Origin of the sequence: Duganella sp. P38 (genome assembly GCF_050859475.1) — a bacterium.
GTDB lineage: Bacteria > Pseudomonadota > Gammaproteobacteria > Burkholderiales > Burkholderiaceae_D > Rugamonas.
Genome location: NZ_CP193936.1, coordinates 2,833,117 through 2,890,274 on the forward strand (window position 1 = coordinate 2,833,117; position 57,158 = coordinate 2,890,274).

Consider the following 57,158-nt stretch of genomic DNA (forward strand, 5'->3'; position numbering starts at 1 on the left):
GCGGATATCGAGAAGCACCTTGAGCGCCGCTACCATCCGGGCGAGTGATCAGGGCTGCGGGTAGACCACCGGCTCGGGGTGCTCCACGTCCTCCAGCCGGACCCATTGCAGGTTCTCGACTTTGTTGTTGCGCACATTGCCGTCGCGGTGGCGCACGGCCGGCAGCTTGTTCGGATTGGGCAGGAACACCTCGGCCACCAGGTCGTGCACGTAGAACTCGCCCTCGCGGGTGCCGCCGCGCAGCTTGACCTTCAGGCCTTCCGGGTACAGTGTCGGTTTCAGCACGCTGACCTTGGACCCGGCGGACAGCATCACGCGGCCGTCTTTCGACACCTTGTAATAATCGCTGCCGACCACCGGCTTGGCGCTGGCGACCAGAATCGAGTAGGCGAAGCCGAGGCCCAATACCACGGCAATGATAATGAAGTAGATCATGCCGGAATATTATCAGCTAAATAGCGGTCCGCGAAACGCTTTTGTGGTTCAGGATAGCGTCCTTCGCAGGTGGTTGAGCAGGTCGTAGCGGGTGATGAGGCCATAGAAAGTGTCATGTTCGGCCACCACCGCGGTCAGGCCGCGGTCGAGGATATCGCGCAGCGCCTGCATGTCGGCCGCCGGCGACAGCACGTCCAGCCGCCGGGTCATGGCGCTGCTGACCGGCTGGTTGAAGCGTTCCGGCTCCGCGCCCACCGTCAGCAGCACGTCCGATTCGTCGATGATGCCGGCCAGGTGGCCGTTTTGCAGCACCGGCAGCTGCGCCACGTCGGCCGCGCGCATGCGGTTGAAGGCGATCATCAGCGTGTCGTCGGGCATGACGCTGATGACTTCCCCGGCGTCGAAGCGGCGGCCGATCAGGTCGCGCAGGTCGTTGTGCCGGCGGCGTTCGAGCAGGCCCTGGTCGCGCATCCAGCCGTCGTTGTAGACCTTGGACAGGTAGCGCGTGCCGGTGTCGCAGACGAAGCTGACCACGCGCTTGGGCGCGGTCTGTTCGCGGCAGTAGCGCAGCGCGGCGGCCAGCAGCGTGCCGGTGGAGGAACCGCCCGGGATGCCTTCCTCCTTCAGCAGGGCGCGCGCGGTGGCGAAGCTTTCCACGTCTTCGATGGTATAGGCCTTGGTCACGCCGTCCATGTCGGCGATGGCGGGGATGAAGTCCTCGCCTATGCCTTCCACCGCCCACGAGCCGCTGGTTTCCGCGACCTTGCCGGTGTCGATGTATTCGGCGAGGATGGAGCCGGCCGGATCGGCCAGGATAAATTCCACATGCGGCGCCACCTTGCGGAAGTAGCGCGTCAGGCCGGTGAGCGTGCCGGACGAGCCGACGCCGACCACGATGGCGTCGATATCATGGCCCATCTGTTCCCAGATTTCCGGGCCGGTGGTGGTTTCGTGCGCCAGCGGGTTGGCCGGATTGTTGAACTGGTCCGAGTACCAGGCGCCGGGCATCTCGGCCGCCAGGCGCGCGGCGAAGTCCTGGTAATACTCGGGATGGCCCTTGCCGACGTCGGATCGGGTGGTGCGCACCTCGGCGCCGAGCGCCTTCAGGTGCAGCACTTTTTCGCTCGACATTTTGTCCGGCACCACCAGCAGCACGCGGTAGCCTTTCAGCCGTCCGACCAGCGCCAGGCCGAGGCCGGTATTGCCGGCGGTGGCTTCGATGATGGTGCCGCCGGGCTTGAGCAGGCCCTCGGCCTCGGCCGCTTCGATCATCGCCAGGCCGATGCGGTCCTTGATCGAGCCGCCGGGATTTTGCGATTCCAGTTTCAGGAACAACTGGCAAGGCCCGGTATCGAGGCGGGTAACCTCGGCCAGCGGCGTGTTGCCAATCAGGGTGAACAGGGCAGGGGTGCGCATACGTTCTCCTTTGTACATTTCGGGCAAGTATGCACTTTTTCGGATTCCGGGGTTTATAATCCGCGCCATGGCAAAACTCTACTTCCGCTATTCTGCGATGAACGCAGGCAAGTCCACCGCCATGCTGCAGGTGGCCCACAATTACGAAGAGCAGGGTCAGACGGTGCGCCTGTTCACGGCCGCCATCGACAACCGCTACGGCGTCGGCAAGGTCACGTCGCGCCTCGGGCCGCAGCGTGAAACCGAGGTGTTCCACAATGACACCGATTTCCTGCTGACCGTGGACAAGAAAATCGCCTGCCTGCTGGTGGACGAGGCGCAGTTCCTCAGCAAGGAACAGGTCAAGCAGCTGCATCAGCTGGCGCAGGTGCGCGGCGTGCCGGTGATTACCTACGGCTTGCGCTCGGACTTCCTCGGCGAGCCATTCCCCGGCTCGGCCTATCTGCTGGCGCTGGCCGACGATATCGAGGAAATCAAGAACATCTGTAGCTGCGGCAAGAAGGCGACGATGAATATCCGCGTCGACGAGAACGGCAAGCGCATCAAGGAAGGCGAGCAGATCAGTATCGGCGGCAATGAAAGCTACCGCCAGGCCTGCGGCCGTTGCTTCTACAGCGAATTAGGCTGAGTATTCCGCCAGCGCCGCCAGCGGCAGGTGCAGCGCCTCCAGCTGGCTGAAATAATCCAGCAGGTAATCCACCGTCACCCGCACGCGCGGCGCGACCAGCGCCGACTGGTTGAGCGCTTCCGGCGAGGAATAGGTCATCACCGCGTGATCGGTGTTGATCGTTAATAGGCCGCCGTCGCTGGCCTTGAACGACCACGGCGAGACGCCGCCGCCAAGAAAGCGCCGCGTCAGCAGCTTGTGACGGGCGAGGTCGTGCGGTGTGCGCGGGATGCCATGCCGCGCCAGATACGCCGGCGACGCCACCAGCAGCAACTTGAACTGGCAGATCGGTCGCGACACCATCGATGAATCGGCGATGCGCCCGCCGCGCAGCACCAGGTCATAGCGGTCGCGCACCGCATCGCTGAGGCGATCGTCAAAGTCCACTTCCACCGACAGGCCGGGCTAGCGCGCCAACAGCCCGGGCAAAGCGGGCGTCAATTGCTCGCGGCCGAAGCCGACGCTGGTGGAAATGCGCACGCTGCCCGACGGCGTTGCGCGGTGGGCGATAACGGCGTCGGCCGCCAGGTCCAGCGCCTCCAGGCCGATGCGCGCCTGCCGCAGGAACGCCGCGCCTTCTTCGGTCAGGCTGGCAGTGCGCGTGGTGCGGCTCATCAAGCGCACGCCAAGCGACTTTTCCAGTCCCGCCACATTTTTGCTGACCGCCGCCGATGACATGCCCAAGTTGCGGGCCGCGGCCGCAAAGCTGCCGGCGTCGGCCGCGTTAACGAAGGAAAGAATCGCGCGGACGCGTTGCGTGGTATCCATGGATCGTCTCTCACCCGTATCCCGAGCAAACCCATGTCATCAAGGCCTTGCAGCAGACCGCCGAGGGCACGGCGGATGTGACGGTGCGCAATCTGGAAGCGCTGTACGGCAACGACCTGTCCGCCATCGATGTGGCCGCCGAGCAGCGCGCGCATGACGGCGTTGACCGCGTGGTCTACATGTTCCCGGTGCACTGGATCAATCTGACGCCGATGCTGAAGGCTTACCTGAACCAGGTCTGGGCCTATGGCTGGGCGTTCGGGCCGGAAGGCAAGGCCTTGCGCGGCAAGCAGATGCAGGTGGTGGTGTCGGCCGGTGCTGCCGAGCACACGTATTCCGCCGAAGGCCTGGTGCGCAGCAGTATCGAGGAAGTGCTGACGCCGATGAAGGCTTGCGCACTCTACGTCGGCATGGAATATCTGCCGCCGCTGGCGTTCTACGCGGCGATGGGCGCCGAGGGCGAGAAGCTGCAAGGCTTCCGCGACAGCCTGAGCGGCGTGCTGGCGCGGGAGGCGGCATGAAACTGTTGTGTCTCGATATTCCGCAGCCGGGCGTGACGCCGGACCAATACCGGCCGCATTTGCTCGACGAGGTGCGCTACGCGTGGGAGTTGCATCGCACCGGCATCATCCGCGAGATCTATGCGCGTCAGGACCGGCCTGGCGTGGCTATCGTGGTGGAGTGCGCTTCGCCAGCAGCCGCGCGCGAGGCGATGGCGGCGTTTCCGCTGGTGACGCAAGGCTTGATCGACTGGGAGATTATTCCGCTGGGCGTGTTCACCGGCTGGGAAGCGCTATGGCAAAAATAGTGCTGATTGGATAAGGCCATCTCTATTAAAATAGCCTTTTCTGCAACCCAATAAGGCAACAATGCGTTTTGGCTCCCTGGTTTTGTTGTGCTGCGCCGTTTTGCCGGCGCAGGCGGCGTCGCATTATGCGTATTTGAATCCGGCGGGCAGCTACCCGGTCGGTTTCCAGATGGTCAAGCAGTACGACTACAGCCGTTCCTCGCTGCCGGCCATTGATATCGACACCGGCAAGCCGCGCGAGGGAGAGCTGGCGCGCGCGATGCAGACGCTGGTCTGGTATCCGGCCAAGAGCGGCGGCCAGAGCATGACGTATGCCGATTACCTCGATACCGCCGCCAGCCGGCGCGATTTTTCGCTGAGCGACGCGCAGGTCGCGCAAAAAACCGAGCAGTTCATCAATCAGCCCGGCAAGGCGCTGACGCCGGCGCAACGCCGGGCGGAGGCGGCCAGCCCGGTGTGGGCGCGGCGCGGCGCCACGCCGGCTGCCGGCAAGTTTCCGTTGGTGATCTACGCGCCCGGCGCCAATGGCGCGGCGCATGAGAATGCCGAGCTGTGCGAGTATCTGGCCAGCCAGGGTTATGTGGTGATCGCCAGCCCGAGCGTCGACGGCCAGGGCAGGGTGATGAACCCGAACCTCGAAGGGGCCGAGGCGCAGGCGGCCGATATCGCCTACCTGATCGGCTACGCGCACAGCCTGCCGCAGGTGGACACGGGGCGCATCGCCGTGGCCGGGTTCAGCTGGGGCGGACTGGCGAATGTGCTGGCTGCCGCCAGGGACCAGCGCATCCGGGCGCTGGTGTCGCTCGATGGTTCGATGCGCGGCTATCCGGAATACATCAACGGCGGCAAGGAGGCGGCCAAGTACGTGACGCCGGCGCGCGTGAATGTGCCGTTGCTGTACCTGTCGGCGAGGCCGAGGACGATCGAGCAACTGGAGGGCAGCTATGATGTGTCGTTCAGCTTCATTAATGCGATGAAGTATACGGACGTGTACTACTACATCCTGCATCCGATGGCACATAGCAATTTCAGCACCTCGCAAATCCGCTTTAGCGGCGAGGCCGATTTCGAAGAGTATTCACGGCAGGAGATCGTGCAGGCGCACAACTGGGCGTCGCGCTATGTGCTGGAATTTCTCAACGCTTACCTGAAGGGCGATGGCAAGAGCCGCGCGTTCCTGGCTGCGCGGCCGGTGCGCAACGGCGTGCCGCCGCATATGATTACGGCCGATATCCGCATGGCGGCGAAAACCGCGCCGACGCTGGAGGCGTTCTCGGTGGCCCTGCATCAACAAGGCTTCGCGCAAGCCATTCCGCTGTATAACGCGGGCAAGTTCACCGTGCCGGAGGGCGAGCTGAATGGCTGGGGCTACCGTCTGCTGCGTTCCGGGCGGCCGCAAGACGGGCTGGAAATCTTCAAGCTGATGGTACACATCTTTCCCGACAGCGAGAACGCCCGTGACAGCCTGGCCGAAGCGCGCCGGGCGCTCGACGGCAAGACCGAATAACCTTTATCCAGGAAAGAAATTGTTCAAAAAGTATTCCGCACCATCGTCATCGCCGTTGCCGCGCTGATCGCCGGCGGATCGTCCGGCCTGAGTTTTTATCTGTGGCCGACCGGTTTCAACGATCATCAACTGGCGATCACGCCGGACGTCATCCAGCGCTTGCAAAGCTTGCAGGCGGAACGCAAGTTCGAGTTGGACGCCACCACTTTTACCCTGGCGCCAGGAATGAGGAGCAGCGGCGCGTGGCGCAGGCGGCGGTGGACGGCACGTTGCAGGCGCTGATCGCCGAGTTGCCGGAGCGGCCGCAGCGCTCCACCGTGCTGCGCGCGATGAAGCGCTCCCTGGCCGATTTCAACAGCGGGGAATCCGAAGAGCGGGATCAATTGCTGGCCTACTTCGGCAAGGTGCTGGATATCTGCGGCATCCAGACCTCGGCTGAGCTGTTTAACGTCTGGCGTTACGGCTTCCCTTACGGCTGGCTGATTTAGCTGAGCGGCGCGGTGGCGCGCTGCAGGTCGGCCACGCTGGCCGGCTTGGTCAGGTGCAGGTTGAACTGCGCCTCGTAGGCCCGGGCCACGTCTTCCTTCTGGCCATAGCCGGTGAGCGCCACCAGCCGTACCTTGTCGCCGCCGGCTTGCTGGCGGATGGCGGTGGCCAGCTCGTAGCCGCTCATGTCCGGCAGGCCGATGTCCAGAATCGCCACCTGCGGCATCTGCTGGCGCACCGCCTCGAGCGCCTCGGCCCCGCTGTGGGCGATGCGCACCTCGTGACCCAGCAATTGCAGCAGCGCCGCGCCGGACAGCGCGGCGTCGATATTGTCATCGACCAGCAGCAGTTGCAGGCCTGCGTCCTCGGCCGTACCGGCCGATGCCGACGCTGTCGCGGGCGGCGCGGTCAGCGGCAGCAGCACCTCGAAGCGGCTGCCCATGCCGGCGCCGGCGCTGTGCGCGCGCACCTCGCCGCCGTGCAGGTCGACGATTTTGTGCACGATGGCGAGGCCCAGGCCGAGTCCGCCACTGCGGCGCGCCAGCGATTGCGGCGCCTGGTGAAACGGCTCGAATACGCGCGCGATCAGCTCCTCGCTCATGCCGATGCCGTTGTCGCTGACTTCCAGCCGCGCATGCGCGTCGTCGCTGCCGAGCGTGACGCGGGTAGCGCTGCTGCCGAAGCGGGCGGCGTTGGACAGCAGGTTGTTGAGCACCTGCGTCAGGCGGCTGTCGTCGCCCATGACCCAGGTGGCGGCCGGCGCGGACAGGCTGATTTGCTGGCCCGGCGCCGCCGCCACCGCATGGCGCACGACGTCGGCCAGATTCAGCGGATGCAGGTCCAGTTGCAGCTTGCCGGATGTGATGCGCGACAGGTCGAGCAAATCGTCCACCAGGCGGCGCAAGTGGTTGACCTGCCGCCGCATGACGGCGCGCTCTTTGCGGCTGGTCGCTTCGTCGCGCATGTCCAGCAGATCGAGCGAGGTGACGATGGGGCTGAGCGGGTTGCGCAGTTCGTGGCCCAGCACGGCGAGGAATTCGTCCTTGGCGCGGCCGGCCTCGCGCGCATCGGCCAGCGCGGCCTGGTGGCTGGCCAGCGCGCGGTTGAGCGAGTCGAGCAACTGCGTGCGCTCGCGCTCCTGCGCGTTGCGTTGCTGCTCGGCCTGTTCCAGCGCCTGGCCGATCAGGTCGATTTCGGTGATGCCCGACGGCGCCACGGTCAGCGGCGCCCCGGAGCCGAGCGCGGCGGTGTTGTGTTGCAGCGCCTTGATGGTGGTCAGCAGCCGCTTCGATAGCAGCGAGGCGAGCAGGAAGCAGGCCAGCAGCGACAGCACGATGCCGGCGCCGTACACGCCCATGCGCTCGAACGCGGCCGCGCGCAGGCCCTCAAGCGGCCGGCCGACCACCAGCGCCCAGCCGTAGCGCGAGCGGGTGGTGTAAGCGGTGGCGACCGTCTGGCCCTCGCTGGTGACGGCGCTGCCAAAACCTTCCGCGCCGGTGGCGCGCATCAGTTGCACCAGCGAGCTGCTGGGCTGCTCGCCGACCCTGCCTTGCTGGTCGCGCGAACGCGCCACCACCGCGCGCGCGCCGTCGCGGATGGCGATCACCGCATCGGACGGCACCTGCTGGCGCTGAATCAGGCGCAGCATGCGGTCCGGCTGGATCACCGCCGTCAGGGTATACAGCTTGCCTTGATCGCCGGCGATCAGCACGCGCACCGGGAAGGCCGGGCGGCCGCCGCGGCCACGGGCGATCTGGCCAGCCACCGGCTGCTGGCTGGACAGTAGCTGGCGCATGCTGCGGGGATCGGCCAGCGGCGGCGGCGCGGCGCCGTAGTCATCCATGGTGCGCAGCAAGGTGTTGCCGTTGCCGTCGGTGAGGATGACGCCCAGCCAGTCGGGCTGCTTGCGCACCAGCGCGTTGGCGGCGGCGTAAAAACCGGGCAGGTCGCCGTTTTGCAGCGGCGCGGCGTTGCCGAGCGAGGTCAGCGTGGCGACCGCGCTGTCGAGTTCGGCGTCGACCGCGCTTGACAGCGCGCGCGCCAGGTCCAGCATCCAGCGCTCCTGCTCGCGCTCCTTGTATTCGCCGGCCGCGTGCAAGCTCCAGGCGCCGAGCAAGGCCAGCGGCAACAGCCCGATGGCGGTCAGCATAATCAGCAAATACCGCAAGGAAAACGCAAACCGGGGCCGTGCTGACATAAAAAGGGGAACTAAATATTGGAATACGACAATTTACACGAAAAAAGCCCGCATAGCGGGCTTTTCTGTATTGTGCACGGCTTTTATGCGGCCTCTGGCGCGCCTTCCAGCTTGCGCATCACGGGCGTCTTGAATTCGAAGCGCTTGATTTCGCCGACCATGAACAGGTAGCAGGCGATGGTCACCACCGCGTTGGCGCCGACGAACACCAGCGCGCCGGCGAACGAACCGGTGGCTTGCAGGATGTAGCCGATGACGATCGGGGTGGTGATGCCGGCGGTGTTGCCGAAGGTGTTGAACAGCGCGCCGCTCATGCCGCCGGCTTCTTTCGGCGAGGTGTCGGCCACCACCGCCCAGCCCAGCGCGCCGATGCCCTTGCCGAAGAAGGCGATCGACATCACCATGATGACCAGCCAGTCGGCTTCGACGTAGTTACACACGATCATCGAGGTCGACAGCAGCATGCCGCAGACGATCGGCGTTTTGCGCGCCACCGACAGCGACTTGCCCGACTTGATCAGGCGGTCCGAGATCACGCCGCCCAGCACGCCGCCGAGGAAGCCTGCCACGGCCGGCAGCGCGGCCACGAAGCCGGCCTTCAGAATCGTCATATGGCGCTCCTGCACCAGGTATACCGGGAACCAGGTCAGGAAGAAGTAGGTCAGCGTGTTGATGCAATACTGGCCGATGTACACGCCCAGCAGCATGCGGTTGCCCAGCAGCTGCTTGATGCACGACCAGGTATCGAGCTTGGTGGTAGCGGCAACCTTGTTCTTGCTTTCCAGGTCGACCAGCGCGCCGCCGGCTTCAATATAGGCCACTTCGGCCGCGTTGGCTTTCGGGTGGTCTTTCGGGCCGTACACGGTTTTCAGCCAGATGAAGGCCATGAAGATGCCGAGGCCGCCCATGACGAAGAACACGCTTTCCCAGCCGAAGGCGTGCACCAGCCAGCCCATGATCGGGGCGAACAGCACGGTGGCGAAGTATTGCGCCGAGTTGAAGATGGCCGCCGCCGTGCCGCGTTCGCTGGTCGGGAACCAGGCCGAGGCGATGCGCGAGTTGCCGGGGAAAGAGGGCGCCTCGGCCGCGCCGATCAGCAGGCGCAGCACGAACAGCGCGGTGACCGCGGCCGCGCCGGTGAAGAAGCCGACCGTGCCCATCAGCATGGTGAACAGCGACCACAGGAAGATACTGAAGAAATAAGTGATTTTCGAGCCGAAGCGGTCGAGCAGCCAGCCGCCCGGCAGCTGGGCCAGCACATACGACCAGGCGAAGGCGGAGAACACAAAGCCCATCTCGACCGGACTGAGTCCCAGCAGGCGCTTGATCTCGGGGCCGGCGATCGCGATGGTGGCGCGGTCGGCGTAGTTAATCGTGGTTACAGCGAACAGTATTGCCAGAATCATCCACCGGACGCGGGTGGCTTGGGGTTGTTGCGTGGTCATGCCAGTCTCCTTACTTTGGTGCGCTGATCATAGCTCAGATATCAGACATCATACAACCAAATATCTACTAGCAGCTTGCTAGTAAACGTTTAACCTGTTGATTTTTATACACATGCACCATGGAGGTGCATGCGCAGGTTGTATGATGACAATAAGCGCTGTGAATAGAGTGGCATCATTTGCACAAACCCCGGCATCAGGGATTACAATAACGGGCGTAATTACTCCGAGCACCAATCGTTTACGAGGGAATGAACATGGCAACACAAAATCCAAAAATCATCTACACGCTGACTGACGAAGCCCCCTGCTGGCAACTTATTCCCTGCTGCCTATCATCAAGAAGTTCACCGCACCGGCTGGCGTCGATGTCGTGTCGAGCGATATTTCGGTCGCCGCCCGCGTATTGGCGGAGTTTCCTGAATTCCTGACTGACGAACAAAAAGTACCGAACAACCTGGCTGAACTGGGCGCGCTGACGCTGAAGCCGGAAGCCAACATCATCAAGCTGCCGAACATCTCGGCCTCGGTCGCCCAGCTGCAAGCGGCCATCCGCGAACTGCAAGGCAAGGGCTACAAGCTGCCGGACTTCCCGGAAGACCCAAAACCGACGAAGAAAAAGCGCTGAAGGCCCGCTACAGCAAGTGCATCGGCTCGGCCGTGAACCCGGTGCTGCGCGAAGGTAACTCGGACCGCCGCGCGCCGAAGGCCGTCAAGGAATACGCGCGCAAGCACCCGCATTCGATGGGCGAGTGGAGCCAGGCGTCGCGCACCCACGTGTCGCACATGCACGCGGGCGACTTCTACCACGGCGAAAAGTCCATGACCCTGGACAAGGCGCGCGACGTCAAGATGGAGCTGATCACCGCCTCCGGCAAAACCATCGTGCTGAAGCCGAAGGTCTCGCTGCAAGCGGGCGAAATCATCGACTCCATGTTCATGAGCAAGAAAGCGCTGCTGGAGTTCTACGAGAAAGAAATCGACGACGCCTACAAGACCGGCGTGATGTTCTCGCTGCACGTCAAAGCCACCATGATGAAGGTTTCGCACCCGATCGTGTTCGGCCACTGCGTGCGCATCTTCTACAAGGACGCGTTCGAGAAGCACGCCAAGCTGTTCGACGAACTGGGTGTGAACGTCAACAACGGCATGGTCAACCTGTACGAGAAAATCGAAAAGCTGCCGGCGTCGCAGAAGGACGAAATCCTCAAGGACCTGCACGCCTGCCACGAACACCGTCCGAAGCTGGCCATGGTCGACTCGGCCAAGGGCATCACCAACTTCCATTCGCCGAACGACGTCATCGTTGACGCCTCAATGCCGGCCATGATCCGCATCGGCGGCAAGATGTGGGGCGCCGATGGCCGCACCGCCGACGTCAAGGCCGTCATGCCGGAATCGACCTTCGCCCGCATCTACCAGGAGATGATCAACTTCTGCAAATGGCATGGCAACTTCGATCCGACCACCATGGGCACGGTGCCGAACGTCGGCCTGATGGCGCAGCAAGCCGAGGAATACGGCTCGCACGACAAGACCTTTGAGGTGGCCGAAGGCGGCATCGCCAACATCACCGACCTGGCCACCGGCGAAGTGCTGCTGACCCAGACCGTGGAAGCGGGCGACATCTGGCGCATGTGCCAGGTGAAGGACGCGCCGATCCGCGACTGGGTGAAACTGGCCGTGACCCGCGCCCGCAACTCCGGCATGCCTGCCGTGTTCTGGCTGGACCCGTACCGTCCGCACGAAGCCGAAGTGATCAAGAAAGTCCAGGTCTACCTGAAGGATCACGACACCAGCGGCCTGGACATCCAGATCATGTCGCAAGTGCGCGCCATGCGCTACACGCTGGAGCGCGTCTCGCGCGGCCTGGACACCATCTCGGTGACCGGCAACATCCTGCGCGACTACCTGACCGACCTGTTCCCGATCCTGGAGCTGGGCACCTCGGCCAAGATGCTGTCGATCGTGCCGCTGATGGCTGGCGGCGGCATGTACGAAACCGGCGCCGGCGGTTCGGCGCCGAAGCACGTCAAGCAGCTGGTGGAAGAAAACCACCTGCGCTGGGATTCGCTGGGCGAGTTCCTGGCGCTGGCGGTGTCGCTGGAAGAGCTGGGCATCAAGGAAAACAACGCCAAGGCCAAGATCCTGGCCAAGACGCTGGACGAAGCGACCGGCAAGCTGCTGGACAACAGCAAGTCGCCATCGTCGCGCACCGGCGAGCTGGACAACCGTGGCAGCCACTTCTACCTGTCGCTGTACTGGGCGCAAGCACTGGCCGCGCAGACCGAGGACGCCGAGCTGGCCGCCAAGTTCGCGCCGCTGGCCAAGCAGCTGTCGGAAAACGAAACCAAGATCGTTGACGAGCTCAACAGCGTGCAAGGCCAGGCCAAGGACATCGGCGGCTACTACCAGCCGGATCCGGTCAAAACCGCCGAGGTGATGCGTCCAAGCGCCACCTTCAACGCTGCGATCGACGCGGCGTAAAAGCAAGGGCAGCGCACCGTCGTTCCCGCGCAGGCGGGAACCCATGCGCGGCCTGCGTAGCCGGCGTGCCATGGATTCCCGCCTGCGCGGGAATGACGGCGTGTTTCGTCCAGCTTACTGCGGTGGCGTCAGCATCTGCCGCGCGTAGCGCAGGCCGACGCCATAACCGCCGCCATTTTTCTCAATGACGGCGCGCGCCGCGTCGTACGTCTCGCGGCGGGTCCAATCGCGCTGCAACTCCAGCAGCACTTGCAGCCAACTGGTCAGTTGTGCGCCTTTGCCGGCCATGCGCTGCAGCGCCAGGTCGTGCCCGGCCACGGTCAGGCCGCCGCAGGCATCGCCCACCACATAGCATTCATAACCGGCTTCCTGCGCGCTCAGCACAGCGAAGCTGATGCACGCTTCGCTCAGCATGCCGGAGAACAGCAGTTTCTTGCGGCCGGTCGCTTCGATGGCGGCGCGCACCGTGTCGTCTTCCCACGCGTTCATATTGCGGCGTTCCAGCACCGGGTGCTCCGGCGCCAGCGCGTGCAGGTCCGGCAGCAGCGGCCCGCTGTAGACCTTGCTGGCGGAGGTGCTGATGACCATCGGCAGCGAAAACGCCAGCGCCGTTTCCATCAGCGCCACCGAGTTGTTCAGCAGCGTCTGGCGTTCCATCGATTGCACGCCGAATTGCAGGCCGGCTTGCTGGTCCAGCAGGATCAGCGCGCAGTTTTGCGGTGTCAGTAAGTCTTGCATGGTTCTCTCACATTAAGGGGATGATGGCGCGATTGTAGGCGCGCCGCGCCGGCCGCAAATCCCTTGAAGTGGCAGTGGCCGCCTCCCTCTTTGGTGGCAGAAATTGACGCCGCCCGGCACCGCGTGCGAGGATGCGGCCATGCACGCTTTCCTTTCCGGCCTGACGGCCAGCGCCATCGCCTCCGCCTTGCTGGTGGTAGCCTGGCTGTGCCTGCTGCGCTGGGCGCGGTATTCAGGCTGGGGGATTGCGCTGCTGACCTTGATTGGTACGATAGGCCACGAGGCACTGCATGCGCTGGTCGGCTGGCTGGTCAATGCGAAGCCGACTTCGTTTTCGATTATTCCCCGGCGGCAGGGCAATGTCTGGCTGCTGGGATCGGTCGGTTTCAGGAATCTGACGATCTGGAACGCGGCGCCGGCTGCCTTCGCGCCGCTGCTGCTGGCCGGCGTGGCCTGGCTGTTGTTCGGGCACTGGATGCAGCCGGCGTTTCAGTACGGCCATTATCTCAGCTGGGCCGGGGCTGGTTATGTGGTGGCGGTGGCGCTGTTTTCTTCGGTGCCGTCGCACATCGATATCCGGATGGGCGCGGCCTCCGCGCTGCTGTACCTTGCCATTGGCGGCGCGGCGGGCCTGGCGTTCTGGCTTTATAGTTCGTCTTCCAGCGTGGCTTGAGGTTTCATCCGGCCCGGCTCGCCGTTGATGCGCTGAATGCGCAGGGCCATGTAGGGCTTGCCGGGCAGCTTGACCACGCGCTGGTGCTTGTCTTTGGCGGTGTAGCGCGTGGGCGTGTCCAGCTCGAAGGTGTCGGGCACGCGGGTGATCGTCATATTCCAGGTGTCGATCAGGTCCACCTGGAAGCGCATGCCCTTGGCGAGGTCGCGCACCGGCAGCACGAACGGCCATTCCCTCGGCTGTTCGTCGCCGAAGTAGTACAGGTAGTACTCGCCTTTCTTGCCGGCGGCGTTCATGACGAAGGCCTGGTCGATCGGCGTCAGCCCCTCCGCCGGGCCGGCTTCGACGATCTGGCGCAGGAAGGCGATGCGCGGCGGACTGGTGCCGTCCAGCTTGCCGCCGCCACCGATCCAGCCGTTGTCGATGATTTCGCCATGGGTGGCGTAGGCGCCGCCGGTCAGCGCGATCCAGAAGCGCCGCGTCAGCTCTTCGCCGCTGAGCTGGCCCCAGCGGCTTTCCGAGTTGCCCTCGTAATTGATTTCATCGTGGACCACCGGCTTTTTGTAGATGTCGCGCAGCAGCGGCGAGACGCCGAATACCTTGACCGCGTTGTAATACTGCAGGCTGACGTGCGTGACCCACGGCTTGCTGTAGTCGTATAGCCGGTCGGCGTTGTGGATCGAGCGCAGGTGATTGTAGGGATCGTGCTTCTGCACCAGCTGGAAGTAGTGGTCGAAATCCTCGTCGCTGAGGTGCTTGATGTAGCTGTTCTCGTTGGCCAGGCTCCACCAGATATTCTGGAACGCGGCAAAGCGCGCCACCATGTATTTGACGAAGCGGCGGTTGGTTTCGTCATTGGTGGTGTCGAAGCCCCATTGCCCTTTGTCGTAGGGCCGGAACAGGATCAGGTCGACCTGAATGCCGAGATCGCTCAAGCGCTGTACGTCGCGCTCCAGGCTTTGAAAATACGCCGGGTTGAAACGCGAGAAGTCAAAATTGTCCCTGGCCGTGCCGACGAACGGAAACACGGTCAGCTTGTCCGGCCCCTGCACATAGTACGGCTTGTAGGGCGGCACGGCCAGCATGCGCGCTTTATTGAATGGGCTGGTTTTCAAGGTGGCCAGGGTTTGCAGCTTGCGTGCCTCCGGCTGGAATGCCCATTCGTAAATCGTGGTGCCGAAGGGATAGTAGCGGCTGCCGTCGGCGTAGGCGAAGTGGTGGGTGTTGGCGACGCGCACCGGGCCACGGTTCTTGCTCTCGACGCACAGCAGTGCGCCGGTCTTGTTGTTCAGCTCTGCATAATTGCTGTGGGTGGTGTAGGTCCACGGCCCCTCGCGGTCGGGCATGAAGCGGATCTTGTAGAGGCCGTCGCCGTCGTAAAATCCGTCCGGCCGGTAGCTGCGGCCGCCTTGCTGGAAGGTGGCGCTGAGCTCCAGGTTGGCGTAGGGATTGCCTGCGGCCGGGCCGGGCAGGGTGAGTTCATACACGCCATACTTGGGTACGCTCTGCTGCGCCCAGGCGGCGCCGTGGAGGCCGCACAGGAGCAGGATGCATGACAGGATTTTTCTCATCGCTTGTCCTCGGGGGAAAAAGAATGCAGGATGTGATTATGGCAAACATTACGGATGAGTCTATGAATATGGTTAAACACTGGATGCTGGCAACGGCGCTGGCCTTGCTGCTGCCGGCGCAGGCGGCGGTCGTGGGGCAGGTGGTGCCGGCGGCGCCGTTGACGGACGCGGCGGTCGCTGACCGTCCCGAGTGGCAGGCCTATCTGGCGCGCTCGCGCGCCTTGATGGCTGCCGACAAGGCCGCGTTCAATGCCGAGCGTGCGGCCGGACAGGCGCCGCCGGTGCCGTCCTCGTCCGCTGGCTACAAGACCATGCCGCTGAACCTTCCCGCCGACTGGTATGCGTCGGCCGAGGCGCGCCATGTGGCCGATGTGATCGTCAGCTTCCAGACGCCGGCCGGCGGCTGGGGCAAGAATATGCCGCGTGACGGCGCCGTGCGCCAGCGCGGCCAGCCGTATGTGGCCGGCCATGATGGCCAATCTGCGGATGTGTCGTGGAGCTGGGTTGGCACCTTCGACAACGACGCCACCACCACCGAGATGCATTTCCTCGGCCGCGTGGCGCAGGCGGCGCCGGACGCGGCCGAAGCCTGGCGCGCCAGCTTCCTGCGCGGTCTGCAATATATTCTGGACGCCCAGTATCCGAACGGCGGCTGGCCGCAGGTGTATCCGCTGCAAGGCGGTTATCACGATGCGATCACCTACAATGACGACGCCATGGTCGATATCGTCAAGCTGCTGTCGGCCATCGCCCGCGGCGAATACGCCTTCGTGCCGGCCGCGCTGCGTGCCCAAGCCGGCCAGGCGGAACAGCGCGCGATCGCTTGCATACTGGCCTCGCAGGTGCGCATCGGCGGCCGCCTGACGGCATGGGCGCAGCAGTACAGCCCGGTTTCGCTGCAACCGGCCGGGGCGCGCAATTTCGAGCCGGACGCGCTGTCGAGCGGCGAGAGCAGCGGCCTGCTGCTGTTCCTGATGCAGATCGAACAGCCGACGCCGCCGGTGGCCGCCGCCATCGAAGCGGGCGTGGCCTGGCTGCAAGCGACCGCCGTGCACGATCAGACGTGGCAGCATACGCCGCAAGGCAGCAAGCTGATCGCACAGGCCGGCGCGCCGCCGCTGTGGGCGCGCTACGTCAGCCTGGAGAGCGGCAAGCCGGTCTTCGGCGACCGCGACCGCACGCTGCATGACGACGTTAGCGAGCTGTCGGCCGAGCGCCGCGACGGCTATGCCTGGTATGTGACCAGCGGCCAGAAAGTGCTGGCCGCGTATGCGCGCTGGAAGAAACGCCAGCCATAAGGGAGAGCCGCATGGATCGACGCCATTTCCTGGCCTTTGCACTGGGCTTGCCATTTGCCGGCCTGGCCGCCGGGGCCGCCACGCTGCCAAGGGTGATCGTCTCCACCGACATCGGCGGCACCGACTTCGACGATTTCCAGTCGCTTGTGCATCTGCTGGTCTACGCCGACATGATCGATCTGGAAGGGCTGATCGCCTCGCCGTGGGGCGAGGGCAGGGACCGCAAGCGCCATCTGCTGACGATCATCGACGCCTACGAACAAGACTACCCGAACCTGCGCACCTGGTCGGCACGCTATCCGGCGCCCGGGCGCTTGCGCGCGATCGCCGGGCAGGGCGGTTCGGACCTGGCGCCGCCGCCGGGCTGGGGCGAGCCGACCGACGGTTCCAGCTGGATCATTTCCTGCGCGCGCCGCGACGACCCCCGGCCGCTGTGGCTGCTGCTGTGGGGCGGCTACGAAGACCTGGCGCAGGCATTGCACGACGCGCCCGATATCAAGCCAAAGCTGCGCGTCTACATGATCGGCGGCCCGAACAAGAAGTGGTCGACCGCCGCCTACGACTACATCGCGCGCGCGCATCCGGACTTGTGGATCATCGAAAACAATTCCAGCTACCGGGGCTGGTTTGCCGGCGGCCGCCAGGACGGCGATCTGGGCAATGAACGCTTTGTCGCCCGGCACGTCAAGGGCGTCGGCGCGCTGGGCGATTACTTCGCCGGCATCGCGCCGAAGATCAAGATGGGCGATACGCCGTCGCTGGCCTATGTGCTCGGCGCGCACCCGGAAGATCCCGGCCATGGCGGCTGGGGCGGGCAATTTGTGCGGGCCTGGGACCGGCCGCGCGTGACGTTCAGCAGGCCGCCAACTGCCAGCGACGAGGTCGAAACCTTCTCGGTGATCGAGCTGGTCTACCATCCGGCCGGGATGGCGCCGCCGCAGCCGCGCGCCACGCTGGTGGTCGACCAGCAGGAATTCGCCGGCACGCTGGCGGCGGACGGCGCCTGGCATTTCCTGTTTTCGCCCAAGGAAAGCAAAAAGTGGTCTTACCAGATTAGCAGCAACCATCCGGGGCTGGACGGCCAGAACGGCGGCTTCACGTCGCGCCTGCCGACGCCGGCGCAGACCGCGCGCGTGACCGGAAAATACCCGAACTGGTGGACCGACAATCCCGCGCCAGCCCTGATGGAAGGCCGGGAGCCCGGCGCCAAGACCACCAGCCAATGGCGCGAAGCCTATCTGCGCGACTTCGCCGAACGCCTGCTGCGCACCGCAAAACCGCCCCAACGTCACTATCACAATGATAGTAAATATGGTTTTTTAGCAACACCTTGCGATTTTTGTAGCGCAAGTGGCCTGACCACATTACTGTACTGGTAGTGCCAGATTAAATCTGGTTCTACCACTTAAAAAATATGACCGAAACACCGGTCGCATAAAATGACAGGAGACAGTAATGAGAAATTCACGTCCAAGCCGTGTGCAGCGCCTCGCCCTGGCCAGCGCGGTAGCCAGCGCCATGCTGCAAATTGCCGCCGAAGCCCAGGCCCAGGGCCAGGCTGCAGCGGAAGCCGAACCGGTCACTTCCATCGTCGTCACCGGCTCGCTGATCCGCCGCGTGGCCGATGAGGGCGCCACGCCGCTGACCATCAACAAGGCCAGCGACCTGGAGGCGCGCGGCAATACCGAACTGAAGGACTTCGTGCTGGAACAGCCGCAGTCGCTGTCGCTGGGCACCAACTCCGGCGCCGCCGGGCCGGTGACCAATCTGCGCGGCCTCGGCCCGATGCGCACCCTGACGCTGCTGAACGGCCGCCGCCTCGCCAACGAGCCGCTGCAGGACCAGTACGTGTCGGTCAACGTGATTCCGCGCATGGCGCTGGACCGCGTGGAAACCCTGAGCGGCGGCGCCGCCTCGATCTATGGCGCCGACGCCATCGGCGGCGTGCAGAACTATCTGACCAAGCGCAACTACCGCGGCGCCGCGGTCAAGGCCGAATACGCCACGCCGGAAATGAGCGGCGGCGGCGAGAGCAAGAGCGTCGGCCTGATCGCCGGCTGGGGCAATCTGAATTCGGACGGCTGGAATATCTACATCGCCGCCGACCACCAGGAGAAGGGCGCGCTGTTCCAGTCCGACCGCCCGAACCAGCACGATCCCGAAGTGCTGCGCCAGCTGGGCCTGGGCATCGCGCCGGACGCGCGCAACGCCTCGCCGTTCGCCAACTTCGGCTTTACCCGCGCGGCCAACACCAACTACAACCCGACCTTTGCCAGCGGCTGCGGCGCGCCGTATTCCTTGCCGACGCTGGGCAACAACAGCGTGGCCGCGACGCCGACCTACGCGGCCGGCTGCGCGCGCAACACGCTGTACTGGAACTCCATCACCGACGGCAGCCGCATCACCACCATGTCCGGCCGCGCCAGCCTGAATCTGGATGGCGGCCACCGCATTGACCTCGATCTGCTGCACTCGGAATTCACCGTGCAGAAGTATCGCGGCATGCAGGTGCCGGGCACCAACAACCCGTTCACCACCTACTCGCTGCCGGCGACCAGCCGCTTCTATCCGGGCGCCGGCATCACGCCGGCCGTCAAGGTGGTCAACGGCAACAGCGCCACGCCGGTCATGTACATCGACCAGGCCAAGACGCCGGGCACGGTCACCAACCTGGCGATGGGCGGGCGCACGATTTACTTCCAGTGGGGTCCGGCCGAACTGGGCCCGGCGTACCGTAACGACCGCCAGACCAACGACCGCCTGGTGCTGTCGGCCGAAGGCTCGGTGTGGGGCTGGGATTACCGCGCCGGCGTCAACTATGGCCGTTCCGAGCGCGACACCGCGGCCGGCGCCGGCTATGTGCTGTACTCGAAAATCCAGCAGGGCTTCAACCAGGGCATCCTGAATCCGTTCGGCTTGCAGGACGCGGCCGGCGCCGAATACCTGCGCAATTCGCAGGCGCTGGATTACACCTACCGCCTCAACAAGGCCTACAACCAGAGCGTCGATCTGACCGTGTCGAAGGGCATCTGGGCGCTGGGCGGCGGCGACCTGACGGTGGCGATCTCGGGCGAGCTGCGCAAGGATTCGGCCAAGGTTGGCGGCGCGCCGCTGGACTACGTGCTGCGCAAGGCCGACGGCAGCTACAACATCGACGCCTCGGGCAACGTGGTGCAGACCGACCTGGTCGGCGAAACCCCGCTGGGCGTGGCCAAGAAGCTGGAACGCAAGATTTCGTCGCTGACGCTGGAAGTCGAGGCGCCGCTGACCGACAAGTTCCTGCTCAACGGCGCGGTGCGCGCCGACCGTTACGACGACCTGAAAACCACCACCATCAATCCGAAGCTGGCCACGCGCTGGCAGGTGGCGCAGCCGCTGGTGCTGCGCGCCTCGGTGTCGACCGGCTTCCGCGCGCCGTCGATCATGGACATCCAGAACCCGACGCCGGAAGTGCGCACCCAGATGATGGACGACCCGGTGCTGTGCCCGAGCGCGCAACCGACCGTGCCGGCCACCGGCACGCCGCGTCCGGGCTACACCTTCGACCAGGTGTGCAACGTCAACACCGCGTACTGGACCAAGTCGCCGAACAACTCCTTCCTGAAACCGGAAAAGTCGCGCGGCTTCTCGTATGGCTTCGCGTTCGAGCCGTTCAAGGACTTGACGCTGACCATCGACTACTGGGGCTTGCGCCTGAACGACGTGCTGGGCGCGACCTCGATCGCCGAGATCCAGCAGAATCCGGCCAAGTATGAATCGTTCATCCTGCGCAATGCGGACGGCACGATCGACCACATCATCGCCAGCCAGGCCAACCGCGGCAAGGCGCGCATCCGTGGCGCCGACCTGTCGGCCTCGTACCGCTTCCCGCGCGCCAGCTTCGGCAACTTTGATGTCAAGCTGGACGGCACCTGGTACCAGAAGAACGAGTTCCAGAGCGAGAAGGATGGCGTGTGGCTGCAAAACGTCGGCGTCATCACCAACGATGGCCGTTACGGCAGCGCCGGCCCGAACGCCGGCCTGGCCGGCATGCCGCAGATTAACCCGCGCTGGAAGCACACGGCGTCGGTCAACTACAGCATCGGCGACTGGCGCGCCACGCTGTCGCAGCGCTATAACACCAGCCTGACCGATCTGACGCCACGCGCCGGTTCGACCAAGACCAAGGTGGATTCGTACAGCCAGTACAACCTGAACGTGCGCTACCTCGGCATCAAGAACACCACCGTCTCGCTGGGTGTGAACAACATCACGCAGGAATGGCCGCCGGTGACCGCCAACACCGTCTACAACGGCTATATCACCAGCATGGCTGATATGATGGGCCGCGTGTACCGGCTGTCGGTGGAGTACAAGTTCTGAGCACCTGAGCGGTGAGCAGGACTTAAACACCGTCATTCCCGCGAAGGCGGGAATCCATGCTTCGCTGGCGATTTTGGTACAGCCGGCGCAAAGGCAAACTCAGCATGGATTCCCGCCTGCGCGGGAATGACGCTGTATAGCTGAACGGCGGCCCGATGGCCGCCGCACGCGAGGCCTTGCCGTTTAGTGCGCGGCGTTCAGCGGCTTGACCGGGGCGTCCACCACCACCTTGCTGCGTACCCGCTGCGCGTCTTCAAACTCCAGCGTCAGCGGCACTTTATCGCCGTCCTTCAGCGGCTGCTTCAGGCCCATCAGCATCAAATGGTAACCGCCGGGCGCCAGCTTGACTTGCTGGCCGGCCGGCAGGTCGAGCGCCTGCACCTGGCGCATGCGCATCATGTCGTTGTCCATTTTCATTTCGTGCACTTCGACTGCGCCGGCGGCCGGCGAGCTGGCGCCGACCAGCCTGGCAGGCTGGGCCGAGGTCAGCGTCATGAAGGCGCCGGTGGCTTTTTGCGCTGCCACGGTGGCGCGCACCCAAGGTTCGCCGACGGTCACTTGCGCCAGCGCGGGCAGGGCTGCCATCAGCAGCAGGGAGAGCAGTTTTTTCATTGGAAGAGTCCTTTCAGGAAGCTGGTTTCTTTTTCGGGTTCATTAGCAGGCGCAGGTCGGCTGCACACTCCTGGGCGGTTTGCGCGTGCTTCATCGCCAGCCGGATCTTGCCGTTGGCGTCGAACACATAGGTGAGGGCGGTGTGGTCCATGGTGTAGGAACTGCCGCTCGGCACCTTGCGGTAGAAAATCTTGAAGTCCTTGGCGGCCTTGGCAGTTTGTTCGAGGTTGCCGCGCACGGCGACAAACTTCGGATCGAAGGCGCGCATGTATTCGGTCAGCAGCGGTGCGGTGTCGCGTTCCGGGTCGACGGTGACGAACACCACTTGCAGCTTGTCGCCATCGGCGCCCAGCAGGCGCTTGACTTCGACCGCGCGCGCCAGCGCGGTCGGGCAGACGTCCGGGCATTGGGTAAAGCCGAAGAACAGCATTACCACCTTGCCCTTGAAGTCGCGCAGCGAGGCCGGCTTGCCGTCGGTGTAGAACAGCTGGTAGTCCGGGCCGATGCTGGCGCCGGTGATGTCGATGGCGGTGAAGCCGGCGGCGTGCGCCGTGCCGGCCACGAAGGGCAGGGCGGCCACCGACGCGATGAAAGTGCGGCGTTGCATAGATCTATCCTGTAAAGCGGAGGGTGCGGATGCACGGCCGCGCGCGGGCGCGGCGATGCGGCGGACGGAGATCAGGCGGCGGCCGGCGGGCCGCGCGGCTGGGCGCCAGTCCAGTGATGGCCTTGCCATGGCGCGGCCGTGGGCGGCGCCGGATAATCGTCGTGGCCCTCGAGCACGGCCAGCAGGCCGGCGGCGGCTGGCAGCGGCGCGTCGCCGGTGGCGTGCACGGTGCACAGCATGCAATGCTTGAGGCTGTGGGCGGGGAGGCCGCCCGGCGCGCGCTTGCCGGCCGTGTTGACGGCCTGCGGCGTGGCGCTGCAAATCTCGGTTGCCAGCGGATCGGCGGCCAGCGTGGTGACCGCCTGACCGATCGCCGGCGCGAACAGATTCAGCAGGATCGCCATCGAGACGATCAGGCTGAGCATGTTAGTCAAGCGGCGCCGGTGCTGGAAAAAGGTAGGCATCCGGCAATTATAAAATAAAAAAGCCGCCTCCGTTTTCACGCAGGCGGCTGGCGACGGCGACTGGCCCGATTATTTCAGCGCCAGGTGGCGGCTGCCGCTGACGGCCGGCTGGCCTGCGTGGCTGCCGAGCTTGAAGATCTTGACCACTTCTTCCAGTTCGTGGGCCTGGTCCTGCAGCGCTTGCGCGGCGGCGGCCGCTTCTTCCACCAGCGCGGCGTTCTGCTGCGTCACCTGGTCCATCTGGGTGACGGCTTCGTGCACCTGGCTGATGCCGGCGCGCTGCTCTTCGCTGGCGTGGCTGATTTCGGCCATGATATCGGTTACGCGGCGCACGCTGTCGACCACTTCCTGCATGGTGGTGCCGGCTTTTTCAACCTGCTTGCTGCCGGTTTCGACCTTGGCCACCGAGTCGTCGATCAGTTCCTTGATTTCCTTGGCGGCGGTGGCCGAGCGTTGCGCCAGCGTGCGCACTTCGGACGCCACCACGGCAAAGCCACGGCCCTGTTCGCCGGCGCGCGCCGCTTCCACGGCCGCGTTCAGCGCCAGGATGTTGGTCTGGAAGGCGATGCCGTCGATGACCGAGATGATGTCGGCGATCTTGCGCGACGAGTCGGTGATCGAACCCATGGTTTCGACCACTTGCGCCACCACCTCGCCGCCCTTGGCTGCCACGCCCGAGGCGGCCAGCGCCATCTGGTTGGCTTGCGAGGCGTTCTCGGCGTTCTGGGTCACGGCGCTGCTCAGTTCTTCCATCGACGCGGCGGTTTCTTCCAGGCTCGACGCCTGCTGCTCGGTGCGGCTCGACAGGTCCAGGTTGCCCTGGGCGATTTCGCTCGACGCGGTGGTGATCTGCTCGGCGCCACGGCGCACCTGGCCGACCACGCCGGACAGATTGTCGCTGATGTTGTTCAGCGAGCGCAGCACCTGGCCGATTTCGTCTTCGTTGTCGACTTGCAGGTGCACGTCGAGGTCGCCGGCGGCGATGCGCTCGGCGGCTTCGTCGGCGCGCGCCAGCGGACGCGACACCACGCTGCGCACCAGCAGGAACAGGGCGGCGGCAAACACCACCAGTGCGAGCAGGCCCAGCAGGGCGTAGCGGTTGCGCAGCTGGCCCGCTTCGCGGGTGATTTCCTCGGTGTAGGTGCCGCCGACGATCAGCCAGTTCCACGGCTTGAAGGTATGGAACTCGACCATTTTCTCGCGCGGCGACGCGCCTTCTTTCTCGACCCAGTCGTAGGTCATGCCGCCGTCTTTCTGCGCCAGCATCTCCTTCAGGAACGGACGGCCGTCGCTGCTCTTGACGTCCAGCAGGTTCTCGCCTTCCTTGCTCGGGTGCACCAGGGCGTTGCCCAGGGTTTTGCCTTCGGCAGCGTTGATCACATAGATATAGCCGGTATCGCCAATCTTGATCTCCTTGATTTTCTCCTTCAGCATCGCCATGTTCTTGGAAATGTCGAGGCCGATGAACAGCACGCCGATGGTTTTGCCGCTGCCGTCCTTGATCGGATCGTATTGGGTGATGAAGGGCTTGCCGAACAGGTTGGCCAGGCCGATGTAGGTGTTGCCGGAACGCAGGACCGGATAGCTCGGGTGGGCGCGGTCGAGCTGGGTGCCGACTGCGCGGTCGCCGTTTTCCTTGCGCACGGTGGTGGTCACGCGCACGAAGTCCTCGCTGGTGGCGGCGAAGATGGTGACGATGACGCCGGTGTCGTTGGTGAACTTGTCGGGAATGGTGAAGTCCAGGTTCAGCGGCTTGCCGGCGAACTTGAGCGTCGGCGTCGGCTTGCCGGCGATCTCCACCGTGGCCGACGGGTCGAGCGTGAACTGGCCGTTCTTGAACTCGGCCGCGAACAGGCGTGCGAAGGCCGAGGCCTCGTTCATCATCGCCGCGTTGAACACTTCAACGGTGTTGCTGATGCCGCTGAGGTTGTAGGCGACGTTGGCGCGCGCGCGTTCTTTCAACATGGCGGAGGTGCTCATGTTGATCAGCGTCAGCAGGATCGCCAGGATCACGCTGAGCAGGCCAAAGGTAAAAACGGTAATCTTCGTACCGACACCCCAGTTACGGGGATTCATCATTATTGTTTTCATTGATCTCTTCAGAGAAAAAAGTGCTGCGGTTTGAGGTCGCTCGGAATCGAGCAGCTCCGGGGGCGCGGGAGCGATGCGTGGGCGAGGGCACTGCCGTAAGTGCTGCCTTGGCGGGCCGTCAACATGAAACTAAGATCAGAATGATAGCAGATTTTTTCTGCCTGGCAATGAAAGTGGAGAATTTTCTGAAGAAATTCTATTTATAAAACAATGACTTGTGTAAAAAATTGCATCTTGGTAAGTATTTTCCCGTAGTGAAACGGGGCGAAACGTCATTCCCGCGCAGGCGGGAATCCATGGACCGCGTAGTAGCCCGCTCAGCTTGGATTCCCGCCTGCGCGGGAATGACGGGGAAAGTGTTTCGTTTCAGCCATGTTTAAGCTTAGGCGGCGAAACTCTGAAATACCAGCCCCGTAGGGCGACGCCTATCCTGTAGAATGGGATTGCGCCATTTACGCAACACTATCGATTAATAATATGTTTCGGAGTAAGCCGATGAAGAAGCAAATGCTGTTGGTGGCCATCATGACGGCCCTGTCAGTTCAGGCCGGTATCGCCGCGCCGGAGAAAGCGGCCGACACCCCTCTCAAGCCGCTGCCGGGCCAGACCATGGCAGCCCGCTTTACCTCCGTGGTCCTGAGCAAAGGGCACTACAAGCCGCTGCCGCTGGACGATGCGATGTCGGAGAAGATCTTCGACCGCTATTTCAAGTCGCTGGACGCGGAGAAAATGTTCTTCACGCAGGCCGATATCGATCAGTACTCCATCGTGCGCACGCGGCTGGATGACGCCATCAACAACGAGAACCTGAGCGTTCCGTTCGCCATCTTCAATCTGTACCAGCAGCGCTTCAACGAGCGCATCGCCTATGCGCGCGAACTGGTCAAGCAGGGCAAGTTTGAATTCACCTCCGACGAAACCTACCAGTACGACCGCGAAAAGGCCGAGTGGGCCAAGAGCGACGCCGAGGTCAAGGAACTGTGGCGCAAACGCGTCAAGAACGAGTGGCTGCGCCTGAAGCTGGCCGGCAAGGACGACAAGTCGATCCGCGAAACGCTGGACAAGCGCTACGAAGGCTACCTCAGCCCGTCGCGCAAGCTGACCAGCGAGGACGTGTTCCAGATCTTCATGAACGCCTACGCGATGTCGATCGAGCCGCACACCAACTACCTGGGGCCGCGCGCCGCCGAGAACTTCGACATCGCCATGCGCCTGTCGCTGGAAGGCATCGGCTGCGTGCTGCAGTCGCGCGACGATTACACCGTGGTGCGCGAGGTCGTGACCGGCAGCCCGGCCGGCCTGTCCGGCAAGATCAAGGTCGGCGACAAGATCGTCGGCGTCGCCAAGGACGAGAAAACCCCGATCACCGAAGTGCTGGGCTGGCGCCTGGACGACGTGGTGGCGCTGATCCGCGGGCCGAAGGATTCGACCGTCAAGCTGGAAATCATTCCGGCCGACGCCGGCCCGGACGGCAAGCACCAGTTCGTCACGCTGGTGCGCCAGAAGATCAGCATGGAAGAGCAGTCCGCCAAGAAGGCCATCTATGAAGTCAAGGATGGCAACGCCAAGCGCCGCGTCGGCGTGATCTCGCTGCCGACCTTCTACATGGACTTCGAGGCGCGCCGCAAGGGCGACAAGGACTTCAAGAGCGCCACGCGCGACGTCAAGCGCCTGCTGGGCGAGCTCAAGAAGGACAAGGTCGACAACGTGCTGATCGACCTGCGCAACAACGGCGGCGGTTCGCTGAGCGAGGCGGTCGAGCTGACCGGCCTGTTCATCGACAAAGGCCCGGTGGTGATGCAGCGCACCGGCGACAACAAGGTCGAGGTGGAAAGCGACACCGATCCGGGCATGGCCTGGGACGGCCCGATGGGCGTGCTGATCAACCGCGGCTCGGCCTCGGCCTCGGAGATTTTCGCGGCGGCCATCCAGGATTACGGCCGTGGCATCATCATCGGCGAGCCGAGCTTCGGCAAGGGCACGGTGCAGACGCTGTTCGACCTGAACCGCTTCGCGCCGGGCGAGAAGACCCGTTACGGCGAGCTGAAGTACACGGTCGCGCAGTTCTTCCGCATCAATGGCGGCACCACGCAGCTGCGCGGCGTCACGCCCGACATCAAGCTGCCGACCATGGGCGACTCCGACCAGTACGGCGAGTCGAGTTACGAGAACGCCTTGCCGTGGACGCAGATCAAGCCGGCGGTCTACATTCCGGCCGGCGAGATCAAGGACATCCTGCCGGTGCTGGACAAAAAGCACGACGCCCGCGTGGCCAAGGACAAGGACTTCCAGTACCTGGCCGAGGACATCGCGCTGGTGAAGAAGCAGCGCAAGGAAAACTCGGTGTCGCTGAACGAGTCGGTGCGCCGCAAGGAACGCGACCAGCAGGAAGCGCGCGCCAAGCTGCGTGAAGCGCGCCTGCTGTCGCCGACGCCGGGCGCCGACGATCCTATCCTGGTGCCGGACCCGAAAGAGGCGCTGAACAAGGCGATCTCGGCCTCGGCCAAGCCGGGCGCCAAGGCCAAGGTGGCGGGCGTCAAGGGCGCGCTGCGCAGCGACGACGGCCTGCAAGGCTCGGAGCGCTCGCTGGCCGCCGAGCTGGAAGCGGAAAAGCAGGCCAAGGCCGCCAAGGATGTGCTGCTGAATGAAGCGGTGCACATCATGTCCGACGAAGTGGGCGTGCTGAAAACCGACACCCGCATGGCCTCGCGCGTGTTGCCTTACGCCGCCGACAGCAAGTAAGGCTATGCGATTGGTGAATTACTGATATTGGGAAGATAAATTGGACTGATATGCGGCGACGCAGCATACTTCTACTTGTCTCCTCTATTCTCCCTCCAAGGAAATAGACTTCAGCCCGCTCCCTGAGCGGGCTTTTTTTGCCTGTGGCTTGGCGCTTCGGTTAAACTTTCCGGAAGTCAACGTTCAGGTTCAGGCAAGTGTCTCCAACTCAATTCAAAATCATTCTGGCGGCGCTGGCGCTTGGCGGCGCGGCGCTCGGCGGCGGCGTCGCTTACATGCTGGTGCAGCCAGCCGCGCCTAAGGCCGACGGCGCCCAGCCTGCGGCCTCGCAGGGCACGCCGGTCAAGTGGCATGCGCGCGTTACCACCATGGCCGGCGATGGCCTGCCGGGCGGCAGCAACGGCAATCCCAAGCGCACGCGCTTTGCCGATCCGTTCGGCGTGGCGCTCGACCAGCACGGCAACCTGTTTGTCACCGACGGCGGCGACAACAACATCATCCGCAAGATCGACATGAACGGCGTCACCTCGACGCTGGCCGGCGGCACCGAGGGCTATGCAGAGGGCGCCGGCACGGCGGCCGCGTTCAACACGCCATCGGGCATCGCGGTGGACGTAGCCGGCAACCTGTACGTGGCCGACACCGGCAACAACGCGATCCGCAAGATCACGCCGCAAGGTGTGGTGTCGACGCTGGCCGGCGACGGCCTGCCAGGCGACAGGGACGGCAAGGGCGCCAGTGCACAGTTCAATGGCCCGGTCGGCGTGGCGGTCGATGGCGCCGGCGTGGTCTACGTGACCGACACCTACAACGACCGCATCCGCCGCATCGCGGCCGACGGCACTGTCACCACCATTGCCGGCGGCAAGCGCGCCGGCCTGGCCGATGGGCCGGCCGCACAGGCGCTGTTCGACACGCCGACCGGCATCGCGGTCAACGCCAGCGGCGAGCTGTTCATCGCCGACACGGCGAACCACGCGGTGCGCAAGCTGGCCACGGATGGCACGGTCAGCACCGTCGCTGCCGCCAGCGACGACGAGCGCGACTCGCCGCTGCGCTCGCCCGTGGGCCTGGCGCTGACCAGGGATGGTTTCATCTACATCGCCAGCACCGCGCACGGCCGCGTGGCGCAGATCACGCCGCAGGGCGAGGTGGTGGTATTGCAGGATGTCGACCATCTTGCGCAACCGGGTTATGGTTCGGACGGCAGCGTGCGGCTGTATTCGCCACGCGGCATTGCCGTCTACAAGGACGGCTCGTTGTTTGTGACCGATGCATCCACGTTCCGCTTGCATCACATCGCGCAGGTCAGCGCGGACGCCGAACCGGTGGCCGACGAGCCGCAGCCGGGGCCGCCGTCGCACAGCGCGACGATGCCGTGGCCGGTCAAGCCGCAGGACAAGCCGCACGAGGTGGTCGGCCTGCTGGGCGAGGTGCGCGGCGATTTCAAGGGCGAGAGCCGCGACCATTTCCACGCCGGCATGGACGTGCAGGCCGCCATCGGCACGCCGGTGCTGGCGATTGCGCCGGGCAAGGTCAGCGATCCGCGCGCCAGCTGGGGCTATGGCGAGTTGTCGGAAGGACTGGCGCTGGACGGCATGCATTATGTGCACATGCGTGTCGGCCGCGATGCGCGCGACAAGCCGCTCAACGATCCGCGCTTCCTGGTGGCGCGCAACGGCAAGGGGCGCCGGAGGCGGTGCGCATCAAGCGCGGCACCCGTTTCGTGGTCGGCGAGACGCTGGGCACGGTCAACCGCATGGCCCATGTGCATCTGGAATACAAGCCGAATGGCGGCGCGCTGAATCCGCTGCGGCTACCGTTCAAGGAGTTCGAGGATACGATACGGCCGCAAATCCACCGCATCGCCGTGGTGGACGACAAGGGCACGCCGCTCACCGAGCAGCGCGACGGCCGCCTGCTGATCCAGCGTCGCCTGGGCCAGGTGCAGATCGTCGTTGACGCCAGCGACCAGATCGATGGCAACCAGGCGCGCCGCCGTCTCGGCCTGTACAAGCTGGGCTATCAACTGCTGAATCAGGATGGCGAAATCATCCCCGGCATGACCGAGCCGATCATTACGCAGAAGTACGACCGCCTGCCGCGCAACCGCGACGCCGTCAAGTTGGCCTATGCCGCCAGCAGCGGCATTACCGTGCACGGCGCCAGCGAGACGCGCTTTGCCTACGCTATCAATAACCGTCTGCTCAACGGCAAGCTGACGCCGGGCGGCTGGAAAGTGGGGGAGCTGGGACCCGGCAATTACATCCTCCGCATCACGGCGGAGGACTTTGCCGGTAACGCAGCTGACCGTGGCCGCGACCTGCCGATCACGATCAACTGAGGCGACGCGCCGGCTTAAGCGGCGGCCATTATGCCGGACAGCAGGAACGGCACCATGGTGCCGGTGCTTTCCAGCTGGTTCAGCAGTTCGCTGCGGTCGGAGGCGATTTCCGCCTTCGATGGCAGGCTGACTTCTTCCGGCACATCTTCCGGCGACAGGGTGATGCCGACGCTGGCCAGCGCCTTGACCGGATCGTTGACCAGCTGTGCGCGGAACACGTCGTCGCTGGCCAGTTTATCGAGGATGGAGCTGAGTTCTTTGACGGATTGCATCATGGTTCTAGCCCTTATAAAGAAGGATGAATGAGCGCGCACGGACGTGGCGCCCCGCTTTCATGCTACGACAAACTACCCAAGTTGCCAAGGCGTGCGCTAGACTGGTGTTCATCCACCGTCTAGTCCAGAGGAACGCCCATGAAGCTACGCCGCTGCGCCGTTTTATACATCGAACCCCGCGAAGAACTCGCTATTGATTGGAAAGTCGTGTTGTCCGGCGGCGCGGCCCTGGCCGCAAAATCGCACTGGGTGGCGCTGGCGCCGCATCTGGATGCCGAGCTGACCATCGATGCCGAACAGCTGGCCGCGCTCGGCGGCTTGAGCCAGACGGTATGGAGCGAGCGCAGCGCCGCCGAGCAGCGCTTTGGCGAGGCCTGCATTGCCGGCCTGCTGGAGCAGGGGCTGCTGATCGGCGACACGCCGCAGTACGCCGTCCAGCGCGAGCGCGACGACACCCTGCGCGCCACCCACTGGCGGCCGTTGTCGGCGCTGGCGCATACCTTTGGCCGCTGGCGCGGCGTGACCGAGGAAACCGGCATGGAGGCGCCGAGCTTCCAGGCGCTGCTGGATCGCTATGGCGAACCGCCGCCGCCGACGTTCGACCTGGGCGAGGGCGACGCCGTCAAACTGCCTGCCGCGGCGGCCGGCCGCATGGACGAGCAACTGCTGCAACGCTACACGGGCCGCAATTTTGATACGCAGGCCAGCGTGCCGCTGGACGTGGCGGCGCGGCTGTTGCAGCGCACGTTCGGCGCGCAGGAGGTGCGGCGCGTCGGGCCGCATTCGTCGGTGCTGAAGAAAACCAGTCCGTCCGGCGGCGGACTGCATCCGATCGAGGCGTTCGTGCTGGTGCAGCGGGTCGAGGGCGTGGCGCCGGGGCTGTATCACTACCATCCGGTGGCGCATGAACTGCGGCCGCTGCGCGCGCTCGATGCCGAGGCGGCGGCGCAGCTGGCGCGGTTCATGTTGGCCGATCAGCACTGGCTGTCGACGGCGCCGTTGCAGGTGGTGCTGGTGGCGCGCATGGAGCGCAGTTTCTGGAAGTATCGCAATCACCAGAAAGCGTATCGGGCGTTGGCGCTGGACGCCGGGCATTTGTCGCAGACCTTCTACCTGCTGGCCACGGAGGCGGGCTTGCCGGCATTTATTACGGCGGCCATCAACGACGCCGATATCGAGAAGACGCTCGGGCTGGATCACTTGCGGCACGCGGTGGTGGCGATGTGCGGCTGCGGGCCGGCGGCCAGCGGCGAGCGCACCATGGTGGAGCTGCGCTACGGCGAGACGGACGCGCTGTGAGTGCTGTCTTGCAGCGGGCGCAGCGCATCGAGCACGGTTTCAAGCGCGGCGGCGTAGGCGGCCAGGGCGTCGTCCAGCGGAGTGTCGGGCGCGGCCGATAGCCGTTGTTCGAGTTCGGTGGCGGTGTGGTGCAGCTCGGTCATCGAAAGGTTGCCGGCGGCGCCGCGCACCTTGTGCACCAGCAGCGCCGCCTGCCCGTAGGCGCCGTGGTCGAGTGCGGCCAGCAGCAACTCCGGGCTGGCCTCGAAGTCGGTGACAAAGCGCTTCAGCAGAACCTCCAGCAGCTTGCGATTGCCGCCCAGCCGTTCGAGCGCAGCTTCCATGTCCATGCCCGGCAGCGTATCGATGGCTGCGATGCCTGCGGCTGCGGACGCCGGGTTCGCGGCGTCTGCGCCTGTCGCTGTCGCTGTCGCGGCGTCCGCCGCGGGCTGCGGCGGGCGCCGCAATTGGCCGGCCAGCACGGTAAACAGCCGCTCGGGATCGATCGGCTTGGTCACGTAGTCATTCATGCCCATGCCCAGGCTGCTTTCGCGGAAGCCCGCCACCGCGTGCGCCGTCATGGCGATCAGCGGCAACTGCGCGTGCTGCGCCCGGGCGCGGATGCGCGCCGTCGCCTCGTAGCCATCCATGCCCGGCATCTGAATATCCATCAGCACCGCGTCGTACGCCACCGCGTCCACCATCTGCAACGCCTCGGTGCCGCTGCCGGCCAGGTCCGCCTGCACGCCGGCGCGCAGCAGCACCTCGCGCGCCACCTGCTGATTGATTACATTGTCGTCCACCACCAGCACCCGCGCCCCGGCAATGCGCTGCGCCGCCTCCGACAACGCTGCCGACGTGGCCGCCTCGGGCCGCGCCGGCGCCGCCAGCCCCAAGCCAACCAGCACCGCCTCCAGCAGCTGCGGCGGATGCACGGGCTTGACCAGCGTACCGGCCACATCATCCAGCCCAGCCGGCCCGGCGCCGGAACCGCGCGCAAACTCCGTCACCATCAGCACCACCGGCACGCTGGCGTCCGGCGGCGGCAGGTCGCCATCCAGCAGCACCAGGTCGACAGGCTCGGCGGCCAGGTAGTCCCGCGCCTCGGCGCTGCCCGCCACCGTGTGCACGTCAAAGCCCAGGCTGCCCAACTGGCAGCCCAGCATCTCGCGCACCAAGGCGCTATCGTCGACCACCAGAATGCGCTTGCCGGCGGCCTCGGCAGGCAAGGGCGCCGGCGCCGTCTGCATTCCCGGCTGGCGCTGCAAGGCTAGCTCGAAATAGAAGCGGCTGCCTTCGCCCTGCTTGCTGTCGATGCCGATCTGGCCACCCATCGCCTGCACCAGCTGCTGCGAAATCGCCAGGCCCAGCCCGGTGCCGCCATACAGGCGCGTAGTACTGGCGTCAGCCTGCGAGAACGCCCGGAACAGGCGCGCCTGCTGCTCCTCGCTGATGCCGACGCCGCTATCCTCGACGACAAAGCGCAGCCGCACCGGCGCGCCATCGTCTACCAGCTCGACCCGCAGGCCGATATATCCGGCGGCGGTAAATTTCAGCGCATTGCCGACCAGATTGACCAGCACCTGATTCAGCCGCAGCGGATCGCCAATCAGCCGCATCGGCACCGGCGGCGTCGCCCAGGCCAGCAGCTCCAGGCCTTTTTCGGCCGCGCGCCACGAGAACAGATCGGTGATCTGCGCCAGCGTCTCACCCAGATCGAACGGCACTTCCTCCAGTTCCAGCTTGCCCGATTCGATCTTGGCGAAGTCCAGCACATCGTCGATGATGCTCAGCAGGTTCTGGCCCGCGCGGCCGATCTTGGTGAAGTAATCGCGCGGCTTGGCCGGCAGGTCGAGATGCGTGCCCAGCCCGGCAAAGCCGAGGATCGCGTTCATCGGCGTGCGGATCTCGTGGCTGATGTTGGCCAGGAACTCGCTCTTGGCGCGGGTGGACGCCTCGGCGTCGGCGCGCGCCTGCTGAATCGCGCGGATGGCGCTGGCCTTCTGGAAGGCCGACACGAAGGGCTCCTTCAATGCCTTGAACATATCCAGGTCGCGGCGCGCGAACGGCGTATTCTGCTTGAACACCAGATAGCCCTGCACCTGCTGCTCGACGCGGATGCGCACCGCCAGCATGGTGCTCTGCTTGAGGAACATGTCCGGCGCGATCAGCGTGGCGGCGTCGACAAACTGGCTCTGCGCGGCGGCGGCCGACATGCCGTTGGTGGCCGACGGCAGCGCGTCGTGGCCCCAGGCCGCGCGCAGGGCAAGCGGGCCGTCCGGCGCTTCCGCGATCAGCGCGTAGGCCACGCTGACTTCGCCGATCGTCGACGATTCGCGCAGGATGGTGTGCAGCAGCGCGTCGAAATCGAGCTCGTCGTTGATCGACTTGACGATGGCGTGCACGCGCTCCAGGTGCAGCGTGCGCGAATACACCTGCTGTTGCAGGTTGCGCACGCGCCAGCGATACATGCCCCACGCCAGCGCCAGTACCGCCAGCACCGCGCCCAGCCGCGCCCACCAGGTTTGATACCAGGCCGGCAGGAACTGAATCTCCATGCTCAGTTCGTGCGGACTCCAGACGCCGTCGCGGTTGCTGCCGCGCATGTGCAGGCGATAGGTGCCGGGTGGCACGTTGGCATAGGTGGCGGCGCGATGGCTGGCGTCGGCCTCGACCCAGTCCTTGTCGTAGCCGTCCAGGCGGAAGGCGTAGCGGTTGCGCAGGCTGGCCGAAAAGTCCAGCGCGGCGATTTCCACCTCGACCTTGCGGGTGCCGGGCGGCACCGCCAGCGGCGGTCCGCCCGGCGTCAGCAGCGTTGCCGCCGGCACCACCCGGTTGTCCAGCCGCACCGAGCTGACCACCAGCGGCGGCTGGTGGCGCCACGACTGCGGCAGCACCGGCTGCGCCACCACGAAGCCGCCCGATGTGCCGAACACCACCTCCCGCCGCGCCGTCTCGCCCACCGCGCCAACGAAGTAGGGCAGGAACACCAGGCCGCTGGCGCGGTCCAGCGTGTGCACCTTCAGCGACTTGACGTCGATCACGGCGATGCCGTCCGAGGTCGAGGCCCACACCCGCCCGGTATGGTCGGTATGCAGCGCGGCGATGTTGTTGGCCGGCAGGCCTTCCGCCATGCGCAGCTTGCGGAAGCGGGCGTCGCCGCTGGCGCCCGGATGGTCGAGGATGCCGATGCCGTCGCTGTTGGTGCCGACCCACAGCCGCTGCTGCTGGTCGAACGTCAGGCCGGTAATCAGGCTGTGCGGCAGCTGCTGCTCGCTGGCGCCGCCCGAAATGAACTGGCGCGCCTGGCCGGTGGCCGGGTCGAAGCGGTTCAGGCCGTTGCGTGTGCCGATCCACAGCATGCCGTCCGGGCCGAGCCGCATGACGCTGATGCGGCGGTCGCTGAGCGCGCCGCTGCCCGGCGGCCCCTGATCGTAGAGGCGGGCGCTGCGGGTGCGCGTGTCGTAGCGCATCAGGCCGGCCGGGACGGCCAGCCACAGCACGTCGCCCTGGCGCACCAGGCTGCCGATGCGCGGGTAGGGATCATCGAGCGGCAAGGGCACGCGGCGCACGCGCGTGCCCTTGCCGCTGGTGTGGTACAGGCCGAGCGCGGTGGCGATCCACGCTTCCTGCGGTTCCGCCTCGGCCAGCGCCAGGATCAGGCGCCGTGGCAGGGCGCTGTCCGGCTGGTTGGCGTTCGGTCGCAGGCCGGCGCTGCGGTTGCCGTCGGCGTCGATCAGGTCGATGCCCTGGTCGCCCAGCCCCACCCATAGCCGGCCGCCGCTGTCGGTCATGAAGGCGATCGCGGAAATTTCGCTGAGGCCTGCGCCGTCCAGCACGGTGTCGACGTTGCGGTTGGACGGATTGTGGATGTCGATGCCGCGCTCGTTGGCTACCCAGACCAGGCCGCTGCGGTCGCGCCAGACGGCGGCCGTGCGGTCGTGGCCGAGGCTGATGGCCATGCCGGGCCGGTGGGCGATGCGGCGGCTATGGCCGGCGGTGTCGAACTCGATGATGCCGCCGCCGTAGGTGGCGGCCCACCAGGTGCCGGGCAGGATTTCGGTAATCGACAACACCATCGCGGTGTTGGCGTCGCGCACCTGGTCCAGCGTCAGGAGGCGTGCGGCGTCGCCGGCGCGCGCGACGCCGACGCCGCTCTTGAGCGTGCCGAACACAAGTTCGCCGGCGTTATTGCTGGCCAGCGACAGCACGGCGTCGGCGCCGCCGTTGGCGAAGGGCAGGTCCTCGACCAGGCCGCTGGCGGCGTCGCGCCGCGCCAGTCCGCCGTTCGAGCCGATCCACAAATGGCCGCTGCGGTCGACCAGCAGCGCGCGAATCTGCTCGCTGGCGCCGCCGCCGGCAGCGGTGCCGGCGCGCGGATGATGCGACACCGCGCCGCCGTTGACCAGATCGATATAGTCCAGCCCGCTGGCGGTGCCAACCCAGATATTGCCGCGGTCGTCGCTGGCCAGCGCCGACACCGAGGCGCTGCGCAGGCCCTTGGGGCCGGCCGGGTAGCGCACAAAGCTTTCGCTGAGCTTGTCGTACATGGCGACGCCGCCGGTGGACGTGCCCACCCACAGCCGGCCCTGGCGGTCGATGTGCAGCGTTTGCAGGAAGTCGCCGGGCAGCGAATGCGGATCGTCGGCCTGGTAGAAGAAGTTGCGCATGCGGTAGCCGTCCCAGCGGCCCAGGCCGGACTGCGTGCCAAACCAGATGAAGCCGTCGCCGTCCTGGGCGATGGCCATGGTAATCGGACTCGGGAAGCCGCGCTCGGCCGGCACCAGGTGTTCGAACATGGTGGGCGCCAGCTGTTGCCATGGCGTTGGCGCGGCGGCGGCCGGCAGCATCAGGAGCAGCGCCGCGATGGCGGCGCCGGCTAGTGAGAAAAGAAAATCGCGCACAAGTAACCGTCTAGGAGTCCCATGCTTATCGCATTGGGTATTGCGTTGTACAGCATACGGAATTGCTGGGCCGATGTCTAATTACTACTATACTAGGTTTTCTCAAGGAAACATACTACAATTGTTTTAAGAATAACTGAGGTGTTTATGCCATTGTTGTCATCGATGATTAGCGGCCAGATTCTCACCTCGCTGGCCATGCTGTACCTGATGCTGGGCGCGGCGTCGGTCGGCGTCGGGCTGCGCACCCGCCAGCGGCCGCAAAGCCGGCTGCGGGCGCAGGTCTACGCGTGGTGGTGGATTTTTCCGGTGGTGACGCTCAGCCTGGCGCTGCATCCGCTGGGCGCCGGGCTGCTGGCATTGCTGATCGCCGCACTGGCGTTGCGCGAGCTGCTGCCGCTCGGCCGCCGCGCGCCGTTGCTGGTGTGGCCGCTGTGGGCGCTGTTGTGCATAAGCGTCAGTTTTCTGCCGCTGTACGAGCGATTGCCGCTGCCGCCGGCGCAGCGTTTCGGCTGGCTGTTCTATTTGTATGTGCTGACGGCGCTAAACGATGTGGCGCAATTCATCAGCGGCAGCCTCTTCGGCCGGCACCGCATCGCGCCCGGCATCAGTCCCAACAAGACCTGGCAGGGACTGGCTGGCGGCGTGGGGGTGACGCTGTTGTTGTCGCTGGCGCTGGGCGGCTATCTCGGGCTGGCGCCGGCGTCAGGGCTGGCGCTGCTGGCGGTGCTGCTGTCGCTGGGCGGCTTCGGTGGCGACCTGCTGTTTTCGGCGGCCAAGCGCAAGCTGGGCGTCAAGGATTTTTCCACGCTCATTCCAGGCCATGGCGGCATACTCGACCGCGTGGACAGCCTGGTGGTGACCGCCCCCTTACTTTATCTGTTCTTGAGGATGATGCATGAAAGCTGAACGACACCTGGCCTGGACGATGAGCGAATCCGGCTTCGATTGCACTGACGGCGTGCGCCTGTTCTATCGCGCCTGGCAGCCGCTGGCGCCGCGCGCCGACGGCCAGCAGCGCGCGCTGGTGTTCCTGCATCGCGGTCATGAGCACTCCGGACGCATCCAGCCGCTGGTCGAGCAGTTCGGCTTTGCACAGGACTGGGCGTTCGCCTGGGACGCCCGCGGCCACGGCCATTCGCCGGGCGAGCGCGGCGACGCGCCGGGCTTCGAGGCGCTGGTGCAGGATTTCGACACGTTCATCGCGCATATCGTCGCCACGCATGGCATCGCGCCAGAGAATATCCTGGTGGTGGCCAACAGCGTCGGCGCGGTGATCGCCGCCACCTGGCTGCACGACTACGCGCCGCGCGTGCGCGGCGTCATCATGGCCGCTGCGGCTTTCGACATCAACCTGTACGTCCCGCTGGCCAAGCCGGCGCTGCGTTTGGCGCGCTGCTTCAAGCCGGACTTGTTCGTCACCAGTTATATCCGGCCGGGCATGCTGACGCATTCGGCGCAGGAGGCTGCCGCATATGCGGCCGATCCGCTGATCGCCAAGGCCATCTCTGCTTGCGTGCTGCTTGGCCTGGCCGATACGGCGCAGCGCATCGTCCGGGATGCCGCCGCCATTGATACGCCCGTGCTGATGCTTGCCGCCGGCAAGGACTATGTGGTGAAGGAAGGGCCGCAACGGGCCTTCTTCGCGCGCCTGTCGTCGCCGCTAAAGCGTTATGTGCATCTGCCGCAGGCGTATCACGCGCTGTTCTACGAGCAGGATGTCAGCGTGGCGGTGCAAGAGAGCCGCCAGTTTGTCGAGGAATGCTTCGCCCGCGCGCCGCTGGCGCCCGCGCATTACCTTGCCGCCGACAGCGATAGCCACAGCGCCCGCCAGTACGCGTTGCTGCAGGCGGGGCAGAGCTGCGGTGCGCTGGCGCGCGCGTGGTTTGGCATGCAGCGCGTGATGCTGGGTGCGATGGGTGCCGTCAGCAATGGCATGAAGATCGGCCTGGAACACGGCTTCGATTCCGGCGCATCGCTGGACTATGTGTACCGTAATCAGGCCGGCGGCCGCCTGGGTTTTGGCGGCATTATGGACCGCGGCTATCTCGATGCTGTGGGCTGGCGCGGTATCCGGCTGCGTAAGCGTCAGTTGCAGCAGATGCTGGGCGAGCGCATCGCCGCGCATCAGGGCGGCGCACCGCTGCGCATCCTGGACGTGGCCGCAGGCTCCGGGCGTTATGTGCTGGAGACGCTCAAGCGCTATCAGGACAAGCATATCGAGGTGACGCTGCGCGACTTCACGCAGCACAATCTGGATCAGGCGCGCACGCTGGCGGGCGAGCTACAACTGACCGCCAGCGTCGACTATCAGCTGCGCGATGCGTTCAGCGCAGATAGCTATACTGCGGCCGATGGCCAGTACGATATCGTCATTGTCTCCGGCCTGTATGAACTGTTCAGCGAGAATGCGCCGGTGGCGGCGTCGTTGCGGGGCATCTTCAGTGTGTTGCGCGAAGGGGGCTACCTGATCTACACCGGCCAGCCTTGGCATCCGCAGCTGGACATGATCGCGCTGACGCTGATCAGCCATCGAGGCAAACCGTGGCAGATGCGTCCACGCCCGCAGGCCGAGATTGATGGCCTGGTGGCGCATGCCGGCGGCCGCAAGGTGGCCACCAGCATTGGGCTGAAAGGGATCTTTACGGTGTCGCTGGCGCAGAAGCCCGTAGCGCCTGGCGCAGCCGGTTGAGGGTGGTCAGCGCCGCCAGCAGCATTACCAGCGCCACCACGGCGTTGAGCAGCAGTGGGGCGGCGCCGCAGGCGAGCAGCAGGCTGAGAAGACCGAACCAGAAGGCGCGGTCGCTTTTGCCCATCGGGCCATCGAAGCGGCGCGGCACGCCGGCGCTCAGCGACAGCACGCCGGCGAATTCCGCCAGCAGCGCGGCGATCACTGCCAGCACCACCAGCGGTGCATGAATGGCGGCGACCAGGGCGAAGGGCAGGTATAGCGCGGCGTCCGAGACTTGATCGCAGATTTCGTTCAGCAGTGTGCCGAGACGGGTTTTCTGGCCGGTGGCGTTGGCCAGCATGCCGTCAATGGCGTTCAGCGCCATGCGCAGCAGCAGAAGTGCTGACAGCCCGGCCCACAGGCCGGCGCAGTGCGGCTGCAAAGCCAGCGCCAGGCCATACGCCACGGACAGCAGCATGGTGGCGACGGTGATCTGATTGGGCGTGACGCGGCAGCGCACCAGCGCGCGCATCAACGGTTGCAGCAGTTGCTGGAATTTCGGTTTTAACTGGTAGATCGAGAAACTCATTGCGGCCGGTACTCCGAATAAAGGTGAGCGATTTGGCGGCTGCGGCGATAACCCATCGCGCAGTGCAGGTAGACGGTGCGGCCCTGGCTGAGGTAACCGTGGATGGTGGCGAGAATGGGCGCTGCCATTTGCGCGGTTGGCGTGTGCAGGTCGAGCAGCGGGAAGTGATGGTAATCGTGGCGGCGCAGTGTCGGCGTTTCGTTTAGTTCGTTGGCGAGGTCGATGATGGCGCAGCCTTGCGGCAGGTGGGCCGCTTCGGCGACAGTGAGGCGGCGGCCGGCCCATAGCCCGGCGCTGGTCTGTGTGAATGGCGGACGGTGGCGCTCGCGCCAGCGCACCAGCAGCCAGGTAAGGCGGTAACCGAGCAGGTAAGGGGCATAAGCGAGCCATATCCACCATGGGTAACCGCCCCCGCGTTTGCGCAGGAAGGCGGGGTTGTTGCGGTGGTAGGCGCCGGCCACCAGCAGCAGGCTGGCGCAGAGGTAGAGCCACCACATGCCGCCGGCCAGCTGCCAGGCCAGCAGCGCCAGGCCGGCCAGCAGGGCGTAGGCCGCCGCCACCTGGTTTTGCGCCGGCAGCAGGCGCAAAGTCATAGCGCCAAGCAGCGCGCCGCCGGCGACATCGAGCAAGTGATGCTGCCACGTAAAGACGGTGCTGGCGGCGATCAGCAGCAGCCACGCGGCGAGCGCCGCGCGTGCCGTTGCGCCGGGCAGTGCGGCGCGTAGCGCGGGCCAGAAGATCATGCAATAGGCGACGTGCAGCGATGGCAACTGGTTGTACGGCTGGTCCATCGCGGCCAGTTGCGTGTAGAGCCACGCCGGCAGCGCCGCGTCGACGTCGGGCCGGGACGTGGCGAAGCGCAGCGGCCATGCAGCGAAGATCGCGCAGCCGGTAACGGTGGCGCAGGCGATGCGCTGGCTCAGCGCCGTCAACGCCACGCGGTCGCGCGCCAGCAGGAAGCTGAGGACGAACAGCAGGCCGGAGGTCATATAGGGCACGATCATCCACGGCACGAAAGGCAGGCCGGTTTCCCACGCCATCGCCACGTTGCGGGTGATGTCCGCCTGCTGCGCGGCGAGATTGGTCAGCGTGTAGGTGACGCCGAACAGCGCGCCGTTGAGCGCGAGCAGGATTACGCGCTCGCGCAGGGAGGGCGCTGTCGTCTGCCTTGCCAAATTGTCCTTGTTAATAACCATATAATTACGGCATTATGCATGTATGGCGCAAGTAAAGCGAGACCTTCGATACGAACGATGCATGGTGCTGGCGGGTGGCGGATTCCGCTTCGGCTACTACCTCGGCATGCATGCCGCCGCTGTCGATGCAGGGCGGGCGCCGGATCTGCTGCTGGCCACCTGCGGCGGGGCGATCGCGGGCGCCATCATCGCCGGCCTGCCGGATACGGCGTCGCGCAAGGCGTGGCTGATGTCGCCGCAGATGCATGCGTTCTTCAGCGACCTGCGTTCCGGCCCCCGCGCCTCGCCGCTACGCGTGGCGGCCCAGGTCGTCCTGCGGCGGCTCCGCCGCAAACCGGCGATGCGCATCCCCGACCTGTTCCGCGACTACCTGTTCGAAATGCCCGCAGTCCTGCCGCTCCCCACACCGATCGTCTCGCCTGCGGCGCCAGCGCTGGCGGTCCTCGGCGGCAGGCTGCTGTTCGGCGCAGCCGACGCAGGACAGGCGCGCGGCGACCGGCCGCTGTACCAGATCACGCTGTTTGCCAACGACCGCATCGCCGCGCTGGCGGACGGCTTGCCCGCCGCGATGCGCGACTGGACCAACACCGTCGCCCCAACGCTGCATGTCGACACCGCCGTGCCGATAGCCGACGCGGCGCGCATCTCCATTACAGACATGTTCTACTTCAAAGCCCAGCAGGCCAACAACGCCCACTACACCGGCGGTGCGATTGACCTGATGCCGGTCGAACTGGCGCACCATCTCGCGCACCACGTCACCATGGAAATCAAACAGCCTTATGACCAGCTAATGGCCATCCCCGCCTTGCGTGCCGTCGTCGGCATCGACGGCAACCAGCGCATGCGCCACGTGCACGCGCAACCTGCCGGCGCCTGGATCGACACCTCCGATGCGCCAAGCGCGCTACGCGGCACCGGCATCCGGAAACGCATCGACTGGCGGTGCAATACCATTCGGCTGATCGCTCCATCCAGCTACGACCAGTACGCGGCCGACATTGACACTCAATGGCGCTACGGCTACGAACGCGCGCAGAAAGCCTATCAAGCATGAACGTGATGATTATCGGCGGCACCAGCGGCATCGGCCTGGGACTGGCGCGGCACTACCTGCAGCAAGGCGCGCACGTCACAGCATGTGGGCGACATCCCGAAAAACTGCAAGGCCTGGCGCACCAACGCCTCACTGTGCAGCCACTCGACATCGCCGACCGCGACGCCGTCCGGCGCACGATTTCGCAGCAAGCGCAAAATGGACGCTGCGGGCTGGACCTGCTTATCGTCAGCGCCGGCCAATACGCGGACGCCGCCGCCATTGCCCAGGACCGCAACGCCGCCATACCCGTATTGAAAGTGAACGTCGGCGGCCTGGATCACGCCTTTGGCGCAGCCGCCGAGGTCATGATGGCGCGCGGAGGGCAACTGGTCGCCATCGCCTCCATCGCCGGCCTGCAAAAAGACTACCCGGGAGGCTCGCTGTATAGCGCAAGCAAGCGCGCCGCCATCGCCATCTGCGACAGCTACCGCAAGGCGCTGGAGCCGTTCGGCATCGCCGTCACCACCATCATCCCCGGCTATGTCGATACCGCGCGACTGCGGGAGCTGAACGGCGGTGACGCCAGCCGCAAGCCCTATCTGATGAAAGAAGAGGAAGCCGTGCGCCGCATCGCAGCCGCAATTGCACGGCGTGATGAGCGCTACGTCTTCCCCTGGCAGATGCACCTGCTGGTGCGCATATTTAACGCCTTGCCGCTGGCCCTGAAAAGCCTGCGGCAAAAATAAGCGCACTACGGCGCGACAGTCGCTTTCAGCGGATGGGCTGCACGCGCCGCCACCAGCTTGACTTTCTCCTGCCACTCGGCCGGCGTCTTGACATGGCCGGCGCGATCCCAGGCCGCGCCAATAAAGTAGCGCAGCGGCTTGCCGGATTCCACCGGCGCGACGATCAGCTCATTCAGCGGGTCCTCGGTGATGCTGGTCGCACCAGGCAGCACGATGGCGGTGCCGAAGGCACCGTTACTGTCTTGCGTAACCCACTGCGTCAGCGCCGCGCCGTCGCGGCCGACGGTGATCTTCTCGTTCTGCTTCTTGTCGGCCGGTTTTTGTTGAGGCCGACCGCCACGTTCAGCTTTTGCGGACCGCTGAAAGTAAACGTGCTGTCCATGGTATCGAAGTCCTGCCCGGCATCGACCGTGAAGCGTTTGACTTCGCTGACCTTGGTGCCGGCCGCATCCCAGCTATCGTAGGTCAGCTCGAACACGCTGCGGATAGGGCCATTGGCCAGTACCTTCCACGAGGCGTAGTTACGGCCGACGTACAGCTGCTTGCCGTCCCACACGCCGGTGCCGCCGGCGCCGCGCGACTTGCCGACGTTGTACATGTCCATGCCTTCGCCTTCATCGTGGTGATAGTGGTCGTGGCCCTTGTTGTACCAGCGATCGACGATCGGATACGACACGCGCTTGAACCAGATATCCAGGCCGCTGGTGACCAGCACTTCCTTGCCCACGCCCGCCGAATCCGGCGCGGCCAGCGCCGGGCCGTAAGTGCGGTGCGCAACACGATCGTTTTCCCAGCCGAAGTCGTCCAGGCGCTCCGGCACGTAGCGGGCGAAGGTCTTCTGCGCGAACGGCTGCGTAACCGTCTCGGTCTTCTCGACCGTGAAGGTGGCCTGCTTTTCACCCTTGGCAAAGCTGTGCTGGAAGAACAGCTCGCCATAGGCGATGCCGACGTTGTTCGGGTCCTTGGCCTGCGGCGCGACGTTGCTCACCTGGTAGGGCAGGATGTTGCCCTTGCTGTCCTTGACCGCGATCTTCTGGATCAGCGCGCCCGGCAGCGCGCGGTTGATCTCGCTCCACGGCACGGCGATGGTTTCCGAAGGGCGTGCCAGTTCCAGGTCGTGGGTTACGGTGATGCGCGCCAGTTCGGCGGCGCTCAGCGAACCGCTGGCCAGCATGGCGGCGGCAAGGGGTAACAGATACGTACGCATTCTGGGCATCTCCTTATTCGTGACTGTAATTGGTGGCGCCGGCATCTTTCGGCACGTAATGGTAGGTGCGCAATTTTACCTGTATGTCAATCTTCGGATTGGTCAGCAACTTGATCATTTCGGCGCCGGCCAGCAGCGTCGGGCCGTAGCCGTGCAGCGCGTCCACGCTGGTCGGACGGTTGTAGTAGTAAATGTGGTCGCTGGCGAAGGTGGTGCCGACGCACGTGCCCTCGACCTGGCCGCGGGCGTTGATGCGGGTGGTCAGGCCGACCCAGCCGGCTTGCGCGATCGAACCATAGGTGGCGGCGTTGATCCAGCCCTCGTTGATGGCATGCGCGATCACGTAGGTGAACATGGCGCTGGCCGAGGTTTCCAGGTAGGAGTCGTTACGGTCCAGCATCTGGTGCCACAGGCCGGTGCCCGATTGCAGCTCGGCGATGCCGCGCAGGCTGGCGCGCAGCTGGGCCAGCACTTTGGGATAGCCGGGGTGGTCCTTCGGCAGCACGTCCAGCAGGTCGCTCATGGTCAGCACCGCCCAGCCGTTGGCGCGCGCCCAGTAGAAGCGCGGCGCGTCCGGATTGTTGGCGTTCCAGCCATGGGTGTAGATGCCCAGTTGCGGGTTGAACAGGTACTGCGTCATTTGCAGCACGTTTTTGACGGCGTCGTCATAGTATTCGCGCTTGCCGGTCAGGCGACCCATTTCGGCCAGCGCCGGCACGCCCATGTACATATCGTCGGCCCACAGCGAGACGGCTTGCGGACGCTCGCGCGCCAGCGTGCCGTCCTTCAGGCGGAATTGCTTTTGTAGACCCAGTTGCTGCACGTTTCGATGAACTGGCTCATGTCCGGGCCGATCTTGGCGAAGCGGGCACGGATCATGGCGGCGCACATGGAGCCGGCGTCATCGAGCGAGCGCGGTTCCAGCACGCGCGCGAAGCTGTTCGCGCGCTTCAGGCTGAACTGCTGTTCCTGGGCCTTGAAGTAGGGATATTTGTCGGCGATGAACTGGAAGTGGCGGGCCGTCATCGCGGTGTATTTCTTGTCGCCGGTAACCACGGCGGCTTTCATCAGGCCCGCATGCACGACGCCCATTTCGTACACCTGGAAGTTCCATTCCGCGCTGCTCGGCTCGACGACGGCATCGGCTACCGGCTTGCTGAAATCGGTGATCTGGACGCCGCTGTCCTTGTGGATCACCTTGGTCGGCGTAGTCGCTTCCATATAGCCCCGGATGCGGTCCAGCGATGCGGTAATTTCTGCGACGCTCGGCTTTTGTACGGCACCGGGTAAGTGCCTTCGCCGGCGTCGTAGACGCTTTTATTGTCGGGGTTGCGGTAAGGGCCTTCGGCGTGGGCTGGAAGGGCGAGCAGGGTAGCGGCGACAGCCGCAATCAGGGCGGATGGTGAGGTCACGGGTTTTTGTCTCTTTGTTGTTGTAAAACGTTTATTTGGTCAGGCCATTCTAGATTGGTCCGGCCACTTTTGCAATCCGGACTGGCCACTTTTGTTGTGCTTGCCCAGAAGGCGAGGGCGGCCAGGCTGAGGGCGCCGCCGAGCAGGCAGGCGCCGTTCCAGCCTGCCATTGCGTGGACATGGGTGGCGGCGATGGCGCCAGCGCCGCTGCCGAGCGCGTAGAACATCATGTAGGCGCCGATCAGGCGGCTGTGATCGGTTTTGGCGGTGCGCAGGATGAGCGTCTGGTTGGTGACGTGCAGCGCCTGCACGCCGAGGTCGAGCGCCAGTATGCCGATGATGAGGGCCGGCAGGGAGTGCTGGGCCATCGCCAGTGGTAGCCATGCGGCGGTCATCAATGCGAGGGCGGCAGCGCTGGCTGGTTGGGCGCGGCCTTGATCGGCCCAGTGTCCGGCGCGCGCGGCGGCTAGCGCGCCCGCCAGGCCAACCAGGCCGAAGGCGCCGATGGCGGTGTGCGAGTAGGCGTAGGGCGGGGCGCTCAACAGGAAAACCAGCGCGCTCCAGAACGTGCCGAAGACGGCGAACATCAACAACGCAATTGCGCCACGCACTTGCAGCACGCGGTTGTGCCGCAACAGCGCGAACGATGAGGCCAGCAAAGCAGTATAAGATACCGCCGCACCTGCCGCCGCCGCACCCGCGCCCGCACCCGTCGTCGTCGCCGCATCCGCCGCTGCGGGAGCGCGAGATTTCGGCAAGGCACGCCACAGCAGAACGCCGAGCGCGAGCATTATGGCGGCGGAGGCGGCATAGACCCCGCGCCATCCGGCCAGGTCCGCAACCAGTCCTGCGAACACGCGCGCCATCAGCAGGCCGCCGACGACGCCGCTCTGCGCCGCGCCAACCACGCGGCCGCGCTCCTGCTCGGATGCCGCGCTGGCCGCATACGCAATCAAGCCCTGCGTCATCGCCGTGCCGAGCATGCCCACCGCCAGCATGCCCGCCATCATCGCCGCCGCGCTACCGGCAACACAAACCCAGCAGAGCGCCAACACCAACGCTGCAAGCTGCCCCAGCATCAAACCCCGCCGCGACAGCATATCCCCCAGCGGCACCAGCAGCACCAAAGCCAGCACACTGCCAACCTGCGTCGCCGTAATCACAGCACCGACCGCCGCGAGACTGATACCGAAATCCGCCGCCAGCGCATCCAGCAACGGCTGCGCGTAATACACATTGGCGACACTCAACCCGCTAGCGCAGGCAAACAACAACATCAAAGAACGCGGCACGCTCGACCTCCAGAATTCCAGTTGCAAAACGAAACTGGTTGCAGCCTACCGTAAACCAGTTTTAAAATGCAACCATGGCCAAGCGAAAATCCCTGCAAAACGACGACTGCCCGGTTGCCCGCGCGGTCGACCTGGTCGGCGACCGCTGGTCCATGCTCATCATCCGCGACGCCATGGACGGCATCCGCCGCTTCGGCGACTTCCAGCGCAACCTCGGCGTCGCCCGCAACATCCTGTCCGACCGCCTGAGCGCACTGGTGGACGCCGGCCTGCTCGCCATCCAGCCCGCCTCCGACGGCAGCGCCTACCAGGAATACGTCCTGACGGCCAAGGGAGAAAGCCTGTTTCCCGCCATCGTCGCGCTGCGGCAATGGGGCGAACGCCACCTGTTCGCGCCCGGCGAAGCCCATTCCACATTGGTTGAAAAGGCCAGCGGCAAGCGCGTCAGCGCCATGCACCCCCACGACCACGACGGTAAGGTATTGAAAGCCATGCAGACTGTGGTGAAAAAGCTTGCACCGAAGTGAAGAAAATCCGTCAATCGGTCGCCCTTTTCCAGAACATGGGAGTAGAATGGATCTGAACGGTCGTGCTTTTTTATTGCGACCGCCTACAACGAGGAGACAGCATGGATTTGACTTACACGGCTGCGGACCTGGCATTTCGCGACACGGTGCGCGCATTCCTGGACACCAACCTGCCAAGCGACCTGCAAAAAAAGTTCGCAACCACCTGCGCCTGAGCCGCCAGGACTACGTGCGCTGGCACCAGATCGTCGCCCGCCAGGGCTGGTCAGCGCCGGCCTGGCCGGTGGAATACGGCGGCCCCGGCTGGACGCCGACCCAGCGCCACATCTGGGAAGAAGAATGCGCGCGCGCCGGCACGCCGCCGATCCTGCCGTTCGGCGTCAACATGGTGGCGCCGGTCATCATGGCCTACGGCAACGAAGCACAAAAAGCCCACTACCTGCCGCGCATCCTCAACTGTGACGACTGGTGGTGCCAGGGCTATTCCGAACCCGGTTCCGGCTCTGACCTGGCCTCGCTGAAAACCACCGCCGAGCGCGCGGGCGAGCATTACATCGTCAACGGCCAGAAAACCTGGACCACGCTGGCCCAGCACGCCGACATGATCTTCTGCCTGGTGCGCACCGACAGCAGCGTGCGCAAGCAGGACGGCATCTCCTTCCTGCTGATCGACATGAAATCGCCCGGCATCACCGTGCGCCCGATCATCATGCTCGATGAAGACCACGAAGTGAACGAAGTCTTCTTCGACAACGTCAAAGTGCCGGTGCAAAATCTGATCGGCCAGGAAAACAAGGGCTGGACCTACGCCAAATACCTGCTGGGCCACGAGCGCACCGGCATCGCGGCGGTAGGGCGCTCCAAGCGCGAACTGCTATTCCTGAAAAAAGTCGCGTCCGAGCACTACAAGCACGGCAAGCCGCTGTTGCAGGACCCGCTGTTCGGCGCCAAAATCGCCAGCCTGGAAATCGACCTGATGGCGCTGGAAACCACGGTGCTGCGCGTGCTGACGCGCGAAGACCACGCGCCGGGGCCGGAAGCGTCGCTGCTCAAAGTGCGCGGCACCGAAATCCAGCAGCAGCTGACCGAGCTGATGATCGAAGCGCTGGGGCCGGGCGCGCTACCGTTCGACACCGACTACCTCGAAGGCAAGACCGACCACGCGGTGACCGGCGACGACAGCGGCGCCCCGCTGACCGCGTACTACTTCAACTACCGCAAGACCTCGATCTACGGCGGTTCCAACGAGATACAGAAAAATATCATCTCCCAGATGATTCTGGGCCTGTGAGGGAGCGGCGATGAATTTCAACTTCAACGAAGAACAGCAGCAATTTGCCGACGCGCTGCGGCGCTGGGTGGACAAGGACTACGGCTTCGAAGTGCGCCGGCGCATCGTGCACTCGGCCAGCGGCGTCTCGGACGCGGCGTGGAATACGCTGGTGGAACTGGGCATGACGGCCTTGCCGATCCCCGAAGAGCAGGGCGGCTTCAACGGCAACGCGGTCGACATGCTGGTCGTCATGCAGGAGCTTGGGCGGGGGCTGGTGGTCGAACCGTACTTCGCCACCGTCTGGGGCGCCAAATTCCTGCAACTGGCTGGCAACCAGCACCACCGGCTGGAAGATGTCGCCAAGGGCGAACTCAAGCTCGCCTGCGCGCTGACCGAAAAACACTCGCGCCACGATCTGGCCGACATCAAAACCATCGCCAGCATCAACGGCGAAGGCTACCGCATCGACGGCACCAAGACCGTGGTGATCCACGGCGGCCAGGCCGGCGCACTGATCGTCTCGGCCCGCAGCGCCGGCACGCAGCGCGACACCAACGGCATCAGCCTGTTCGTGGTGCCGACCGACACGCCGGGCGTGGTCGTCAAGGATTACCGCACCATCGACGGCCAGCGTGCGGCCACGGTGCAGTTCAACCACGTGGCGGTGCCGGCGTCGGCGCTGCTGAGCAAGCTGGGCGGCGGTTGCGACATGCTGGACGAGGCGGCCGATTACGGCATCAGCCTGCTGTGCGCGGAAGCGGTGGGGGCGATGGACGCCATCTTCAACGCCACGCTGGAGTACGTGAAAACGCGCCAGCAGTTCGGCAAGCCGATCGGCAGTTTCCAGGCCTTGCAGCACCGCATGGCGGACATGTATGTGCATCTGGAGCAGGCGCGCTCGATGGCGATGCTGGTGGCGGCGCGCATGGTGTGCGATCCCGAGGAGCGGCGGCGGGTGGCGTCGGCGGCCAAGGTGCGCGTGGGGCAGGCGGCCAAGTTCATCGGCCAGCAGGCGGTGCAACTGCATGGCGGCATGGGCGTCACCGACGAACTGCCGGCCGCGCATCACTTCAAGCGGCTGACGATGATCGAGCTGACCCTGGGCGATGTCGACCACCACATCGAACGCTTCGCCGCGCAGCGCGGGTTCCAGCAGCATTCCTGAGTCCAACGCCGATGGCTGGCAGGCCCGTCGGCAAACACCCGTCATTCCCGCGCAGGCGGGAATCCATGGCGCGCCTGCCCTTGTAGCGACCGCGGCAAAAAATCACGAAATAGCGCGGGCTTTGTTGTCCTGATCCTCCAGGTTGACCGTCAATGCGTCCAGCAAATCAAACAGGTTGCCGGTCTTCTTCTCGCCGAAAATGTCGGCCAGCGAACCGGGTGTCGGCCCCGAATCACCTGGAGAGTGATTCCAGTAATTAAAGTCCAGGTCGACTTTTGCCTGCAAATCGGCAGCGTAATTCTGCGGATAAGTGGCTTGCTCCAGCGCCGGTAGTTGATTGAAATGATCTAACACCGATTGAAAGAACTTGGTCAGCTTCCCAGTCTGGCTGTACTCCTGGCTGCTTTGAGCCACGACTTGCATGCGCCAGGCTTCTTCTTCTTTATGCGCTTGCGTTGACGCCGCGCGTCGTTCGTTGATCGTGAATGTGCCGCTCTCGTCATTCGAGATGGTAGCGAGCTGCTCGCGCGACAGCCGCGCGAACGGGTTTGGTGCTTTGCCGTTAAGGACCGCGGTGGCTGCCGATGCCGACTTGGCGGACACGGCGTCGTTCGGCTCCGGCTGCTCCTTCGCTGCCGCTGCCTTGGCGGCGCCCTCGAACGGGTAGTGGATAGTCTGCGTGTTTTCCAGCACCTTTTCGCGCAACGCCGTGTAGCTTAGTCCCGCGGTCGCCTCGGCTGTGGTGGTGGCTGCCTTGGACAAGCGGCTGGCCAGTGTCGAGATGGAAGCCGTATCGGTCGCCTCGGCGATGCCGGCGAGCGCTTTTGTGGACGAGTTGGTTGCGGACCCGGTAGGCTTGGTCTTGGCGGTTTCGGCGGCGCCAACAGCGGGACTGTTTTGCAGCGAGTTGGCAGAGACGGGAATCATGATTCCTCCATAGCCTGACGAATACACTGTTATCGACCAGGAGGCGAATTACATTAACCCAGGCGCCTCATGCATTCAAACTGATGCAATATCGGTCGCGGCCGCTTTGCTTGGCGCGGTAGAGGTTGTTGTCGGCGGTGCGGATCAGCGGGCTCGGTTCGTAGCCTTCCAGCGGCGGCAGCGCTGTCGCCAGGCCCATGCTGACGGTGACGTGCGGCGCGGTCAGCGAGGCGGCGTGCGGCACGGCCAGCTTGCGCACTTCGTCCAGGATGCGTTGCGCCACCACTTCGGCGCCGTCCGCGCCTTCCTGCGGCAGCAGCAGGATGAATTCTTCGCCGCCGTAGCGCGCCAGCATGTCCTGCGGCCGCGAGGCGCAGCGTTTCATGGCGGCGCTCACCTGTTGCAGGCAGGTATCGCCGGCCTGGTGGCCGTAATGGTCGTTGTAGAGCTTGAAGTGGTCGATGTCGATCATGACCAGCGACAGCGGCAGGCCGGCGCGCGCGCAGCGGCGCCATTCGGCGTCGACGGTGTCGTTGAAATTGCGGCGGTTGGCAACGCCGGTCAGGCCGTCGGTCATGCTGAGTTCGCGCATGGCGTCGGCCTGGCGCTTGATGGTCAGCTGGCTGCGCACCGCGCGCGCACCACGGCAACGTTGAACGGTTTGCTGATGAAGTCGACCGCGCCGGCCTCCAGCGCCCGCGTTTCGTCTTCCGGCCGGCTGAGGGCGGTGACGAAGATGACCGGGATGTCCTGCAGCCGTGGCGAGCTGCGCAGCGCCGCCACCACCGCGTAGCCGTCCATGCCGGGCATGACGGCGTCGAGCAGGATCAGGTCCGGCCGCTGCTCGCGCGCGATTTGCAGCGCCTGCTCGCCGTCCAGCGCGAACAGCACCTCGTGCTCCTCGCGCAGCGCATGGTGCAGGATCTGGATGTTTTCCATGGCGTCGTCGACCACCAGGATGCGCCCGTTCCTGGCCAGGTCGGTCCAGCTCATGCGCTTTCCTTTTGTTGCAGCATTTCTTCCACCATGTGACGCGCAGCCTTGAAGTTGAGGGTTTCCACTGCTTCGCTCAAGGCTTGCGCCTGCGCGGCCGAGGCCAGCGCCGGACGCAGTTGCCGGAAGTGCTCCAGTGCTTTCAGGTTGTTATTCTGAAGCAAACCTTGCAATTCCGCCAGTTTTTGCCGCAGGTCGGCCGGCGTGGTGTTGCTCGCGGGAATATTAATATTTTGTACGGGAGCCGGCGCCGCCAGCATGCGCGCCGTGCGGGTGACCACGCCCAGCGCCTGCTCCAGCCGTTGCAGCGCGGCCGGCATGGCCAGCGAGTCGGCGTCGGCGTCGTGCAGCACGCTTTCGGCGGCGCCGCTGAGGCGGGCAACGTCGCTGGCGCCGAGGTTGGCGGCGACGCCGCGCAGCCGGTGCAGCACCTGCGCCGCCTGCTGGCGCTGGCCGGCGCCGAGCAGCTTGCGCACTTCGCCGACGGCGCCGCCCTGCGATTGTTCAAAGCGCTTGAGCAGCGCCGTCAGCGCCTCCTGGTTGCCGCCGAGGCGGGCCAGCGCGGCGTCGGTGTCGATGCCGGGCAGCGGCGACAGCGGCGGCATCAGCGCGGCGGCGGGGGCCGGCGGCGGCGCCTTGGCCGGCACCGGCGCCACCATTTCGCGCGTGGCGTCGCGGATCGTGACCAGCCGCGTCAGGACCGAAATCAGTTCCTCGACGTCGATCGGCTTGGCGACGTGCGCGTTCATGCCGGCCTCGACGGCGCGGCGGCGGTCGTCTTCCAGCACGTTGGCGGTCATGGCGATGATCGGTAGCGTCAGCTCGCCACGGCGGCGGATTTCGCGCGTGGCGTCGTAGCCGTTCATCACCGGCATCTGCACGTCCATCAGCACCACGTCGTAGCGGTCCGGCGCGGCGGCCAGGCGGTCGACCGCCAGTTGGCCGTTGGTGGCGACATCGACGCTGGCGCCGGCGTGCAGCAGCATGTATTCGGCCACTTCCTGGTTGATTTCGTTGTCTTCCACCAGCAGGATGCGCATGCCGGCCAGACGGCCGTGCAGCGGCGTGTGTTCCAGCTGGCTCAACATGCCGGCGGCGGCGTGGTCGCCCGCCAGCAGCGCGCTGACGCGTTGCAGCAGCCGTGCCGGGCTGACCGGCTTGGGCAGCACGCCGGCCAGCCCGAGCTGGGCGGTCTGCTGCGCCAGCGTGGCGGCGCGCGGTTCGCAGATCATCATCAGCACCGGCGGCAGCGCCAGTTCCGGCGACAACTGTTGCAACAGTGCCGGGCCGTCGGTGCCGGGCATGTCGTGATCGAGCAGCAGCAGGTCGTAGGGGCGGGCGGCGCGGGCGCGCTCGACCAGCAGCGTGCGCGCCTGTCCGGCGCCGTCGGCGCAGGCGATGTGCCAGCCGAAGCTGCGGCCGGCCGCCTGCAGGGCCTGGCGCACGCCGGGATTGTCGTCGACGATCAGCAGCGACAGCGTGGTGGTGGCCGGCGGCGGCGGCGGCGCGGCCAGCGCGGCCGTGCTCTCCAGCGGACAGCTGAAGAGGAACTCGGCGCCGTGGCCCGGCTCGCTGCGCACGCTGATGGCGCCGCCCATCATGTCGGCCAGCTGGCGGCAAATGGCCAGCCCCAGTCCGGCGCCGCCGAACTTGCGGCTGGTGCTGCTGTCGGCCTGCGAGAAGGCGTCGAAGATGTGGGCTTGCTGCTCGCGCGGGATGCCGATGCCGGTGTCGCGCACGATGAATTCCACTAGCAGCGCGTGGTCGCCCGGCCGCGCCGAGCCGGGCGCCGGCCGCACGATCAGCGCCACTTCGCCGTGCGCGGTGAATTTGATGGCGTTGCTGATCAGGTTGAGCAGCACCTGTTGCAGCCGCATCGGGTCGCCGGCCAGCTCGGTCGGCATGGAAGGGTCGATGTCGTACACCAGCTCGATGCCCTTGTCGGCGGCGCTGCCGCTGAGCATGACGCTGATGCTGTCCAGGATGTGCTGCAGATGGAAGCTGGCGTGTTCCAGCACCAACTGGCCGGCTTCCACCCGCGAGAAGTCGAGCACGTCGTTGACCAGGCTGAGCAGGGACTGCGTGGCAAACTGGATCTTGTGCAGGTAGCCGCGTTCGCGCGGCGCCAGTGGCGCTTCTTCCAGCAGCCGGGTCAGGCCGATGATGGCGTTCATCGGCGTGCGGATCTCGTGGCTCATATTGGCCAGGAATTCGCTCTTGGCGCGGCTGGCTGCTTCGGCGCGGTCGCGCGCCATGATCAGTTCCTCATTGACTTCCTGCAGGTGCAATTCGGTTTCCTTGAGTTCAGTGACATCGGAGACTAGCACAAAGAAACCCTTTACTGTAGCCGTATCGTCCACATCGGGGATGTAATTGACCCAGGTATGGCTGATCTCGCCCGACGGCCAGTGCAGTTTGCCGGCAAACCCCTGCGGCTCGCCGGCCAGCGCGGCCCGCACATAGGCTTCGCCCTCGGCGTATTGGGCGGCGCCGACCACGTCCGGCATGTGGGCGCCGACGATCTGTCCGGCGTCGAGGCCGTGCCAGTCGAGGAAGTAGCGGTTGGCGAAGCGGCAGCGCTGCCCGGCGTCCCAGTAGGCCACCATGCCGGGCAGGTTGTCGGTGACGGTGCGGACGAAATGCTCGCTGGCGGCCAGCCGCTCGGCGGTGGCGCGCAGGACTTCCTTGGCCTGCTTGCGCTCGGTGATGTCCAGCGACAGGCCCAGCACGTGGGTGGCCGCGCCATGCTCGTCGCGCAGCGCTACCTTGCGCGTGGTGAGATAGCGCGTGACGCCGCCGGTCAGCAGCGGCTCCTCGGCGATCTCGGTCACCTCGCCCGGCGACCCGGCCAGCACGCGGCGGTCGGCGGCGGCGAATTCGTCGGCCTGGGCCGCCGGCACCACGTCGTAGTCGGTCTTGCCGATCAGTTGCTCGCTGCTGATGCCCATGATCTGCGCGCCGTGGCGGTTGAACATGTCATAGCGCAGGTCGGTGGCGCGCTTGAGGAAGATCATCGCCGGGATATTGTCCACTACCGAACCGAGCAACTGGCGCGAGCTGCGCAGCTCGGCCTCGATGCGCTTGGCGTCGGTGACGTCCTGCAGCAAGGTGATGATGCCGATCACCTTGCCATCGGCGTCCAGCTGCGGGTAGTAGCTCATCACCCAATGGCGCAGCTGTTGTCCGGCGTCCGGGGCGCTGGCGGCCATCTCAACGCCGGTCAACGGGGCGCCGCTGGCCAGCACCGTCTGGTAGTTGTCGAGCACCAGCTGGCGCACCGCGCGGTCGAGGATGATGTCGCCGATGTGATGGCCGAGGTGGTCGATCGCGGTGCGCTGGTTGAGCGCGGCCAGGTAGTCGTTGATGCGGACGATGCGCAGCTCGGCGTCCACGTAGCTGAGGCCGACCGGGGCGCTGGCGTACAGCGTTTCCAGCTGGCCGCGATGCTTGTCGAGCTGGCTGGTGCGCTCGGCCACCAGCCGTTCCAGCTGCTGGCTGTGGCGCAGCAGGTCGCCTTCCACCGCCTGCAGCGCGTCCGCCACCATGGCCGCCTCGCGGAAGGTAGCGGCCGGCATGGCGAACGGCTGGCCGCTGGCCAGCGCCTGCGCCGGCGCCACCAACTGGCGCACCGAACGGGCGATGCGGCCGCCGACCAGCCAGGCCAGCGTAAACCCGCCCGCCAGCAGGGCCAGCATGCCGAGCGCGATCGGCGCCACCGAGCCGCGCAGGTCTTGCAGCGCGGCCGATTGCGGCGTGGCGATGCCGACCGTGGCGCCGCTGACCGGCGCCCGGCTCAGGCCCAGGTAGACCGGCGTGCCTTGCGGATCGCTGGTAGTGAGCAGCGCTTCCTGCGCGTGGCGCAGGTGCTCGCGCAGCGCCGGTTCGGCCGCGTGGCCCAGCAGCAGCCTCGGCCCGCCGGACTGGGCGACGACGGCGCCGTCGGCGTCGTACAGCGTCATCGCCTGCTCGGCGCCGATGTGTTCGTCCTTGAGGATGCGCGCCAGGCGGTCCGGCTTGAGCAGCGCCGTCAGCGCATAGGCGACGTGGCTGTCGATGAAGACCGGGACGTCGACCGCCACCAGCGCGCTGCCTTCGATCACCACCACCGACAGCTGCGGCCGGCCGTTGCCGAACAGCGGCGCCAGCCGGCGGCTGTTGTTGACCGGATTGAACGTGTCCGGTAGCGCGGCGCCGAGATGCAGCGCGGCCTGGCCGGCGGTGTCGCTGAGGATGAACTGCGATGCCGGGAACTGCGGACTGAGCAGCGCGCCGGCCTGCAGCCGCAGCGCGGTCAGGTCGTGCGTGCGCAGGCTCGGCGAAGAGGCCAGGGCCAGCAGCGCGCCTTCGCTCTGCACCAGGTCGCGGTCGATGGCGGCGGCCACCGCGCGCGCGGCCTGCTGGGTGTTGTTTTTCAGCGTGGCGTGTTCGCGGTTGTAGTACTGGAAGACCAGCGCGCCGAAACCGATGACCGTGGGCAGGGCGCAAGCCAGGACCAGCAGCGCGATCTGCGAGCGGATGGACGGCAGTGGTTTGCGTTTGGTCTCTGGCACGCGGCGGCCCCGGGTGGTGGTGCTGGCACGATAGTAGCCGAGGCCGGGGTTTTCAGAAAGCGCTTTTGTCCTCGACGAACCAAAGCCGCCACACCGTTATAGCGCTTTGCCGCAGGCGTAGGCCCAGCCCAGCTCGGCCATCGGCCGCGCCATCCGCCCCGATTCCAGCGCCTGGGCGCTGGCGGCGGTGCCGTCGACGTAGCGTTTCATGATGCCTTGCATGATACTTGCCAGACGGAACATATTAAACGCCAGGTAGAAGTTGAAGTCCTCCAGGCGGATGGTCTTGCCGGTGCGCGCGGCGTAGCGGGCGATGTATTCCTGCTGCGTCGGGATGCCCAGGGCTTTCAGGTCGAGGCCGGCGATGCCGCGGAACTGGCCGGGCGGGATGTGCCAGCTCATGCAATGGTAGGAAAAGTCGGCGAACGGGTGGCCCAGCGTCGACAGTTCCCAGTCCAGCACGGCCAGGATGCGCGGCTCGGTCGGGTGGAACAGCATGTTGTCGAGGCGGTAGTCGCCATGCACGATGGCGGTGTCGTCGCCGGGCGGGATGTGGGCCGGCAGCCAGGCGATCAACTGGTCCATGGCGTCGATGGTTTCCGTTTGCGAGGCCTGGTATTGCCTGGTCCAGCGCTCGATCTGGCGCGCGAAGTAGTTGCCGGGCTTGCCGAAGTCGCCAAGGCCGATGGCGTTGTAGTCGATGCTGTGCAGCTGGGCGATTACGCGGTTCAGTTCGTCGTAGATGGCGGCGCGTTCGTCCGGCGTCATGCCGGGCAGCGACTGGTCCCACAGCACCCTTCCTTCGACGAATTCCATCACGTAGAAGGCGCGCCCGATCACCGCCTCGTCGGTGCACAGCGCGTACTGGCGGGCGGCGGGAAAGCCGTGCCGGTGCAGCGCGTCCATCACCCGGTATTCGCGCTCGATGGCGTGCGCCGACGGCAGCAGCTCGGCGGCCGGCGCCGGCTTGGTGCGCAGCACGTAGTGCCGGCCGCCGATGCCGAGCTTGAATGTGGGATTGGACTGGCCGCCCTTGAACTGCGCCACCGTCAGCGCGCCGTCCGGATAGCCGTCGACGTGCTGGCGCAGCCAGCGGTCAAGGGCTGCGGTGTCGAACTGGTGCCGGGCCGACACCTCCTTGGTGCCCATGAATTCTTCGAACATGCCGTCTCCTGCTTTTTATGGTGACAGCCATTCTAGAGCAAAAAAGTACGGTTGTGCTTTTAATCTCAGAAGAACGCGGCGGTGCGCTGGATGATGCTGCCGTTGTTGGTGTACGGGCCGGTCGCGCGCACCGAGCCGGTGTTGTATTTGCCGTCATCGAGCTTGCTATCGAGTTGCTCGGCAAACGAGTCCGGCAGGTTGTCGAGGCGCACGCCGTTGCCGCCGCGCCCGC

General features: G+C 65.4%; 46 protein-coding genes and 3 pseudogenes (2 of these 49 only partly in view). 22 read left to right on the plus strand and 27 right to left on the minus strand.

Translation table 11 applies throughout. The features are described 5' to 3' along the window. Positions 1–48 carry the end of an acylase gene (locus ACRQ5J_RS13185; RefSeq protein WP_432377380.1) on the plus strand. It extends 2,181 nt beyond the left edge of the window, so the window shows 48 of its 2,229 coding nt (coding positions 2,182–2,229); its start codon lies off the left edge, out of view; it ends in the stop codon at positions 46–48. Here ACRQ5J_RS13185 and ACRQ5J_RS13190 read toward each other — a convergent pair whose 3' ends face one another. Next, positions 49–435 (minus strand): hypothetical protein, encoded by a 387-nt coding sequence (locus tag ACRQ5J_RS13190; protein ID WP_432377381.1) that lies wholly within the window; start codon positions 433–435, stop codon positions 49–51. 48 nt (positions 436–483) lie between these two features. Then, on the minus strand, positions 484–1,851 hold the full coding sequence (locus tag ACRQ5J_RS13195; protein WP_432377382.1) for a pyridoxal-phosphate dependent enzyme: 1,368 nt from the start codon (positions 1,849–1,851) through the stop codon (positions 484–486). Positions 1,852–1,918: 67 nt separating this feature from the next. Here ACRQ5J_RS13195 and ACRQ5J_RS13200 point away from each other — a divergent pair, with 67 nt between their 5' ends. Further along, the gene (locus tag ACRQ5J_RS13200) at positions 1,919–2,479 is read left to right on the plus strand and encodes a thymidine kinase (RefSeq protein WP_432377383.1); all 561 of its coding nucleotides are present in this window, start codon (positions 1,919–1,921) and stop codon (positions 2,477–2,479) included. Here ACRQ5J_RS13200 and ACRQ5J_RS13205 read toward each other — a convergent pair. Continuing rightward, a pseudogene (locus ACRQ5J_RS13205) lies at positions 2,471–3,286 on the minus strand (LysR substrate-binding domain-containing protein). The gene ACRQ5J_RS13200 and the pseudogene ACRQ5J_RS13205 sit on opposite strands and share 9 nt — an antisense overlap. Positions 3,287–3,333: 47 nt before the next feature. On the opposite strand from ACRQ5J_RS13205, the gene ACRQ5J_RS13210 reads away from it, so the two are divergent. The 3 genes from ACRQ5J_RS13210 to ACRQ5J_RS13220 all read left to right on the plus strand — a co-directional run bounded on the left by ACRQ5J_RS13210 (position 3,334) and on the right by ACRQ5J_RS13220 (position 5,601). Next, positions 3,334–3,807 carry an NAD(P)H-dependent oxidoreductase gene (locus ACRQ5J_RS13210; protein ID WP_432377384.1) on the plus strand — a complete coding sequence of 158 codons (474 nt, stop codon included), beginning with the start codon at positions 3,334–3,336 and terminating at the stop codon, positions 3,805–3,807. Continuing rightward, on the plus strand, positions 3,804–4,094 hold the full coding sequence (locus tag ACRQ5J_RS13215) for a superoxide dismutase (protein WP_432377385.1): 291 nt from the start codon (positions 3,804–3,806) through the stop codon (positions 4,092–4,094). The genes ACRQ5J_RS13210 and ACRQ5J_RS13215 overlap by 4 nt, the downstream gene beginning before the upstream one ends. Positions 4,095–4,155: 61 nt before the next feature. Beyond that, positions 4,156–5,601, plus strand: a complete 1,446-nt coding sequence (locus ACRQ5J_RS13220; RefSeq protein WP_432377386.1) for a dienelactone hydrolase family protein — start codon at positions 4,156–4,158, stop codon at positions 5,599–5,601. 3 nt (positions 5,602–5,604) lie between these two features. Here ACRQ5J_RS13220 and ACRQ5J_RS13225 read toward each other — a convergent pair whose 3' ends face one another. Then, positions 5,605–5,766: a hypothetical protein gene (locus tag ACRQ5J_RS13225; protein ID WP_432383725.1), complete on the minus strand. Its 162-nt coding sequence runs from the start codon at positions 5,764–5,766 to the stop codon at positions 5,605–5,607. Between ACRQ5J_RS13225 and ACRQ5J_RS13230 the strand changes: the two genes are divergently transcribed. Further along, positions 5,703–6,089 carry a DUF4844 domain-containing protein gene (locus ACRQ5J_RS13230; protein ID WP_432377387.1) on the plus strand — a complete coding sequence of 129 codons (387 nt, stop codon included), beginning with the start codon at positions 5,703–5,705 and terminating at the stop codon, positions 6,087–6,089. The two genes, ACRQ5J_RS13225 and ACRQ5J_RS13230, sit on opposite strands and share 64 nt — an antisense overlap. Here the strand turns inward: ACRQ5J_RS13230 and ACRQ5J_RS13235 are convergent. Continuing rightward, positions 6,086–8,236 (minus strand): hybrid sensor histidine kinase/response regulator, encoded by a 2,151-nt coding sequence (locus ACRQ5J_RS13235; protein ID WP_432377388.1) that lies wholly within the window; start codon positions 8,234–8,236, stop codon positions 6,086–6,088. The two genes, ACRQ5J_RS13230 and ACRQ5J_RS13235, sit on opposite strands and share 4 nt — an antisense overlap. A gap of 131 nt (positions 8,237–8,367) precedes the next feature. Next, entirely contained in the window at positions 8,368–9,729 is a 1,362-nt protein-coding gene (locus tag ACRQ5J_RS13240; RefSeq protein ID WP_432377389.1) for an MFS transporter, read from the minus strand. 337 nt (positions 9,730–10,066) lie between these two features. Between ACRQ5J_RS13240 and ACRQ5J_RS13245 the strand changes: the two are divergent. Next, positions 10,067–12,216, plus strand: a pseudogene (locus ACRQ5J_RS13245) (NADP-dependent isocitrate dehydrogenase). Positions 12,217–12,330: 114 nt separating this feature from the next. Here ACRQ5J_RS13245 and ACRQ5J_RS13250 read toward each other — a convergent pair. Further along, entirely contained in the window at positions 12,331–12,954 is a 624-nt protein-coding gene (locus ACRQ5J_RS13250; RefSeq protein WP_432377390.1) for a hydrolase, read from the minus strand. A gap of 139 nt (positions 12,955–13,093) precedes the next feature. On the opposite strand from ACRQ5J_RS13250, the gene ACRQ5J_RS13255 reads away from it, so the two are divergent. Next, on the plus strand, positions 13,094–13,627 hold the full coding sequence (locus ACRQ5J_RS13255) for a hypothetical protein (protein WP_432377391.1): 534 nt from the start codon (positions 13,094–13,096) through the stop codon (positions 13,625–13,627). On the opposite strand, the gene ACRQ5J_RS13260 is transcribed toward ACRQ5J_RS13255, so the two are convergent. After that, entirely contained in the window at positions 13,600–15,198 is a 1,599-nt protein-coding gene (locus ACRQ5J_RS13260) for a DUF5605 domain-containing protein (protein WP_432377392.1), read from the minus strand. The two genes, ACRQ5J_RS13255 and ACRQ5J_RS13260, sit on opposite strands and share 28 nt — an antisense overlap. Before the next feature lie 62 nt (positions 15,199–15,260). Between ACRQ5J_RS13260 and pelA the strand changes: the two genes are divergently transcribed. The 3 genes from pelA to ACRQ5J_RS13275 all read left to right on the plus strand — a co-directional run bounded on the left by pelA (position 15,261) and on the right by ACRQ5J_RS13275 (position 20,858). Next, a complete protein-coding gene (pelA, locus tag ACRQ5J_RS13265) occupies positions 15,261–16,496 on the plus strand; it encodes a pectate lyase (protein WP_432377393.1) in 1,236 nt (411 codons plus the stop codon). Between the two features lie 11 nt (positions 16,497–16,507). After that, entirely contained in the window at positions 16,508–17,875 is a 1,368-nt protein-coding gene (locus ACRQ5J_RS13270; RefSeq protein WP_432377394.1) for a DUF1593 domain-containing protein, read from the plus strand. A gap of 76 nt (positions 17,876–17,951) precedes the next feature. Further along, the gene (locus tag ACRQ5J_RS13275) at positions 17,952–20,858 is read left to right on the plus strand and encodes a TonB-dependent receptor domain-containing protein (RefSeq protein ID WP_432377395.1); all 2,907 of its coding nucleotides are present in this window, start codon (positions 17,952–17,954) and stop codon (positions 20,856–20,858) included. A 183-nt stretch (positions 20,859–21,041) separates the two neighbouring features. Here the strand turns inward: ACRQ5J_RS13275 and ACRQ5J_RS13280 are convergent, their stop codons facing one another. The 4 genes from ACRQ5J_RS13280 to ACRQ5J_RS13295 form a co-directional block, all read right to left on the minus strand. After that, a complete protein-coding gene (locus tag ACRQ5J_RS13280) occupies positions 21,042–21,470 on the minus strand; it encodes a copper chaperone PCu(A)C (RefSeq protein ID WP_432377396.1) in 429 nt (142 codons plus the stop codon). A 13-nt stretch (positions 21,471–21,483) separates the two neighbouring features. Next, positions 21,484–22,077, minus strand: coding sequence for an SCO family protein (locus ACRQ5J_RS13285; protein WP_432377397.1), 594 nt, complete (start codon positions 22,075–22,077; stop codon positions 21,484–21,486). Between the two features lie 71 nt (positions 22,078–22,148). Next, on the minus strand, positions 22,149–22,502 hold the full coding sequence (locus tag ACRQ5J_RS13290) for a DUF2946 family protein (protein ID WP_432383643.1): 354 nt from the start codon (positions 22,500–22,502) through the stop codon (positions 22,149–22,151). A 108-nt stretch (positions 22,503–22,610) separates the two neighbouring features. After that, positions 22,611–24,617: a methyl-accepting chemotaxis protein gene (locus tag ACRQ5J_RS13295; RefSeq protein ID WP_432383644.1), complete on the minus strand. Its 2,007-nt coding sequence runs from the start codon at positions 24,615–24,617 to the stop codon at positions 22,611–22,613. A gap of 510 nt (positions 24,618–25,127) precedes the next feature. Here ACRQ5J_RS13295 and ACRQ5J_RS13300 point away from each other — a divergent pair. From ACRQ5J_RS13300 to ACRQ5J_RS13310, 3 genes are all read left to right on the plus strand, one after another. After that, the gene (locus ACRQ5J_RS13300) at positions 25,128–27,374 is read left to right on the plus strand and encodes a carboxy terminal-processing peptidase (RefSeq protein ID WP_432377398.1); all 2,247 of its coding nucleotides are present in this window, start codon (positions 25,128–25,130) and stop codon (positions 27,372–27,374) included. 197 nt (positions 27,375–27,571) lie between these two features. Further along, a complete protein-coding gene (locus ACRQ5J_RS13305) occupies positions 27,572–29,179 on the plus strand; it encodes a hypothetical protein (protein ID WP_432377399.1) in 1,608 nt (535 codons plus the stop codon). Next, positions 29,074–29,718 carry a hypothetical protein gene (locus ACRQ5J_RS13310; protein ID WP_432377400.1) on the plus strand — a complete coding sequence of 215 codons (645 nt, stop codon included), beginning with the start codon at positions 29,074–29,076 and terminating at the stop codon, positions 29,716–29,718. The genes ACRQ5J_RS13305 and ACRQ5J_RS13310 overlap by 106 nt, the downstream gene beginning before the upstream one ends. A 14-nt stretch (positions 29,719–29,732) precedes the next feature. Here ACRQ5J_RS13310 and ACRQ5J_RS13315 read toward each other — a convergent pair whose 3' ends face one another. Further along, positions 29,733–29,993, minus strand: a complete 261-nt coding sequence (locus ACRQ5J_RS13315; RefSeq protein WP_432377401.1) for an NHLP-related RiPP peptide — start codon at positions 29,991–29,993, stop codon at positions 29,733–29,735. 138 nt (positions 29,994–30,131) lie between these two features. Between ACRQ5J_RS13315 and ACRQ5J_RS13320 the strand changes: the two genes are divergently transcribed. After that, on the plus strand, positions 30,132–31,292 hold the full coding sequence (locus ACRQ5J_RS13320) for a putative peptide maturation dehydrogenase (RefSeq protein ID WP_432377402.1): 1,161 nt from the start codon (positions 30,132–30,134) through the stop codon (positions 31,290–31,292). Here the strand turns inward: ACRQ5J_RS13320 and ACRQ5J_RS13325 are convergent. Then, a complete protein-coding gene (locus ACRQ5J_RS13325; RefSeq protein WP_432377403.1) occupies positions 31,268–36,175 on the minus strand; it encodes a response regulator in 4,908 nt (1,635 codons plus the stop codon). The two genes, ACRQ5J_RS13320 and ACRQ5J_RS13325, sit on opposite strands and share 25 nt — an antisense overlap. Before the next feature lie 147 nt (positions 36,176–36,322). Between ACRQ5J_RS13325 and ACRQ5J_RS13330 the strand changes: the two genes are divergently transcribed. Together ACRQ5J_RS13330 and ACRQ5J_RS13335 are read left to right on the plus strand one after the other, a co-directional pair. Continuing rightward, positions 36,323–37,084 carry a phosphatidate cytidylyltransferase gene (locus ACRQ5J_RS13330; RefSeq protein WP_432377404.1) on the plus strand — a complete coding sequence of 254 codons (762 nt, stop codon included), beginning with the start codon at positions 36,323–36,325 and terminating at the stop codon, positions 37,082–37,084. Beyond that, positions 37,074–38,867, plus strand: a complete 1,794-nt coding sequence (locus ACRQ5J_RS13335; RefSeq protein ID WP_432377405.1) for a bifunctional alpha/beta hydrolase/class I SAM-dependent methyltransferase — start codon at positions 37,074–37,076, stop codon at positions 38,865–38,867. Before ACRQ5J_RS13330 ends, ACRQ5J_RS13335 begins: the two co-directional genes overlap by 11 nt. Here ACRQ5J_RS13335 and ACRQ5J_RS13340 read toward each other — a convergent pair. Both ACRQ5J_RS13340 and ACRQ5J_RS13345 read right to left on the minus strand, forming a co-directional pair. Further along, positions 38,818–39,435: a CDP-alcohol phosphatidyltransferase family protein gene (locus tag ACRQ5J_RS13340; protein WP_432377406.1), complete on the minus strand. Its 618-nt coding sequence runs from the start codon at positions 39,433–39,435 to the stop codon at positions 38,818–38,820. The two genes, ACRQ5J_RS13335 and ACRQ5J_RS13340, sit on opposite strands and share 50 nt — an antisense overlap. After that, positions 39,432–40,610 (minus strand): phosphatase PAP2 family protein, encoded by a 1,179-nt coding sequence (locus ACRQ5J_RS13345; RefSeq protein WP_432377407.1) that lies wholly within the window; start codon positions 40,608–40,610, stop codon positions 39,432–39,434. The genes ACRQ5J_RS13340 and ACRQ5J_RS13345 overlap by 4 nt, the downstream gene beginning before the upstream one ends. A gap of 43 nt (positions 40,611–40,653) precedes the next feature. Between ACRQ5J_RS13345 and ACRQ5J_RS13350 the strand changes: the two genes are divergently transcribed. Together ACRQ5J_RS13350 and ACRQ5J_RS13355 are read left to right on the plus strand one after the other, a co-directional pair. Further along, positions 40,654–41,688 carry a patatin-like phospholipase family protein gene (locus ACRQ5J_RS13350; protein ID WP_432377408.1) on the plus strand — a complete coding sequence of 345 codons (1,035 nt, stop codon included), beginning with the start codon at positions 40,654–40,656 and terminating at the stop codon, positions 41,686–41,688. Beyond that, on the plus strand, positions 41,685–42,416 hold the full coding sequence (locus tag ACRQ5J_RS13355) for an SDR family NAD(P)-dependent oxidoreductase (protein WP_432377409.1): 732 nt from the start codon (positions 41,685–41,687) through the stop codon (positions 42,414–42,416). Before ACRQ5J_RS13350 ends, ACRQ5J_RS13355 begins: the two co-directional genes overlap by 4 nt. A 5-nt stretch (positions 42,417–42,421) precedes the next feature. On the opposite strand, the gene ACRQ5J_RS13360 is transcribed toward ACRQ5J_RS13355, so the two are convergent. The 5 genes from ACRQ5J_RS13360 to ACRQ5J_RS13380 form a co-directional block, all read right to left on the minus strand. Then, positions 42,422–42,706, minus strand: coding sequence for a DUF4861 family protein (locus ACRQ5J_RS13360; RefSeq protein WP_432383645.1), 285 nt, complete (start codon positions 42,704–42,706; stop codon positions 42,422–42,424). Next, positions 42,676–43,623 (minus strand): DUF4861 family protein, encoded by a 948-nt coding sequence (locus ACRQ5J_RS13365; protein WP_432377410.1) that lies wholly within the window; start codon positions 43,621–43,623, stop codon positions 42,676–42,678. The genes ACRQ5J_RS13360 and ACRQ5J_RS13365 overlap by 31 nt, the downstream gene beginning before the upstream one ends. 13 nt (positions 43,624–43,636) lie before the next feature. Then, positions 43,637–44,446 carry a glycoside hydrolase family 88/105 protein gene (locus ACRQ5J_RS13370; RefSeq protein ID WP_432377411.1) on the minus strand — a complete coding sequence of 270 codons (810 nt, stop codon included), beginning with the start codon at positions 44,444–44,446 and terminating at the stop codon, positions 43,637–43,639. Beyond that, positions 44,410–44,844, minus strand: coding sequence for a hypothetical protein (locus ACRQ5J_RS13375; RefSeq protein WP_432377412.1), 435 nt, complete (start codon positions 44,842–44,844; stop codon positions 44,410–44,412). The genes ACRQ5J_RS13370 and ACRQ5J_RS13375 overlap by 37 nt, the downstream gene beginning before the upstream one ends. 187 nt (positions 44,845–45,031) lie before the next feature. Then, entirely contained in the window at positions 45,032–46,312 is a 1,281-nt protein-coding gene (locus tag ACRQ5J_RS13380) for an MFS transporter (RefSeq protein WP_432383646.1), read from the minus strand. Between the two features lie 89 nt (positions 46,313–46,401). On the opposite strand from ACRQ5J_RS13380, the gene ACRQ5J_RS13385 reads away from it, so the two are divergent. The 3 genes and pseudogenes from ACRQ5J_RS13385 (at position 46,402) to ACRQ5J_RS13395 (ending at position 49,292) form a co-directional block, all read left to right on the plus strand. Continuing rightward, entirely contained in the window at positions 46,402–46,854 is a 453-nt protein-coding gene (locus ACRQ5J_RS13385; RefSeq protein ID WP_432377413.1) for a winged helix-turn-helix transcriptional regulator, read from the plus strand. Between the two features lie 101 nt (positions 46,855–46,955). Further along, a pseudogene (locus ACRQ5J_RS13390) lies at positions 46,956–48,145 on the plus strand (acyl-CoA dehydrogenase family protein). 10 nt (positions 48,146–48,155) lie between these two features. Further along, a complete protein-coding gene (locus ACRQ5J_RS13395) occupies positions 48,156–49,292 on the plus strand; it encodes an acyl-CoA dehydrogenase family protein (RefSeq protein ID WP_432377414.1) in 1,137 nt (378 codons plus the stop codon). A 102-nt stretch (positions 49,293–49,394) separates the two neighbouring features. Here the strand turns inward: ACRQ5J_RS13395 and ACRQ5J_RS13400 are convergent, their stop codons facing one another. The 6 genes from ACRQ5J_RS13400 to ACRQ5J_RS13425 form a co-directional block, all read right to left on the minus strand. Beyond that, positions 49,395–50,219, minus strand: coding sequence for a hypothetical protein (locus tag ACRQ5J_RS13400; RefSeq protein WP_432377415.1), 825 nt, complete (start codon positions 50,217–50,219; stop codon positions 49,395–49,397). 67 nt (positions 50,220–50,286) lie between these two features. Next, the gene (locus ACRQ5J_RS13405) at positions 50,287–50,850 is read right to left on the minus strand and encodes a GGDEF domain-containing protein (RefSeq protein ID WP_432377416.1); all 564 of its coding nucleotides are present in this window, start codon (positions 50,848–50,850) and stop codon (positions 50,287–50,289) included. Continuing rightward, positions 50,835–51,212, minus strand: a complete 378-nt coding sequence (locus ACRQ5J_RS13410) for a response regulator (RefSeq protein WP_432377417.1) — start codon at positions 51,210–51,212, stop codon at positions 50,835–50,837. Before ACRQ5J_RS13410 ends, ACRQ5J_RS13405 begins: the two co-directional genes overlap by 16 nt. Then, positions 51,209–55,762 (minus strand): PAS domain-containing protein, encoded by a 4,554-nt coding sequence (locus tag ACRQ5J_RS13415; protein WP_432377418.1) that lies wholly within the window; start codon positions 55,760–55,762, stop codon positions 51,209–51,211. Before ACRQ5J_RS13415 ends, ACRQ5J_RS13410 begins: the two co-directional genes overlap by 4 nt. Before the next feature lie 96 nt (positions 55,763–55,858). After that, positions 55,859–56,926, minus strand: a complete 1,068-nt coding sequence (locus ACRQ5J_RS13420; RefSeq protein WP_432377419.1) for a phosphotransferase — start codon at positions 56,924–56,926, stop codon at positions 55,859–55,861. Between the two features lie 65 nt (positions 56,927–56,991). Continuing rightward, positions 56,992–57,158, minus strand: partial view of a prepilin-type N-terminal cleavage/methylation domain-containing protein gene (locus ACRQ5J_RS13425; protein ID WP_432377420.1) — the 3' end only. 397 nt of this gene lie beyond the right edge of the window; 167 of the gene's 564 nt are visible here — the last part of the coding sequence; its start codon lies off the right edge, out of view; it ends in the stop codon at positions 56,992–56,994.

Excerpts from the sequence above, each read along its gene's own strand:
- ACRQ5J_RS13320 (WP_432377402.1), top strand. The coding sequence starts at position 30,132 with ATGAAGCTACGCCGCTGCGCCGTTTTATACATCGAACCCCGCGAAGAA.
- ACRQ5J_RS13350 (WP_432377408.1), top strand. The coding sequence starts at position 40,654 with ATGGCGCAAGTAAAGCGAGACCTTCGATACGAACGATGCATGGTGCTG.
- ACRQ5J_RS13220 (WP_432377386.1), top strand. The coding sequence starts at position 4,156 with ATGCGTTTTGGCTCCCTGGTTTTGTTGTGCTGCGCCGTTTTGCCGGCG.
- ACRQ5J_RS13355 (WP_432377409.1), top strand. The coding sequence starts at position 41,685 with ATGAACGTGATGATTATCGGCGGCACCAGCGGCATCGGCCTGGGACTG.
- ACRQ5J_RS13240 (WP_432377389.1), bottom strand. The coding sequence starts at position 9,729 with ATGACCACGCAACAACCCCAAGCCACCCGCGTCCGGTGGATGATTCTG.
- ACRQ5J_RS13380 (WP_432383646.1), bottom strand. The coding sequence starts at position 46,312 with ATGTTGTTGTTTGCCTGCGCTAGCGGGTTGAGTGTCGCCAATGTGTAT.
- ACRQ5J_RS13420 (WP_432377419.1), bottom strand. The coding sequence starts at position 56,926 with ATGTTCGAAGAATTCATGGGCACCAAGGAGGTGTCGGCCCGGCACCAG.
- ACRQ5J_RS13375 (WP_432377412.1), bottom strand. The coding sequence starts at position 44,844 with ATGGAAGCGACTACGCCGACCAAGGTGATCCACAAGGACAGCGGCGTC.
- ACRQ5J_RS13250 (WP_432377390.1), bottom strand. The coding sequence starts at position 12,954 with ATGCAAGACTTACTGACACCGCAAAACTGCGCGCTGATCCTGCTGGAC.
- ACRQ5J_RS13235 (WP_432377388.1), bottom strand. The coding sequence starts at position 8,236 with ATGCTGACCGCCATCGGGCTGTTGCCGCTGGCCTTGCTCGGCGCCTGG.
- ACRQ5J_RS13195 (WP_432377382.1), bottom strand. The coding sequence starts at position 1,851 with ATGCGCACCCCTGCCCTGTTCACCCTGATTGGCAACACGCCGCTGGCC.
- ACRQ5J_RS13215 (WP_432377385.1), top strand. The coding sequence starts at position 3,804 with ATGAAACTGTTGTGTCTCGATATTCCGCAGCCGGGCGTGACGCCGGAC.
- ACRQ5J_RS13315 (WP_432377401.1), bottom strand. The coding sequence starts at position 29,993 with ATGATGCAATCCGTCAAAGAACTCAGCTCCATCCTCGATAAACTGGCC.
- ACRQ5J_RS13385 (WP_432377413.1), top strand. The coding sequence starts at position 46,402 with ATGGCCAAGCGAAAATCCCTGCAAAACGACGACTGCCCGGTTGCCCGC.
- ACRQ5J_RS13330 (WP_432377404.1), top strand. The coding sequence starts at position 36,323 with ATGCCATTGTTGTCATCGATGATTAGCGGCCAGATTCTCACCTCGCTG.
- ACRQ5J_RS13255 (WP_432377391.1), top strand. The coding sequence starts at position 13,094 with ATGCACGCTTTCCTTTCCGGCCTGACGGCCAGCGCCATCGCCTCCGCC.
- ACRQ5J_RS13400 (WP_432377415.1), bottom strand. The coding sequence starts at position 50,219 with ATGATTCCCGTCTCTGCCAACTCGCTGCAAAACAGTCCCGCTGTTGGC.
- ACRQ5J_RS13275 (WP_432377395.1), top strand. The coding sequence starts at position 17,952 with ATGAGAAATTCACGTCCAAGCCGTGTGCAGCGCCTCGCCCTGGCCAGC.
- ACRQ5J_RS13200 (WP_432377383.1), top strand. The coding sequence starts at position 1,919 with ATGGCAAAACTCTACTTCCGCTATTCTGCGATGAACGCAGGCAAGTCC.
- ACRQ5J_RS13280 (WP_432377396.1), bottom strand. The coding sequence starts at position 21,470 with ATGAAAAAACTGCTCTCCCTGCTGCTGATGGCAGCCCTGCCCGCGCTG.
- ACRQ5J_RS13340 (WP_432377406.1), bottom strand. The coding sequence starts at position 39,435 with ATGAGTTTCTCGATCTACCAGTTAAAACCGAAATTCCAGCAACTGCTG.
- ACRQ5J_RS13295 (WP_432383644.1), bottom strand. The coding sequence starts at position 24,617 with ATGAATCCCCGTAACTGGGGTGTCGGTACGAAGATTACCGTTTTTACC.
- pelA (WP_432377393.1), top strand. The coding sequence starts at position 15,261 with ATGAATATGGTTAAACACTGGATGCTGGCAACGGCGCTGGCCTTGCTG.
- ACRQ5J_RS13285 (WP_432377397.1), bottom strand. The coding sequence starts at position 22,077 with ATGCAACGCCGCACTTTCATCGCGTCGGTGGCCGCCCTGCCCTTCGTG.
- ACRQ5J_RS13365 (WP_432377410.1), bottom strand. The coding sequence starts at position 43,623 with ATGCGTACGTATCTGTTACCCCTTGCCGCCGCCATGCTGGCCAGCGGT.
- ACRQ5J_RS13290 (WP_432383643.1), bottom strand. The coding sequence starts at position 22,502 with ATGCTCAGCCTGATCGTCTCGATGGCGATCCTGCTGAATCTGTTCGCG.
- ACRQ5J_RS13395 (WP_432377414.1), top strand. The coding sequence starts at position 48,156 with ATGAATTTCAACTTCAACGAAGAACAGCAGCAATTTGCCGACGCGCTG.
- ACRQ5J_RS13300 (WP_432377398.1), top strand. The coding sequence starts at position 25,128 with ATGAAGAAGCAAATGCTGTTGGTGGCCATCATGACGGCCCTGTCAGTT.
- ACRQ5J_RS13190 (WP_432377381.1), bottom strand. The coding sequence starts at position 435 with ATGATCTACTTCATTATCATTGCCGTGGTATTGGGCCTCGGCTTCGCC.
- ACRQ5J_RS13410 (WP_432377417.1), bottom strand. The coding sequence starts at position 51,212 with ATGAGCTGGACCGACCTGGCCAGGAACGGGCGCATCCTGGTGGTCGAC.
- ACRQ5J_RS13335 (WP_432377405.1), top strand. The coding sequence starts at position 37,074 with ATGAAAGCTGAACGACACCTGGCCTGGACGATGAGCGAATCCGGCTTC.
- ACRQ5J_RS13270 (WP_432377394.1), top strand. The coding sequence starts at position 16,508 with ATGGATCGACGCCATTTCCTGGCCTTTGCACTGGGCTTGCCATTTGCC.
- ACRQ5J_RS13260 (WP_432377392.1), bottom strand. The coding sequence starts at position 15,198 with ATGAGAAAAATCCTGTCATGCATCCTGCTCCTGTGCGGCCTCCACGGC.